The 57,671-nt window shown below is 39.6% G+C and carries 56 protein-coding genes and 1 riboswitch (2 of these 57 cut by a window edge); of the genes, 41 read left to right on the top strand and 15 right to left on the bottom strand.

Annotation, left to right across the window (positions count from 1 at the left end; translation table 11 throughout):
* Positions 1-269, bottom strand: the 5' portion of a protein-coding gene (locus M028_RS0106160) for a hypothetical protein (protein WP_026573122.1). Its footprint begins 259 nt before the window's first position; 269 of the gene's 528 nt are visible here — the first part of the coding sequence; its start codon is at positions 267-269; its stop codon lies off the left edge, out of view.
* 239 nt (positions 270-508) lie between these two features.
* Between M028_RS0106160 and M028_RS0106165 the strand changes: the two genes are divergently transcribed.
* Positions 509-3,253, top strand: a complete 2,745-nt coding sequence (locus M028_RS0106165) for a GTP-binding protein (protein WP_026573123.1) — start codon at positions 509-511, stop codon at positions 3,251-3,253.
* A gap of 45 nt (positions 3,254-3,298) precedes the next feature.
* On the opposite strand, the gene M028_RS29535 is transcribed toward M028_RS0106165, so the two are convergent.
* The 3 genes from M028_RS29535 to M028_RS0106180 all read right to left on the bottom strand — a co-directional run bounded on the left by M028_RS29535 (position 3,299) and on the right by M028_RS0106180 (position 7,016).
* Complete coding sequence (locus M028_RS29535; RefSeq protein ID WP_035423849.1) at positions 3,299-4,231, bottom strand: glycerophosphodiester phosphodiesterase; 933 nt, start codon at positions 4,229-4,231, stop codon at positions 3,299-3,301.
* Positions 4,232-4,237: 6 nt separating this feature from the next.
* Positions 4,238-5,200: a D-2-hydroxyacid dehydrogenase gene (locus M028_RS0106175; protein WP_026573124.1), complete on the bottom strand. Its 963-nt coding sequence runs from the start codon at positions 5,198-5,200 to the stop codon at positions 4,238-4,240.
* Between the two features lie 184 nt (positions 5,201-5,384).
* Positions 5,385-7,016 (bottom strand): GDSL-type esterase/lipase family protein, encoded by a 1,632-nt coding sequence (locus M028_RS0106180; protein WP_081810674.1) that lies wholly within the window; start codon positions 7,014-7,016, stop codon positions 5,385-5,387.
* A 216-nt stretch (positions 7,017-7,232) separates the two neighbouring features.
* On the opposite strand from M028_RS0106180, the gene M028_RS0106185 reads away from it, so the two are divergent.
* The 3 genes from M028_RS0106185 to M028_RS0106195 are packed head-to-tail and all read left to right on the top strand — an operon-like array spanning position 7,233 to position 11,161.
* Positions 7,233-8,378, top strand: coding sequence for an acyl-CoA dehydrogenase family protein (locus M028_RS0106185; RefSeq protein WP_026573126.1), 1,146 nt, complete (start codon positions 7,233-7,235; stop codon positions 8,376-8,378).
* 20 nt (positions 8,379-8,398) lie between these two features.
* Positions 8,399-9,556 carry a thiolase family protein gene (locus tag M028_RS0106190; RefSeq protein ID WP_026573127.1) on the top strand — a complete coding sequence of 386 codons (1,158 nt, stop codon included), beginning with the start codon at positions 8,399-8,401 and terminating at the stop codon, positions 9,554-9,556.
* 18 nt (positions 9,557-9,574) lie between these two features.
* Positions 9,575-11,161 (top strand): fatty acid--CoA ligase, encoded by a 1,587-nt coding sequence (locus M028_RS0106195; RefSeq protein ID WP_026573128.1) that lies wholly within the window; start codon positions 9,575-9,577, stop codon positions 11,159-11,161.
* A gap of 47 nt (positions 11,162-11,208) precedes the next feature.
* Here M028_RS0106195 and M028_RS32670 read toward each other — a convergent pair whose 3' ends face one another.
* Positions 11,209-11,382: a hypothetical protein gene (locus M028_RS32670; RefSeq protein WP_155925485.1), complete on the bottom strand. Its 174-nt coding sequence runs from the start codon at positions 11,380-11,382 to the stop codon at positions 11,209-11,211.
* A 194-nt stretch (positions 11,383-11,576) separates the two neighbouring features.
* Between M028_RS32670 and recQ the strand changes: the two genes are divergently transcribed.
* Both recQ and yfkAB read left to right on the top strand, forming a co-directional pair.
* Positions 11,577-13,706 carry a DNA helicase RecQ gene (gene recQ, locus M028_RS0106205; protein ID WP_026573129.1) on the top strand — a complete coding sequence of 710 codons (2,130 nt, stop codon included), beginning with the start codon at positions 11,577-11,579 and terminating at the stop codon, positions 13,704-13,706.
* A 167-nt stretch (positions 13,707-13,873) separates the two neighbouring features.
* Positions 13,874-14,992: a radical SAM/CxCxxxxC motif protein YfkAB gene (gene yfkAB / locus M028_RS0106210; RefSeq protein WP_026573130.1), complete on the top strand. Its 1,119-nt coding sequence runs from the start codon at positions 13,874-13,876 to the stop codon at positions 14,990-14,992.
* Between the two features lie 33 nt (positions 14,993-15,025).
* Here the strand turns inward: yfkAB and M028_RS0106215 are convergent, their stop codons facing one another.
* Positions 15,026-16,201 carry an MFS transporter gene (locus M028_RS0106215; RefSeq protein ID WP_035423869.1) on the bottom strand — a complete coding sequence of 392 codons (1,176 nt, stop codon included), beginning with the start codon at positions 16,199-16,201 and terminating at the stop codon, positions 15,026-15,028.
* 235 nt (positions 16,202-16,436) lie between these two features.
* A riboswitch (SAM riboswitch) is annotated at positions 16,437-16,545 on the top strand.
* A gap of 120 nt (positions 16,546-16,665) precedes the next feature.
* On the opposite strand from M028_RS0106215, the gene M028_RS0106220 reads away from it, so the two are divergent.
* The 7 genes from M028_RS0106220 (at position 16,666) to M028_RS0106250 (ending at position 22,275) form a co-directional block, all read left to right on the top strand.
* The gene (locus M028_RS0106220; RefSeq protein ID WP_026573132.1) at positions 16,666-17,781 is read left to right on the top strand and encodes a sugar ABC transporter substrate-binding protein; all 1,116 of its coding nucleotides are present in this window, start codon (positions 16,666-16,668) and stop codon (positions 17,779-17,781) included.
* 89 nt (positions 17,782-17,870) lie between these two features.
* The gene (locus tag M028_RS0106225) at positions 17,871-19,355 is read left to right on the top strand and encodes a sugar ABC transporter ATP-binding protein (RefSeq protein WP_035423872.1); all 1,485 of its coding nucleotides are present in this window, start codon (positions 17,871-17,873) and stop codon (positions 19,353-19,355) included.
* A 2-nt stretch (positions 19,356-19,357) separates the two neighbouring features.
* Complete coding sequence (locus M028_RS0106230) at positions 19,358-20,356, top strand: ABC transporter permease (RefSeq protein ID WP_026573134.1); 999 nt, start codon at positions 19,358-19,360, stop codon at positions 20,354-20,356.
* Between the two features lie 84 nt (positions 20,357-20,440).
* On the top strand, positions 20,441-20,671 hold the full coding sequence (locus M028_RS0106235; protein ID WP_026573135.1) for a hypothetical protein: 231 nt from the start codon (positions 20,441-20,443) through the stop codon (positions 20,669-20,671).
* Positions 20,672-20,762: 91 nt separating this feature from the next.
* Positions 20,763-20,936 (top strand): hypothetical protein, encoded by a 174-nt coding sequence (locus tag M028_RS32675; protein ID WP_155925487.1) that lies wholly within the window; start codon positions 20,763-20,765, stop codon positions 20,934-20,936.
* Positions 20,937-21,042: 106 nt separating this feature from the next.
* Complete coding sequence (locus M028_RS0106245; protein ID WP_026573136.1) at positions 21,043-21,804, top strand: threonine/serine exporter family protein; 762 nt, start codon at positions 21,043-21,045, stop codon at positions 21,802-21,804.
* Positions 21,805-21,822: 18 nt separating this feature from the next.
* Complete coding sequence (locus M028_RS0106250) at positions 21,823-22,275, top strand: threonine/serine exporter family protein (RefSeq protein ID WP_026573137.1); 453 nt, start codon at positions 21,823-21,825, stop codon at positions 22,273-22,275.
* 413 nt (positions 22,276-22,688) lie between these two features.
* On the opposite strand, the gene M028_RS0106255 is transcribed toward M028_RS0106250, so the two are convergent.
* Positions 22,689-24,089, bottom strand: a complete 1,401-nt coding sequence (locus M028_RS0106255) for an amino acid permease (RefSeq protein ID WP_026573138.1) — start codon at positions 24,087-24,089, stop codon at positions 22,689-22,691.
* Positions 24,090-24,365: 276 nt separating this feature from the next.
* Here M028_RS0106255 and M028_RS0106260 point away from each other — a divergent pair, with 276 nt between their 5' ends.
* Positions 24,366-25,394 (top strand): ion channel, encoded by a 1,029-nt coding sequence (locus M028_RS0106260; protein WP_026573139.1) that lies wholly within the window; start codon positions 24,366-24,368, stop codon positions 25,392-25,394.
* A 505-nt stretch (positions 25,395-25,899) separates the two neighbouring features.
* Here M028_RS0106260 and M028_RS0106265 read toward each other — a convergent pair.
* From M028_RS0106265 to M028_RS0106275, 3 genes are read right to left on the bottom strand one after another with little or no spacing between them, the layout of a single operon-like run.
* Positions 25,900-26,286, bottom strand: coding sequence for a DUF350 domain-containing protein (locus M028_RS0106265; protein ID WP_026573140.1), 387 nt, complete (start codon positions 26,284-26,286; stop codon positions 25,900-25,902).
* Between the two features lie 11 nt (positions 26,287-26,297).
* Entirely contained in the window at positions 26,298-27,518 is a 1,221-nt protein-coding gene (locus M028_RS0106270) for a glutathionylspermidine synthase family protein (RefSeq protein ID WP_026573141.1), read from the bottom strand.
* 2 nt (positions 27,519-27,520) lie between these two features.
* A complete protein-coding gene (locus tag M028_RS0106275) occupies positions 27,521-27,832 on the bottom strand; it encodes a hypothetical protein (RefSeq protein ID WP_026573142.1) in 312 nt (103 codons plus the stop codon).
* 92 nt (positions 27,833-27,924) lie between these two features.
* On the opposite strand from M028_RS0106275, the gene M028_RS0106280 reads away from it, so the two are divergent.
* The 17 genes from M028_RS0106280 to M028_RS0106360 all read left to right on the top strand — a co-directional run bounded on the left by M028_RS0106280 (position 27,925) and on the right by M028_RS0106360 (position 43,726).
* Positions 27,925-28,374, top strand: a complete 450-nt coding sequence (locus M028_RS0106280; RefSeq protein ID WP_026573143.1) for a hypothetical protein — start codon at positions 27,925-27,927, stop codon at positions 28,372-28,374.
* Positions 28,375-28,479: 105 nt separating this feature from the next.
* Entirely contained in the window at positions 28,480-29,748 is a 1,269-nt protein-coding gene (locus tag M028_RS0106285) for an ATP-binding protein (RefSeq protein ID WP_026573144.1), read from the top strand.
* Between the two features lie 294 nt (positions 29,749-30,042).
* Positions 30,043-31,458: an amino acid permease gene (locus M028_RS0106290; RefSeq protein WP_026573145.1), complete on the top strand. Its 1,416-nt coding sequence runs from the start codon at positions 30,043-30,045 to the stop codon at positions 31,456-31,458.
* A 189-nt stretch (positions 31,459-31,647) separates the two neighbouring features.
* Positions 31,648-32,883 carry an ATP-binding protein gene (locus tag M028_RS0106295; RefSeq protein WP_026573146.1) on the top strand — a complete coding sequence of 412 codons (1,236 nt, stop codon included), beginning with the start codon at positions 31,648-31,650 and terminating at the stop codon, positions 32,881-32,883.
* A gap of 204 nt (positions 32,884-33,087) precedes the next feature.
* A complete protein-coding gene (locus M028_RS29540; RefSeq protein ID WP_051590951.1) occupies positions 33,088-34,287 on the top strand; it encodes an HD-GYP domain-containing protein in 1,200 nt (399 codons plus the stop codon).
* A 138-nt stretch (positions 34,288-34,425) separates the two neighbouring features.
* Complete coding sequence (locus M028_RS0106305; RefSeq protein WP_026573147.1) at positions 34,426-35,616, top strand: hypothetical protein; 1,191 nt, start codon at positions 34,426-34,428, stop codon at positions 35,614-35,616.
* A 142-nt stretch (positions 35,617-35,758) separates the two neighbouring features.
* Complete coding sequence (locus M028_RS0106310; protein ID WP_026573148.1) at positions 35,759-36,841, top strand: membrane protein; 1,083 nt, start codon at positions 35,759-35,761, stop codon at positions 36,839-36,841.
* Positions 36,828-38,996 carry a molybdopterin oxidoreductase family protein gene (locus tag M028_RS0106315; protein ID WP_026573149.1) on the top strand — a complete coding sequence of 723 codons (2,169 nt, stop codon included), beginning with the start codon at positions 36,828-36,830 and terminating at the stop codon, positions 38,994-38,996. The genes M028_RS0106310 and M028_RS0106315 overlap by 14 nt, the downstream gene beginning before the upstream one ends.
* On the top strand, positions 38,997-39,560 hold the full coding sequence (locus M028_RS0106320; RefSeq protein ID WP_197031383.1) for a 4Fe-4S dicluster domain-containing protein: 564 nt from the start codon (positions 38,997-38,999) through the stop codon (positions 39,558-39,560). It begins immediately after the preceding gene.
* An 11-nt stretch (positions 39,561-39,571) separates the two neighbouring features.
* Positions 39,572-40,096 carry a Rieske (2Fe-2S) protein gene (locus M028_RS0106325; RefSeq protein WP_026573151.1) on the top strand — a complete coding sequence of 175 codons (525 nt, stop codon included), beginning with the start codon at positions 39,572-39,574 and terminating at the stop codon, positions 40,094-40,096.
* A complete protein-coding gene (locus M028_RS0106330) occupies positions 40,086-40,277 on the top strand; it encodes a hypothetical protein (RefSeq protein WP_026573152.1) in 192 nt (63 codons plus the stop codon). Before M028_RS0106325 ends, M028_RS0106330 begins: the two co-directional genes overlap by 11 nt.
* The gene (locus M028_RS0106335) at positions 40,270-40,581 is read left to right on the top strand and encodes a hypothetical protein (RefSeq protein ID WP_026573153.1); all 312 of its coding nucleotides are present in this window, start codon (positions 40,270-40,272) and stop codon (positions 40,579-40,581) included. The genes M028_RS0106330 and M028_RS0106335 overlap by 8 nt, the downstream gene beginning before the upstream one ends.
* Positions 40,568-40,849 (top strand): hypothetical protein, encoded by a 282-nt coding sequence (locus M028_RS0106340; RefSeq protein ID WP_026573154.1) that lies wholly within the window; start codon positions 40,568-40,570, stop codon positions 40,847-40,849. Before M028_RS0106335 ends, M028_RS0106340 begins: the two co-directional genes overlap by 14 nt.
* A 47-nt stretch (positions 40,850-40,896) precedes the next feature.
* Positions 40,897-41,553: a sensor histidine kinase gene (locus tag M028_RS0106345; RefSeq protein ID WP_026573155.1), complete on the top strand. Its 657-nt coding sequence runs from the start codon at positions 40,897-40,899 to the stop codon at positions 41,551-41,553.
* 21 nt (positions 41,554-41,574) lie between these two features.
* Positions 41,575-42,228, top strand: a complete 654-nt coding sequence (locus tag M028_RS0106350; RefSeq protein ID WP_026573156.1) for a response regulator — start codon at positions 41,575-41,577, stop codon at positions 42,226-42,228.
* A 15-nt stretch (positions 42,229-42,243) separates the two neighbouring features.
* Positions 42,244-42,696 carry a GAF domain-containing protein gene (locus M028_RS0106355; protein ID WP_026573157.1) on the top strand — a complete coding sequence of 151 codons (453 nt, stop codon included), beginning with the start codon at positions 42,244-42,246 and terminating at the stop codon, positions 42,694-42,696.
* Between the two features lie 13 nt (positions 42,697-42,709).
* Positions 42,710-43,726: a PAS domain-containing sensor histidine kinase gene (locus M028_RS0106360; RefSeq protein ID WP_026573158.1), complete on the top strand. Its 1,017-nt coding sequence runs from the start codon at positions 42,710-42,712 to the stop codon at positions 43,724-43,726.
* Here the strand turns inward: M028_RS0106360 and M028_RS32680 are convergent.
* A complete protein-coding gene (locus tag M028_RS32680; RefSeq protein ID WP_155925489.1) occupies positions 43,695-44,459 on the bottom strand; it encodes a hypothetical protein in 765 nt (254 codons plus the stop codon). The two genes, M028_RS0106360 and M028_RS32680, sit on opposite strands and share 32 nt — an antisense overlap.
* A gap of 100 nt (positions 44,460-44,559) precedes the next feature.
* Positions 44,560-46,215 carry a glutamine--tRNA ligase/YqeY domain fusion protein gene (locus M028_RS0106370; RefSeq protein WP_026573160.1) on the bottom strand — a complete coding sequence of 552 codons (1,656 nt, stop codon included), beginning with the start codon at positions 46,213-46,215 and terminating at the stop codon, positions 44,560-44,562.
* A 175-nt stretch (positions 46,216-46,390) separates the two neighbouring features.
* On the opposite strand from M028_RS0106370, the gene M028_RS0106375 reads away from it, so the two are divergent.
* The 3 genes from M028_RS0106375 (at position 46,391) to M028_RS0106385 (ending at position 51,043) form a co-directional block, all read left to right on the top strand.
* Positions 46,391-47,377 carry a Gfo/Idh/MocA family protein gene (locus M028_RS0106375; RefSeq protein ID WP_026573161.1) on the top strand — a complete coding sequence of 329 codons (987 nt, stop codon included), beginning with the start codon at positions 46,391-46,393 and terminating at the stop codon, positions 47,375-47,377.
* A gap of 156 nt (positions 47,378-47,533) precedes the next feature.
* Complete coding sequence (locus tag M028_RS0106380) at positions 47,534-48,553, top strand: 4Fe-4S binding protein (protein WP_026573162.1); 1,020 nt, start codon at positions 47,534-47,536, stop codon at positions 48,551-48,553.
* A gap of 144 nt (positions 48,554-48,697) precedes the next feature.
* Positions 48,698-51,043: a WG repeat-containing protein gene (locus M028_RS0106385; RefSeq protein WP_231510775.1), complete on the top strand. Its 2,346-nt coding sequence runs from the start codon at positions 48,698-48,700 to the stop codon at positions 51,041-51,043.
* Between the two features lie 44 nt (positions 51,044-51,087).
* Here M028_RS0106385 and M028_RS0106390 read toward each other — a convergent pair whose 3' ends face one another.
* Positions 51,088-51,327 carry a hypothetical protein gene (locus M028_RS0106390; RefSeq protein ID WP_026573164.1) on the bottom strand — a complete coding sequence of 80 codons (240 nt, stop codon included), beginning with the start codon at positions 51,325-51,327 and terminating at the stop codon, positions 51,088-51,090.
* A 192-nt stretch (positions 51,328-51,519) separates the two neighbouring features.
* Between M028_RS0106390 and M028_RS0106395 the strand changes: the two genes are divergently transcribed.
* The gene (locus M028_RS0106395; protein WP_035423855.1) at positions 51,520-51,771 is read left to right on the top strand and encodes a hypothetical protein; all 252 of its coding nucleotides are present in this window, start codon (positions 51,520-51,522) and stop codon (positions 51,769-51,771) included.
* Here M028_RS0106395 and M028_RS0106400 read toward each other — a convergent pair.
* Positions 51,768-52,469: a Crp/Fnr family transcriptional regulator gene (locus M028_RS0106400; RefSeq protein WP_026573166.1), complete on the bottom strand. Its 702-nt coding sequence runs from the start codon at positions 52,467-52,469 to the stop codon at positions 51,768-51,770. The genes M028_RS0106395 and M028_RS0106400 overlap by 4 nt on opposite strands.
* 151 nt (positions 52,470-52,620) lie before the next feature.
* Between M028_RS0106400 and M028_RS0106405 the strand changes: the two genes are divergently transcribed.
* The 6 genes from M028_RS0106405 (at position 52,621) to M028_RS33825 (ending at position 57,190) form a co-directional block, all read left to right on the top strand.
* Positions 52,621-52,830, top strand: coding sequence for a cation transporter (locus tag M028_RS0106405; RefSeq protein WP_026573167.1), 210 nt, complete (start codon positions 52,621-52,623; stop codon positions 52,828-52,830).
* A 61-nt stretch (positions 52,831-52,891) separates the two neighbouring features.
* The gene (locus M028_RS0106410; protein ID WP_026573168.1) at positions 52,892-53,731 is read left to right on the top strand and encodes an MBL fold metallo-hydrolase; all 840 of its coding nucleotides are present in this window, start codon (positions 52,892-52,894) and stop codon (positions 53,729-53,731) included.
* A 199-nt stretch (positions 53,732-53,930) separates the two neighbouring features.
* Positions 53,931-54,230, top strand: coding sequence for a DUF5658 family protein (locus M028_RS0106415; protein WP_026573169.1), 300 nt, complete (start codon positions 53,931-53,933; stop codon positions 54,228-54,230).
* Between the two features lie 81 nt (positions 54,231-54,311).
* Positions 54,312-55,448, top strand: coding sequence for a DEAD/DEAH box helicase (locus M028_RS0106420; protein ID WP_026573170.1), 1,137 nt, complete (start codon positions 54,312-54,314; stop codon positions 55,446-55,448).
* Between the two features lie 85 nt (positions 55,449-55,533).
* Positions 55,534-56,997 carry an amidase family protein gene (locus tag M028_RS0106425; RefSeq protein WP_026573171.1) on the top strand — a complete coding sequence of 488 codons (1,464 nt, stop codon included), beginning with the start codon at positions 55,534-55,536 and terminating at the stop codon, positions 56,995-56,997.
* A gap of 58 nt (positions 56,998-57,055) precedes the next feature.
* On the top strand, positions 57,056-57,190 hold the full coding sequence (locus tag M028_RS33825) for a hypothetical protein (protein WP_269320920.1): 135 nt from the start codon (positions 57,056-57,058) through the stop codon (positions 57,188-57,190).
* Between the two features lie 195 nt (positions 57,191-57,385).
* Here M028_RS33825 and M028_RS0106435 read toward each other — a convergent pair whose 3' ends face one another.
* Positions 57,386-57,671: the 3' end of an FAD-dependent oxidoreductase gene (locus M028_RS0106435; RefSeq protein ID WP_026573172.1), read on the bottom strand. The gene runs 1,256 nt beyond the window's last position; only the last 286 of its 1,542 coding nucleotides appear in the window; its start codon lies beyond the right edge, outside the window — the gene reads right to left on this strand; its stop codon occupies positions 57,386-57,388.

Here is a 57,671-nt window from a genome sequence, read left to right on the forward strand (position 1 = left end):
CGAATTTCAGCGACGGTCGTCGATTTATCATGCGTATAAATCACTAAATAATACTTGTCGTTTCGATGCCAGTCAATAAATATAAAGTAGTAGCTTGTATCATAGTCAATCCGGGTAACTTTATAACCCGCTACTACAGGTTTTCCATTTGTCCATTGATGAAACTTTGGTAAAGTATCGTCAATTGTTTTTAACTGAGTGATTTCATAGCCAGTTCCATTCCACTTTTCTATACAATTACTGAGTGAGATTGCCTGTTCCTTTTCCAAAATGATTGCTCCTTATCTTTCTTTGACAACATTATACGGTGTAAAAGCGGAGAAAAAAAGCGATTTCAAAAGCTTTGTCTCCGAAATGAAACATAACTGAAATGGCTTTTAAAAATTCATTTGGTAGAATTATTCTGTTATGGACTTATAATCGTCCCATTGTTCGAATAGTATGAGGAATAAATATGCCTCTTTTCCATATGAATGACATAGAAGTGCTTGCAATTGGAGGGAAAACAATGTCGTTAGAAAAGCAGCTAACAGAAAAACAGTACTATAGCATGTTCATTAATGAACATGAAGAGGTACATCCGATTCGTATTCTCGGGGATGCCTATCAAGAAGAAATGCAAAAGGATATACCGGATTTATCCTATATAAGGTTTGCACAAGGTGAAGTGTATTTTCACAATAGAGACTTTGAGACAGCCATTTTTAAATGGGGAAACATTATTAATGAACTGGAGCCATGGGCGCAAAAAAACACAGCAGATGCTTATTACGAAATGGGGCTGTTGTCCAATGCCGAGGACTTGTATACCGCTATTGAAACCGACAATCTAACCTTAAAGACTGAAGTAGCTTTACAGTTATTTACACTTTATAACGAACGCGGGAAAATGGACTCAGCAGTCGAAGTCATCAAGAAAACGGTTCTTTCCAATCCGGATTATCCGCAGGTTACAGAAATCGCCAGAAAGTTTTTTGAGGAGCGGCAGGATTGGCAAAATGCCATTGAACTTGCAGTGAATGAGGCCATTCGTACAGAGACATTGGAATGGTTCGGAATTGTAAACTCTTATGTAAATAATGGTGTAACAAAACGTCTTTTACCAGGCTATTTTTCACGGGCCTTGAACGTTGTATATACATTAGATAGGAAGCAATTTGAAGAGTTAACTGCTGCACTTTGGAACAGTTATAAAACGGAAGATTGCTATTTTACCTGGTTAAAAGAAATCAATTACCTTGTATCCAATTTGGAAATAGGCCAAAACGAACACTGGGAAAAACTTTCTGCCCTTTTTAAGGAAACCTATTTCAGCTTGATTGATGGAAGCTATTTGATTAAGGAATTAACCGATATCATTCCTGATTTACTTTCTAATTGGATTCGGATCTCGAATTCTTCTCAACTTGTTTTGGCGTCAGCTGCGGTCCTTTCCTGGAATGAGTTATTTCCAGTAAGCATTAATATGTTGATTGTGAGTGAGGCTGAAAAGTTTATCAGTAAAATGGATCATGAAATCGACGAACTCGAAGAGTGTCTAAAGCTGTTTGAATCGATTTTACATTGGGCAGAAGCACACGATATGGGAGAGAATCATCGTCTAAAGTGGATGGTTCAGCAACTAATTGATTTTGAAACCCATCATCTTTTACTAACCGGATTGAGCGGCAGTGGCAAATCCACTTTTATCAATATGGTTTCCGGTGAAGATTTGCAGGATAGTCCTACATCATCTGTTGTTGTGTTTAAGGACCATCCGGAACTTGAAATAGATGAAATCAACAATATGGAAACGGTTCAATTGGCGGACCTAGTTGACTTTCAAGAAAGAATGGATCGGCGTCGGAATGCATTAGAGTCGCTAATTGAATTTAAGCGGCCTAATCCATTTTTAAAGGAGAATCGACTTTCAATGATTGATACTCCTGGGCTAAATGGGAATCAGTATGAAGTGATGAAACAGATTCATGCGGCAGATACGGTGTTATTTGTGCTCGATGCCAATGCACCCTTTACAGCTAAGGAGCGGGGAATTCTCTCACAAATCCATGACCAGGCACCGAATGTTCCAATCCATTTTCTGCTGAATAAAATGGATACAATTGCGAATGAACAGGATACCGTACGGATTTTTAATGAAACAAAGGCGGAAATCAATTCCTATTTACCAGATTCGAAGGTTTTGGCGTTTTCGTCGCAAAATGATCGTGGTCAGCAGTTAAGTAAGTTGACGGAGTTTATCCAATCGATTAAGCATACTAGAAATATTGAAGATAAACGGCTGGCAAAATTATTATTTTTTATCCGTTCAACCATTACAGAGCTGCTGCAAAAGCGTATTGATGTGGAGAACCAATTAATTGAATCGGTACGATGGAATGAAGAGATGCACCTGAAATTGACCGGTGCACTTAACCAAATAAAGGATACCGAATCACAAAAAGCTGAGACCATTTCAAGGAGCTATGGTCTCATTAAGACGGAGCTTCAGAAGGAAATTTCAGATTGTGTACCGAAAATGCTGAAGGAATGCTCTCTATTAATCAAAGAAAATAGCGATTTTAGCAATATTCATCTTGAGCTAAATAACGAAATGAATAAAAGAATGCAAGAATATTTAGAGCAGACGATTCTTCCGAAATACTATACATCGTTGCAGGAGTGGATTGGACAAACGAAAGAGGAATTCATTCAAAGCCAACAATTTTTAGATGAAATGGCGGAAGGCTTCAACGTCATGTATGGAGAGGAACGGTTTAAGCTGGAATGTGATTTTAAGGTTCTTGATGATTGGCGGAGGGATACAGATCGAATGACGAGCCGATTCATCTTAGATCCTGTTAATATCCTGCTGCGCCGTACCCCATCACAGTTCTTGTTAAAAAGTGCAGGGAAGCTGTTAGGTGCGTTGTCGCAAAACAAAACCATGTTGTTCAATAAGTACAAAGCTTTTGTGGAGAATGAGGATTATTCTGAAACGGTTGCACTGGTAAATGAGCGTTTTTTCCAGCAATTTGAATTATTTGAAAAAGCGTTGGAGCGGGATATTAGCTTGTTTTTTAGAGACCCGGCAAGCGTGGTATCGCGAGCAATTGAAGAAGCGCAAACAGAAATTGAAACGAATCAAGAGTTGCTTGGAAAAATGAACACCAATCCTGAACTATTCCGCGATCCATTGACCTTGTTTGAGGTAAGACTACGACAGTTTGAATGGATGACAGTTGCGGGTAAAGGGGCACAAACGGTTTATTAATAAAAAAAGGCTGCCGGTGGGTTACAATCCGTGCAGCCTTTCGTATTACTTCCCCATTTCTTTCATCACTTTAAGCAGCAGGTCCGGCCTGTTGGTTAGGATCCCATCTGCCCCGGCTGCAATTAATTTTTTCATCGTTTTCGAGTCATCAATGGTCCAGTAATGAATCTGCATGCCGCGCCGATGTGCACCATCAATCAATTTCTGGTCCGTTAAATCGAAACCGCTATCCGCAACGGGTAACTGAAAATCATCCACCTGCGGCTGATATAAATCCCTTAAAAAGAACTTATGAAACACAACAAATTTTGTCACCTCTTGTTTACCAGCACAAGTGGCCACTCGTACCTTTGCATACTTATCAAAGGTTTTAAGAATATTTTGGTCAAAAGAGGCAACAAGAATTTTATCCTCCATATGATACTTTTCAATTAAAGCCCAAAGCTTTTTAGCCATTTCTTCATATCGCTCCGGCGGATTATCATCCTTAATTTCCATCTCAATCCTCATGTTCCCAAACCTTTGAAAAATCTCTTCAGTGGTTGGAATATAGACACCTTTGCCACGATAACTGTATTGGCCGTGCACGTCTTTAAAATGGTACCCGGCATCAAGCTTTTGGATTTCCTTCAGGGTCAAGTCTTTTACAGCCCCATGTCCATTCGTTGTCCGGTCAACAGTCGGGTCATGGATGGCTACTAACTGGCCATCTTTTGTTATATGGAGGTCAGTTTCGAGTGCATCAACCCCAAGTTTTGCTGCATTAGAAAATGCGGCAATTGTATTGGAGGGAGCGAGCAGCTCACCGCCTTGATGGGCAACAACCAGTGGACGGTTATTTTTAAAAAATGGCTTCTCCTTAATAGGCTGAACGGGCAAAAGATTAACAGCGAGCAGAAAAAGAAGAAGAGCCGGTACAAGAATCTTTAAAAATTTGACGCCTCGCCTTTTTGTTTTTTCAATGGTGATTTGCGCCATAGATCACTAGTAGCCTTTCGAAAAATCTACTAGATTTTCTGATGGAGTTTGTCCGGAAAGATAGCTTTTTAAATTTGGAATAAGTATTTTTTCAATTACCCGCTGATTATAATGTTCAGTTGAGCCGGAGGTGTGCGGGGTAATAATCACGTTCTCCATTTCCCATAGGGGACTATCTTCAGTCAATGGTTCTTTTTCAAAAACATCAAGCCCAGCACCAGCAATTTTTCCGTTTTGTAGGGCTTGAACCAAATCCTTTTCTACGACTATTTCACCACGGCCAATATTAATGAAAAAGGCAGAAGGTTTCATTTGATCAAATTTCTCTTTTCCGATTAATTGATACGTTTCTTTTGTTAATGGCATGGTAATCACAACATAATCACAATTTGGCAGGAGGGCATCAAGTTCGTTCGGTTTATACATTTCATCGACATATTCTTCAGGATTTCCAGAGTTTCGGACGCCGATTACGTGCATACCAAAGGCTTTCGCTATTTTTGCGGTTTCTTTTCCGATTGCCCCAACACCTAAAATTCCAATCGTCTTTTCATGCAATTCCAAGCCCATGTTTGCATGGTGCCATTTTTTCGATTGCTGGTTCTTTACATAGGTATGGATTTTTCTCGTTAACCCTAGCATCAAGCCAAAGATGGTTTCAGAAATAGGGTAGGAATGCACACCATTGGCGCTCGTAACGAAAACGTTTTTTGATTCCAGTTTTTCAAGAGGCAGGGAGTTGACTCCGGCACTCCACGTCTGAAGCCATTTGAGTTTTGAATCAGGGGTGAGGCAATATTCTTCAAGCCCCCGTTTCCAACCGGCAATAATCTCTGCATCCTGCAAGTGCTCTTGCCAAATTTCTTTATCTTTTCCAACGATTAATTCCCAATCAGGGATGATTACTTGGATTTGGTTAAATTGCTGCTGTGTTAATTTATGGGTAATAACCATTTTTCCCTTTTCCATACCATCGCTCCGTTCTATTAAAAATCTATTAACTATATTCATGATAACTGAAAATGGAGAAAATGATAACTAGTACTAGTTCAATATCAAAGGGAGCCTTTTAGAGAAATTATCAGAGAATAAGAGGGAGAGGAGTATTCAAAGAAAAAAGATCAGTTCTCCAATGGACTGATCTCATATTAAACTATATATTTTCTCTCTTTCTTCTTACTTGCTGGACCTTCAGTGCTACTAATCCAGTTAATAGTAGGGCTAGTCCCAATGCAGCATAATTGTACATTGGTGTTGCAGTGTTAGGTAAGGAATTATCTGATCCGGATATAGGGCTCTTGCTGCCTTTATCAGCGGAATCAGATGCTGGGTGATCAATTCCGCCATTCCCAGGATTATCAGTAGTGTTGTCATTACCAGTATCCCCAGGATTATCAGTAGGGTTATCATTACCGGTATCTCCTGGATTATCGCCAGGGTTAGAAGTACCGTCGTCACCAGGATTTCCATTCCCAGGATCGTCTGTCTTCGCTTTAATGTTTTTAATTTCGATGACCTTTACTTTTTGGACACCTTTACCATCCAATACATAAACGGTATATTTTCCGTTTTTGGTTACATCAAACTGGTTATTCGTGATGTCAGTGCCATCGTTGGCAAAATCATTAACCGTTTTTTCACCAGCAAGCCATTTCATCTGTAGGACCTCTTCGGCAGTGGTGGAAACTTTGATGGTCACTGGTCCAACTGTTTCCTCTGTTGGCGAAGCCGCTAAGTCAAGGGTGAAATCAGGTGCAGGTGCCTGTTTAATATTGTTGATATCAATGACCTTTACTTTTTCAAGTCCAGTGCCATCCTTAACATAAACGGTGTATTTATTATTTTCAGTTACATTAAATTTATTGTCAGTAATGTTTTCTCCTTGGTTAGTGAAATCTGCAACGGTTTTTTCGCCTTTTTGCCATTTCATTGCAATAACTTCTTTTGCCGTGGAAGAAACAGAAATTGTTACCTTTTCCGCTGGCTTTGTTGTTGATGGTGTTAATGTAATATCAAAATCCTGTGGTGTAAAGGTTTTTAAAATATCATTTGCTAAACCAGCTAAGACTTGATGGCCTGTAGTATTTGGATGAATATCTCCAGGTAGGATTAATTCAGCTTGTCTTCCATCAAATGCGGAATAGGCATTAGCTATGTGTGCACCAAAGGTCTGCGCAAGAGGGTTAATAACCTGTGAATTCACAGCCGGGATAACTTTTTCACCAAGGTCATGTAAAGGACCTGCGCTGGTTCCAAATGGATTATATAGGTTGTAAAGAATAATTGGTGCATCAGGATTCACATTTTTAACTGTTGTGATTACTGTACCTAGATTTGCTGGGAGTTTTGAAATAGCATTCATTAAAGCAACAGTTGCTGCATTAATTTGGTCCTGAGTGGGCAGTACCGGCGGGTTAGCTTTTAATTGATCTAATATTACTTTTACTTCCGGAAGCGATAATAAATCATTATTTCCGATATCCAACGTAATCAAGTCAGCATTTTTGATTGCATCCATATTCTCAGCGTTGTTCATTGCTGCTAATAAATCAGTAGTTTTCCAGCCAGGGGCACTAATATTTTTCGAGACCGTATATTCGTCAGTCCCAATTAGATAGGGAAAGGCTTGTGAACGATCTTGAAGATTCCATCCATATGTAATCGAATCCCCTAAGGCAACAATGCTTTTTTTATCGTTATTTTCGGCAAAAACAAACGAAGAAAAGAAGGTATTTAGTGCCAGTATTAATACAAATAAAATCGACAACTTTTTAAACTTCAACAAAAATTCCCTCCAATTATGTAATTTTTTCCTACCAAAACTATTATAGTTTCATATTTTCTGAATTTTCAACACTTATAATTCTACAAATTATGCAAAAAGTCCTATGACATCGGCAATAGGGATAGAGTGCGGAGAATAAAGTATTCAAAAAATTCAATATTATCTGTTAAAATATAGGTGGTAAGCGTTTACAAACCGTAGAGAGGTGATTGTTAAATGAATCATCCTTATTTAACAGAAGACCATGAAATTTTCCGCAAATCTTTACGAAAGTTTTTGGACAAAGAAGCATATCCCTTTTATGAACAGTGGGAGGAAAATCGCCTTATTCCTCGTTCCTTTTGGACAAAAATGGGGGAGCAGGGATTCCTTTGTCCCGATTTAGAGGAGAAGTATGGAGGGAGTGGGGTGGACTGGGGTTTTTCTGTTGTCATTAATGAAGAACTCGAACGCGTAGGATCCGGATTAGTGGGGCTTGGACTTCACAGCGATATTGTCATCCCCTACATCACCGCCTTTGGAACAGCGGAACAAAAACAGCGATGGCTGCCAAGGTGTGCTTCGGGTGAGTTGATTACCGCAATTGCGATGACGGAACCAGGGACAGGTTCAGACCTGGCTAATATTAAAACAACCGCAAAACTTAATGGAAATCATTATATAGTAAATGGACAAAAAACGTTTATTACCAATGGAATTCAATCGGATTTAATCCTAGTTGCTTGTAAAACTGACCCAAATGCCAAGCCAAAACATAAAGGAATCAGCCTATTGATGATAGAAAGAGGCGCCCCCGGTTTTTCTAGAGGGAGAAAGCTGAACAAGGTTGGCTTGCATTGCCAGGATACTGCTGAACTTATTTTTGAAGATTGCAAGATTCCAAAAGAAAATCTTATTGGTGAGGAAGGAAAGGGATTCCTCCATATGATGGATAAACTACAGCAGGAGCGGCTTGTTGTGGCGATACAGGCCCAGAAAGCAGCAGAGGTAATGCTAAAACTAACAATAGATTATGTAAAAAGCCGTGAAGCTTTCGGAAAGTCCATCAGCCAATTCCAAAATACCCAGTTTAAAATCGCTGAGATGGCGGCCGACATTGAAATGGGCAGGGCCTTTTTAGATCAGCTGATTGCAGAACATATCGAGAGTAAAAATGTTGTGACGAAGGTTTCAATGGCAAAATGGAAACTTACAGAAAATGCAAAGAAGATTGCCTCCGAATGTATGCAGCTGCACGGCGGCTATGGCTATATGGAGGAATATGAGATTGCGAGAAGATTCCGTGATATACAAGTTTCTAGCATTTATGCGGGGACGAATGAAATTATGAAAACAATTATTGCAAAAAACCTAGGATTATAGAAAAGAGAGGTCGATAAATGATGCGGGAAGTAGTTATTGTAGAAGGTGTTCGAACACCGGTTGGAAAAAGAAATGGGGTATTAAAGGATATTCGTCCAGATGACCTGGCAGCATTAACATTAAAAGAATTAGTCAATCGAGCCGGGATAGACCCTGCCATTATTGATGATATCATTCTCGGATGTGTCACGCAGGTAAGTGAACAGGCAGGAGATATTGCCCGAGTCGCGGCATTGATTGCCGGATTTCCAATTGAGGTTCCAGGAACCACGATTGACCGCCAGTGCGGCTCAAGCCAGCAGGCTGTTCACTTCGCGGCACAGGCCATCCTTGCGGGAGATATGGATGTCGTAATAGCTGGTGGTGTTGAAAGCATGTCCCGGGTGCCGATGGGGTCTAGCTATAAAGGATCTGGAGACCCTTTCAGCCCCAATTTAAGAAAACGATTTGAGATGATTCACCAAGGGCTCTCTGCAGAGCGGATTGCTGAAAAATATGGTTTTACCCGAAAGGAGCTTGATCAATTTTCACTCGAAAGTCACGAAAAGGCATTGCGTGCACAAGCCGAGGGCTATTTTGACAGAGAAATTTTTCCACTTGAAATAACACTTCCTGATGGCACAACAGCGGTTATTAGGGATGATCAGGGGCCAAGAAAAGGAACTTCTTTAGAGGCACTTGCCGGACTAAAAACCTCCTTTGTTGAAGATGGGGTTATTCATGCGGGAAATTCCAGTCAAATCAGCGATGGCGCAGCAGCCCTTTTACTTATGTCCCGAGAAAAGGCAGAGGAGCTGGGGTTAAAACCTCGCTTCCGTGTTCATACCCGTGTTGTCGTTGGATCGGATCCAACCTTGATGCTGACAGGGCCAATCCCGGCCACCCAAAAGGCATTGGAAAAATCAGGTCTATCCATTGATGATATTGATATTTTTGAGGTCAACGAAGCGTTTGCACCGGTACCAATGGCCTGGTTAAAAGAAACAGGTGCAGATCCGGCTAAGCTGAATCCAAATGGAGGTGCGATTGCTTTGGGTCATCCATTGGGCGGCAGCGGGGCACGGTTAATGGTGACAATGATACATGAGCTTGAACGTTCAGGCGGCCGCTATGGTCTGCAAACAATGTGTGAAGGGCATGGGATGGCAAACGCGACGATTATTGAAAGGCTAGTCTAATATTCTGGAGGAGATTGTATGGGAACGACGATTGGAAAAGTTTTCAATTTGACGGTTAAAAAGTTTCCGAATAAGGAAGCGATTTTTGATGTAAGAAAAAATGTTCGTTTCACTTATAAAGAATGGAACGAGCGGATCAACAGCCTTGCGAACGCACTTATAAAGGAAGGGGTTAAAAAAGGCGACCGTGTCTCGACTTTTCTATTTAATACGGAAGAATTAGGGACTGCCTTTTTTGCCTGCGCCAAAATCGGTGCTGTCTTTAACCCGATTAATTTTCGGTTAACTGCTGAGGAAGTTGCTTATATTTTAGTAGATGCTTCCCCAAAGGTTGTTCTTTTTGAAAAAGCTTTAGAGCCTATCATCGCCAACATCGAGAACCGTTTCCCAGCCATCTCCTTCTGGTATATTGATGAAGATACGCCCATCTATGCAAAAAACTTTCATGAACAGCTTGGTGCGGTTTCATCCGAAATTTTACAGGTGGAAGTTGATGAAAATGATCTATATGCGATTATGTACACAAGCGGGACAACCGGCAGACCGAAAGGGGTAATGCATAGTCATCGGAATATGATTGAGCAAAGTATGTTGGTGATTGCGGCAAAGAAATATGAAGCGATGGATGTCGGGCTGGTAACCGCACCTATGTTCCATTGTGCGGAACTTCATTGCGCTTTCCTGCCAAGGGTTCATTCGGGCTGCCGTAATGTGATTCTGCACCAATTTAATCCAAAAAAAGTTCTTGAATTAATCAGTCGGGAAAAAGTCACGAAATTTTTTGCTGCTCCAACAATGTGGAATATGCTTCTTCAAGAGGAGTTGAGCCAATATAACCTTAGAAGCTTGAAGCTTGGTTTATATGGAGCTGCTCCAATGGCGCCTTCCCTTGTCCATGCTTGCCACGACCGCTTGGGAATATCCCTCGTACAGGCATATGGAATGACTGAGATGGGGCCGGCGATTTCCTTTTTATCTGAAAGCGATCAATTGCGGAAAGTGGGCTCTGCAGGCCAGGCCTGCTTAAATCATGATATTCGGGTTGTCCGTCCAAGAGAGGATGGTCCATCCGATCCGGATGATATTCTGCTTCCAGGCGAACCTGGTGAAATTATTGTTCAGGGGTCGTGCATGATGCTTGGCTATTTTGGCCGGGAAGAGGCAACAGAAAAAGCAATGTATAAGGGCTGGTACCACTCAGGGGATATTGGCTATATGGATGAAGAGGGCTATCTTTTTGTAAATGATCGTGTGGATGACATGATTATCAGCGGCGGGGAAAATATTTACCCGCGCGAGGTAGAGGATACTTTACATGCTCATACTGGAGTCCTGGATGTCGCAGTAGTCGGGCAGCCGGATGACCGTTGGGGTGAGACGGTAACTGCTTTTGTTGTGAAAAAAGATGCCGCTGTCACCGAACAAGAGTTGGATGATTACTGTAAGAACAGCGACAAATTAGCAAACTATAAACGGCCGAGAAAGTATGTTTTCTGTGAGGCGCTGCCGCGGAATGCCAGCGGGAAAATTCAAAAGTTTATATTACGGAAAAAGTTAGAGGAACTGTTTGCTCAAGGGGCCTCATTTGGGAAAGCTCAACAATAATAAAGAAGGTTGTCAAAAAGCTGCCTGGCTTTTTGGCAACCTTTAAGTTAAAAGAAATGGTGAAAAACAGCAGCAATCGACCGGACTATAAGGTGAAAAAGCCCTACAATTAATCTCCATATCAGACCTAATATCCCCTCAAAGATACACTCAAAAATTTCTTCAAATACATAATGACGGATTTTTTTCTTATGTTTTTTCTTTTCTTTAAATGGTTTCATTTCAGGTGCCCTCTTTAGGTCTTTGATTTACTTATATTGTAATGGATTGTCTCATTAAAAAAAATACCCATTAATTGTAACTTAAATCCACTTCAAGTGCTGTCCAAAAAAGCTCCTTATATGACTATAGAATTCGATGCTCAAAAACTCGTATAATGGAAATACGAGTTTTTTTAATAGAAAGGAGTGACAAGATGCTTCAACAAGCTCTTCCAATATTAGAAACGTATTTCGGGTACAAATCCTTTCGTAAGGGGCAAGAGCAGGCGATCCGCTCTGTATTAGAAGGAAATAATACGATTTGTGTAATGCCGACTGGTGGTGGTAAATCGATTTGCTATCAAATCCCAGCAATGGTGCTTCCGGGAACGACCATCGTCATCTCACCGCTGATTTCCTTAATGAAAGACCAAGTCGATGCCCTTATCCAGGCAGGAATTCCTGCAACATTTATCAACAGTTCCCTAAGCTATAACGAAGCAAATGAGCGAATTCGGGACTCTAAACAGGGGAAATACAAGCTTTTATACATAGCACCTGAGCGCCTGGAATCTCAGGAATTCATTGAGGACCTTAAACAAATGGAAATTCCGTTAGTAGCTGTTGATGAAGCCCACTGTATTTCACAATGGGGACATGATTTCCGGCCGAGTTATCGCCATATACAACAAATGGTAAATAACCTTCCGCAGAAACCTATCGTCCTTGCTTTGACAGCAACAGCTACACCAAAAGTTCGCGAAGATATTTGCACACTGCTTAAAATTGATGAAGAGAACACGGTGATGACAGGTTTTGAACGGGAGAACCTTTCTTTTTCTGTTATTAAGGGACAGGATCGTTTTAAATTTCTCATTGATTATATTAAAAAGAATGAAAAGGAAGCCGGGATTATTTATGCCGCAACCAGGAAGAATGTCGACCAGCTTTATGAAAAATTAAAGAGAGAGAACATAGAGGTTGCACGGTACCATGCGGGGATGGGAGATGTGGAACGCGCCAAAGAGCAGGATCGATTTTTGGAGGATAAAGCCTCCGTGATGGTTGCTACATCAGCATTTGGAATGGGAATAGATAAGAGTAATATAAGATACGTCCTCCATTTTCAGCTTCCCAAAAACATGGAAAGCTATTATCAAGAAGCCGGGCGTGCAGGACGAGACGGTCTTGATAGTGAATGTATTCTTCTGCATTCCTCACAGGATGTGCAAATTCAGCGCTTCCTGATTGACCAATCCAGTGACCGAAGCCGAATGACGCAGGAATTAGAAAAACTGCAGCAGATGGTTGATTACTGCCACACCGAAAACTGTTTACAGGAATTTATTTTGCATTATTTCGGGGAAACCGAAACTAAAACCTGCGGCAGATGCGGAAATTGCTTAGATTCCCGTTCAAGTGTGGATGTTACGAAGGAAGCGCAAATGGTGCTGTCTTGTATGATCCGAATGGGACAGCGCTTCGGAAAAACGCTTATCTCACAAGTGTTAACAGGCTCGAAGAATAAAAAAGTAACCGATATGGGCTTTAACACGCTCTCTACATTTGGAATCATGAAGGACCAAAGTGCGAAGGATGTCGGTGATTTCATAGAGTTTCTGATTTCTCAAGATTTAATTGCCATTGAACAAGGAACCTTTCCGACACTTTATGTTCCGCCAAAAGGCAAAGAGGTTCTTTTGGGAAAACATCAAGTTCATCGCAGGGAAATTGTTACCGTCAAACAAGTATCCAAGAGCGACCCATTATTTGAAGTATTACGTGAGGTTAGAAGAAAAATTGCTGAAGCGGAGAAAGTACCTCCGTTTGTGATTTTTTCAGATGCAGCGTTAAAGGATATGTGTGCAAAACAGCCGAAATCTAGTGATGCCTTTTTACAGGTTAGCGGTGTTGGTGAAATGAAGCTGCAAAAGTATGGTCTCGATTTTATTCAGGCAATTCGCGAGTTTTGCGAGGCCAATCCTGAATACCAAAGTGAGCTAACATCCGAAAAGCAGCCGGCAAAAAAGCCTGCGAAAAAAGCGGTAGGGGACTCCCATTTAGAAACCCTCAAGCTTTATCAAAACAACCTTTCCATAAAGGAAATTGCAAAACAGCGGGATTTATCCTTAAGTACCGTTGAAAACCATTTAATCCAATGTGCTCAGCAAGGGCTTGGAGTTGATTTTTCAACCATTATTCCTTCTAAATATATACCATTATTGGAAAAAGCAGTTGAAGAAGCTGGACCAGAACGCTTAAAGCCGATTAAGGAGCTTCTACCGGACGAAGTAAGCTATTTCATGATTAAGGGCTATCTTTATTTCATGAGTAAAGAAAAATAATCATATAGCTTTTTGTCGATATTTCCCGGGAATTTGAAAATAATGTAGATTTGAGGGGCTGCAAAAATTATCGTTTGCGGCCTTTTGGGTCATGGTTTTCTTGCTAAGAGAATATCTTATGTTAGAATGGGAAAGGTTTTGAAAGACTGATAGTAAGGAGATTTATCATGCCAAATATGAAGAAAATCACCCCATTGTTTGATCCGTGGGAAGCCTATTTAGATGTTGAGCAACATGGAAAACTTCAATTAAGTAATATTGAATTCACAACAACGACCCTTTGTAATATGCGCTGCGAGCATTGTGCAGTTGGATATACCTTACAGACAAAGGATCCAGAGGCACTTCCGCTTGAATTGCTCCTGCAACGGTTAGAGGAAATTCCGATGTTAAGATCGCTTAGTATCACTGGCGGTGAGCCGATGCTTTCCCTTTCCTCGGTAAAAAATTATGTAGTGCCAATTTTAAAATATGCTCATGAGCGTGGTGTTCGGACACAAATTAATTCCAATCTAACCCTTGAATTGGATCGATATGAAATGATTGTTCCGTACTTGGATGTTTTACATATATCACACAACTGGGGAACCGTGGATGATTTTGTCGAGGGCGGTTTTGCCAGAATGGAGAAGAAACCGAATTATAAACAACGAGAAAAATATTTTGAAAGAATGATTGAAAATAGCCGAGAATTGGTGAAGGCGGGTGTAATGGTTTCGGCGGAAACGATGCTGAATAAGCGGACATTACCGTATTTGGAAAAAATCCATCGGCAAATTGTCGATGAAATGCTCTGTCAGCGCGTTGAGGTTCACCCGATGTACCCCAGCGATTTTGCCAGCAGCCTTGAGACATTAACGCTGGACGAAATTCGAGGGGCGATTCATCATTTACTGGATGTTAGAGATGAAAATGTGTGGATGCTGTTTGGGACGCTGCCATTCTATCCTTGCAGCCAAAACCAAGAAGATTTAGATCTTTTGAGACGTTTATATGAAAGTAAAAATGTAACTGTCAGAAATGATCCTGATGGTCGTTCACGTCTAAATGTAAACATTTTTAACGGTGATATTATTGTCACAGATTTTGGCGATACCCCGGCGCTTGGTAATATTCAAACGACAAGGCTTGAGGATGCTTATCAAGCCTGGCAAGCTTCGAGTATCGCAAATGAATTAAATTGTCACTGTCCGGCTGTTTCATGCCTTGGTCCGAATATCTTAGTGAAAAACAGTTATTATAAAGAACTTGATTTTACTACTTTAGAAGCGAAAATTGCAAAGTAGCTAAATGAGAAGGCCGCATGTTCAACATGCGGCCTATGCTGTATGCTTTAAAAACTTTGGCTGATAGTGGACAGCGGCAAATAAAATCAACCCACTAATAATAAGTAAGGCGCTTGTACTGATGAATACGGCGGAATATCCAAAGGTTCCGGAAATAAAACCACCGAGCATCGGGCCAATAATATTTCCAAAAAAACGAAAGCTTGTATTATAACCAAGCACTTCTCCTTGCATTGCAATTGGTGCCTCCTGCCGGATATAAGCAATTCGGGTCGGAACAACGCCGCCGATCAAAACGCCAAGAACAAAACGGATGATAACCAGCTGCCAAAATTGTGTGACAGCCGCCCCTGGTAAATAAATTAACCCTGCCGCCAAGAGGAGGATGATTAAGATTTTCGTATATCCGTACTTGTCCGAGATTTTCCCCCATTTTTTCGTCATCATTAAGTTTCCTAGGCCAGCAGCGGAGAAGGCAATACCTGAATACAATGCGACATTTGTTTTTCCATGCAGGTCACTGACAAATAAAGAGAGAATCGGCTGAACACTAAAATGAGCAATCTGTTCAAGCGATGAAAGTAATATAACCGTAAGAAAAACAGGATTTTTTACGATATGCATTAAAACCTCTTTACTTGAGTAATGAGATTTCGTGCTTTTGCTGGTTTCAATCCGGAACTCTTTGGTGAAAATAACCAACAGGGCTGATATGAAAATGGAGATGGATGTCCATTTAAAGGAGGTTGCATATCCAAGTGAATCCGCTAGAACGCCCCCAAGCATGGGACCTAATAACGAGCCGGTAATACTGCCTGTCTGAAGTGTCCCCAATACTCTTCCAGCTATTTTTTTCGGAGTTTGTGTTGAAATGTATGCCTGGGACATGGAAATAAAACCAGAGAAAAACCCCATGAAGAAGCGAAGCATAAATAATTGAAAAACAGATTGAGCAAACCCCATTAGTAAGATGGAGGTTCCCATACCTACTCCAGAATAAATGAGAATTTTCTTCCTGCCAAACCGATCGCCAACTTTCCCCCAAATAGGCGAAAAAATAAAAGCGGACACAAAGGTGATTCCAAAAGTTAATCCAGACCAGTGTTGTACATACCTTTCTGAAAAGTTCCCCATCGACTCAATATATAGTGAAATAAAAGGCAGCACCATCGTCATACTGCCGCCAACAAAAAAGTTGGCAAACCACATAATCCTTAGGTTTCGCTTTGCACTTTCCTGTTGATACACGATAAATAGCACTTCTTTCTAAATATATTTCGTTTATCTAAATATTATAGTGCCGAATTGAATTTTATTACAATGAAAGTTTCATTAGAAAAAGTTAAAGTTATTCTATTAGAAATATTCAAAACACTATTGACAATTTGATAATAGGAGTTAAAATAAGCTTATTATAAAAACTAGATTCATATAATATTGCGTTCTCTTATCAAGAGTGGCAGAGGGACTGGCCCGATGATGCCCAGCAACCGTTCCTAATCGGAATTGGTGCTAAATCCTGCAAAACAATTATTTGTTTTGAAAGATAAGAGAGGAGAAATCTCTTTTTACTAGTGATTTAAACCTCTCTTTTCAGAGAGGTTTTTTTATTTTTAAAAAAGGGACCCTCCATCTTGGTATAAGACAGCAATAGAAAAAGGGGGAGCATTTCGATGAGGAAAAATCTATTAAAAAGCACACTCGTTTCAGCACTTACAGCCACACTATTATTATCAGGCTGTGCTTCGGGAGGTACGACAAAGCAAGCAAGCGAAGACAAAAATGTTTCATTAAAAGGTGTACCAGCTGCGTATGCGAAGGGAAATCATTTTAAAATTAAAGTCATCCGTAAAATCGGAGGAGACGATCATACAGCACAATTTTTAGCTGGTGCCAAGCAAGAAGGGGAAGCACTTGGCTTCCAAGTCGATGTATTTACCGCTAATGGCGATACTGCTAAATTCCATGATGCGATTAACCAAGCATTGGACCAAAACTATGATGGTTACATTATTTCTCATGGAGATGATGATGCAACGGTCAATGATGTGAAGAAGATTGTTGAAAAAGGGAAAAGCGTCGTTACCTTCGACTCAAATCCAAAAATAGCGGATGTGGATGGTGTCACGTTAACTTCTCAAGATGATGAAAAGCTAGCACAATTAACCCTCGATCAATTAGTAAAAGAAACAAACGGAAAAGCCAATATTGCCTATCTTTGGGTAGACGGATTCCCAGCAATGGTTAGAAGAAATAAGATTTATCAAGATGTTCTTAAGAAAAATCCTGGTATTAAAGAAGTGGACCGTTTTGGTGTAGCGGCTGCTGATACAAGTGTCCAAACGCAAAATGCGGTTGCCGCAATGTTAAATAAATATCCAAAAGGTAAATTAGATGCGATTTTTGCCACATGGGATGCCTTTGCGATTGGTGCTGCACGTGCTCTTAAAGAAGCAGGACGTGAAGAAGTGAAAATCTATGGAATTGATGTTTCAAACTCCGATTTACAAGAAATTCAGCGTCAAGGCAGTGCTTGGAAATATACGGCTGCCGTTGACCCTAAATTGATTGGTGCAGTCGATATGAGAATTTTAGCTAAAAAACTAGCAAAAGAGGATACACCAAAAACATATGACCTTGAAGCATCGCTAGTATCACAAAGTGATCTGCAAAAGTCCAAGCAGCCTGTAAATATGGTAAATCTTGTAGAAATCATCCCAGGATGGGGTCAATCTACTGCATTTGAAGAGGATTGGATGAAGACATTAAAAGATCATTACAAGAAATAATGCAGTTTTGATCACACTCTCTTTTTCAGATGATGAAGAGAGTGTTTTCTTGAAAGGGGGAGACCATTTTGGCGAAGACAACACTAGAAATGAAAGACATATCAATTGAGTTCCCCGGGGTAAAAGCATTAAATCATGTTCATTTTTCACTGGAAACAGGAAAAGTCCATGCTTTGATCGGGGCGAATGGGGCCGGTAAGTCAACTTTAATGAAGGTTCTATCCGGTGCTTACAGCCACTATACAGGTGAAATAGCGATGAATGGCCAGAAGCAGGACATTCGCTCGCCGAAAAAAGCACAGGATGCGGGAATTCAAATAGTCTATCAGGAAGTAGATACTGCACTTATCTCCTACTTAACAGTTGCCGAAAATATTATGTTGCTTGAAACGGTTCACAGCATGGGGAAAAAGCAGTTGATTAAATGGAAAGAGCTCCATGAAAAAGCGGCTGCAATATTAGCAGGCATGAATATTGAAATTTCCACCAAAAAGCTAGTAAGCGAACTGACACTTGCGGAAAAGCAAATGGTTCTAATAGCACGAGCGATCTCCCAGCAATGTGAATTTTTGATTTTAGACGAGCCGACAGCACCATTAAGCCATACTGAAACAACAGAGCTGTTCCGAATTATCCGAGATCTGCAAAAACAAAATGTCGGGATTATTTTTATCTCCCACCGCCTTCCGGAAATATTTGAAATCTGCGATGAAATTACGATTATGAGAAATGGCCAATGGGTCGCAACCGAAAGAATAGCGGATACCACGCAAAATAAGGTGGTGGAGAAGATGCTGGGTCAAAAATTGGAGGAGCAGTTCCCCGAATTGCATACTCAAATTGGAAACACTGTTCTTGAGGTAAACAGCCTTTCAGACCAAGATAAAATACGCGATTTATCACTACACGTCAAATCGGGAGAAATTGTTGGGATTGCCGGTTTAGTAGGGGCAGGAAAAACCGAGCTGTGTAAGGCGTTGTTTGGTTCGGAAAAATTGACAACGGGTGAAATTATTTTACATGGCAAAAAGCTGAAATTGCGCAATCCACATGATGCAGTGGTAAATGGAGTAGCGTTAGTGCCGGAGGAAAGGCGCAAAGAGGGGATTCTAGTCCTTGAGTCCGTTGAAACGAATTTAACGGCTGCAAATTTAAACCGATTTATGAAAGTATTTGGTTTTGTTGATCGAAAAAAAGAGAAGGAAAATGCTAAACAATTCATCCATCGTCTTGGGATTAAAACACCATCAGAGGAAACCAAGGTTCAAAATCTTTCTGGGGGGAATCAGCAAAAAGTTGCGATTGGTAAATGGCTTGTTGCTGAAGCAGATGTTTATATTTTTGACGAACCAACTAAAGGGGTAGATGTCGGGGCAAAGAAGGATATCTTCGATTTAATTGCGGAATTGGCGAAACGCGGGAAAGCCATCCTTTATGCAACATCAGAGTTATCTGAAATCATCGGCATTACGAATCGGGTCTATTGTTTATATGATGGACTGGCGGTAAAAGAATTGGAAACAAAATCAACAACAGAAGAAGAGCTTTTATTCTATTCAACAGGAGGCAGGTAATAATGGAAGCAAAAATACAATCAAAGCCACAAGAGAAAAAAACATTTGACCTGTTTCAGTTTTTTTATAAATATGGAACAATCATCACGATTGTTGCCTTAATCATTATTTTTTCGGCAGCTAACTCCAATTTTATTCAAGGAAGCAATATCGTTAATATCCTTCGGTCGATTTCAATTGTGACGATTATTGCGATTGGGATCACAATCTCGTTATCTGTTGATGGGTTCGACTTATCGGTTGGGTCCGTCGCATCGCTTTCCAATGCTATCGTGATTTCGATGTTTGTTTGGTTTTCACAAAATACATTGGTTGCGATTATCTCTGCAATTGCCGCTTCTATTGTGGTCGGAGCCGTTAATTCCTTCATGATTGTCAAAATGCGGATTCCGGATATGCTGATGACGTTGGCAACAATGTTTATCATTCAAGGGACAGCGTTATCCTATACAAAAGGGGCAACCGTTTCGCAAAACATGGTGATGCCGGATGGTACAATGGCAGAAGGTCTCATTAGTCCATTTTTTGCAAAAATTGGTGAGGTTCCGTGGATCATTATTATCATGGCGGTGGCGGTTTTAGTTGTTCATATTTTTTTAAACTATACGAAACATGGACGCTACATGTATGTAATTGGCGGGAATAAGGAGGCAGCAAGGCTTTCAGGGATTCCGGTTAATAAGTATAAGGTGGCAGCCTACCTGCTTTCAGCTCTTTTTGCTTCGATTGGCGGGATTGTGCTTGCCTCTCGAGTCATGACATCGGAGATTAATTCCGGGGCTCCGTATTTGATGGACTCGGTTGCTGCAGCATTTATTGGATTTTCTGTTCTTGGTGCAGGGAAAGCGAATGCCTTTGGAACTTTTATCGGAGCTGTTTTGATTGGGATTCTTCAAAACGGACTCGTGATGTTGTCTGTTCCTTATTATGCAATGGATATTGTAAAAGGAACTGTGTTAGCTTTCGCGCTAGCAATTACGTACTATAAGCAAAAAGCATAGATGATTGTATTTGACCTTTTCGTGTTGGCGAAGAGGTCTTATTTTTTTATAAATTGGCACAATAAGGGGATAGGAGGGATTGTTGTGGAAAACTATGAGGTGTTTTTGCGCAGTAAAAACTGGATTGACAATGATTTGGATGCAAGGTACATCAATGTAAACCATCCCTATGCCATTTTAGTTTCCGGTGAGGAAGGCCAGGTTACCTTAAGAGGGAATACAGGTGATGATAACGGACAGAACGGGGAAGAGATTTTCAGCTTCAATTCTTTGAGAGAGCTCCAGGAATGGTTTGAAAACAATATTGGCGAGTGATTTTTCTACTGGGAAAAGCCGCTGGTGTTGCAAGGGGTCGATGAAGGCCGAAATGTTGAAGAAAAGATGAAAACTGTCCTTTATAAGAGGGATGAAGGACGAAATTGTTGGAGAAATAGTGAAAACGTCTTTCATAAGAGGGATGAAGGCCGAAATTGTTGAAGAAAAGGTGAAAACGTCTTTCATGGGGTTGATGAAGGACGAAATTGTTGGAGAAATGGCGAAAACTGTCCTTCATAAGAGGAATGAAGGCCGAAATTGTTGAAAAAATGGTGAAAACGTCTTTCATAAGAATTGAAGATTGCTTATTCACTTAATTTTGATTTAAACTGTAATTTATCTGAATGTTAAAGGATAAATGGAGAGATTGAATGGAAAATCAAGCATCACAAACCTATGAAATTATGGAAGTATGTCTTCTTGCAGGGAAAATCATGCTTCAGAGCGGCGGGGAGACGTACCGGGTAGAAGATACCATGATGCGAATTGCCGCTGCCTTTGGAATAGAAAATTCACATAGTTATGTAACGCCAACAGGGATCATTTTTTCAGCAGAAGGATCAGAACCTACGAAGACGAAACTTATTCGGATCTCTGAACGATCCACTGATTTAAAAAAAGTCGCGATGGTCAACAGTATTTCACGCAGAATAAGCAGCGGGGAAGTCAGCCCAAAAGAAGCACTGAAATTATTAAAGGAACTTAACTCGTTAACCTTGACGTTTCCGTTCATGGTTCAAGTGGCAGCGGCTTCCTTGGCAAGCGGCTGTTTTATGATTATGTTTAACGGGGGTTGGAATGATTTCATCCCGGCGATGATCTCAGGCGGTCTTGGCTATTTAAGCAATATTTACTTTCACCGTTTTGTACCCATTAGATTCTTTTCTGAGTTCCTGGCTTCCTTTGTAATAGGTCTGCTGTCCTTCTTATTTGTAAAATTAGGAATCGGTCATGAGTTGGATAAAATAATCATTGGCTCCGTTATGACCTTGGTTCCGGGACTATTAATTACTAATGCGATTAGAGATTTGATGGCCGGTCATTTAGTATCAGGTCTATCAAAAGGGGCGGAAGCATTTCTAACTGCCTTTGCTATCGGATCAGGTATTGCAATCGTCCTGTCATTTTTATAAAAACAAGGAGGGCAGAGGATGAATATTTTAGCTCAATTAATTACGAGTTTTATTGCGACAGGTGCCTTTGGAATTATCTTTAATGCTCCCAAAAATACGTTAATTAAATGTGGTCTGATTGGCATGGGAGGCTGGCTTATTTACTATGTCATAGAAGATTATTTTGGAGATGCAGTTTTAGCGACTTGGATTGCAACAATATTTATTGCCGTGGTGAGTCATGTACTTGCGAAATTTTACAAGACCCCCGTGATTATTTTCAGCGTAGCCGGGATTATTCCTCTCGTTCCCGGAGGACTTGCTTATGATGCAATGCGTAATTTTGTGGAAAATGATTATAACCAGGCTTTGGGAAATGCAGCCAATGTATTGATGCTTTCAGGAGCAATTGCTTTTGGGTTGATTTTTTCAGAAGTACTAAACCAGGTAATTCGAAAAATAAAACTTCAAAGGATGAAGCTTCGAGGATAAATTCTTTTGCTATAAAAATGGCAAAGGCAGAGGACGAATGCCCTCTGCCTTTTTTGCTTTAACCCGCTGTGGGGTTGTTATCGTAACTTGTGAATGGTTGCCAATGATATCAGCCATCGCAAGGTAAAAATTTATTGAGATATGATTGTTTTTATATACCAATTGCCGCGGTTACTGTTCCACTGATGGTTTTCCCTAAACGACGTAAGCCCTACCTCTCTTACATCCTTACGGCTCCGAAGCCGATCCAGTGTGAATAGTTTCTATTAAAACATAAGTAGAATGCCAGAAAAAATTCTTACATTGCGTTCTTTTCTAAATTCCAAGTTACATAATTTGTAAAGCACAAGACATTATTTTACAGGTGAAAGTTGTTTTTGTCAAATATAAATTTGAAAAAGGCTGCTGAACCGTTATTCAGCCTTACTATGGGAAAGGATTCCTGTCTTAATAATGACCCAATAACTGAGCACAATCACCCCAATTAGGCCGAGGCTAATAAAGACTCCCATTCTTTGTGTGGCATGAAGAAGACCACCTGAGACTGCTATAATGATTAAGGCAATTCCTAAATAGGAGGTAAATGGATATCCAAACATTTTAAATGTGTTTGAAGTATCGCTTTTCCTCAATTTAATCTGGGAAGAAAGAATAATCGTCCAGTTTAAAATCAGCATCACACCTGCGGCCGTTGTAATGTACTCGTATATTTTTCCCGGTAAAATAAACGATAAACCAAGAGAGGCGGCTAAAGCAATGCCGGTTAAAAACAATGCTTTCACCGGAGTACCTCGCCCGTTTTTCTTTGCCAATCCTTTCGGTGCATCGCCATCCTGAGCAAGAGAGATCAAGATATTGGTCACGGAAAAAAGTGCACCAATCATGGTTGAAAATGCAGCACTAATAATAATGAAATTGAGAATGGTATCAATAAAGGGAATATGAAAAACGGATAAGGAAGTAACAAAAGGGCTTTTCAATTCATTGATTTTCGTCCACGAAACCATATAAAGGACAAAGAAAATCGATAAAATATATACAGATACTAGGGCGATCAGCATGCTGCTGCCGGCCTTTGGCACTTCTTTGCGATTTTTCAATTCATTTGATGCAATTCCCATGATCTCTATTCCGCCAAAAGAGAAAAAAACAAAAATTAAAGCAGACCACATTCCTTTCATTCCTGTTGGCAGCATATGATGAAAGTCTGTAAAACCACTTAATGTAGTCGTTGGTGGAGAGATAAAATGAAATAACAGAAAAACACCAAAAAGAATGAAAATCACGAGCGTAGATAATTTAATCATCGCAAATGTAGATTCAATTTTTCCAAAGTTTTTAACCCCTAATAAATTGATTCCGAAGGCAATAACCACATAGGCAACGGTAAAAATCCACAAGGCTATGTGGGGAAACCAAAAACGGGTGAAGGTTCCAAGCGCGACTGCCTCACTTGACATAATAAACACGCCAGATAGCCAATACATCCATCCCGAAATAAACCCCATTGAGTTCCCGAAAGCATTTTTCGCGTAGGTACGAAACGAGCCAGGCTGAGGGTCCCTGACGGTCATTTCTGCAAGCGCGCTAAAAACAAAAAAGGCCGTAAACCCAGCAATTAGGTAATTAAATAAAATGGAAGGACCGGCTGTTTTAATGGATAGACCCGTTCCAAGAAAAAAACCAGCTCCGATGACCGAACCGATTCCAAGAAGAGAAAGCTGCCACCAAGCGAGTACAGAGGATTTTCCCTTTTCCTGATTTTCTAATTTTTTATGGGCAACCGTCTGCTTTATCACCTGATCATTGTGCATATAAACTCCCCTTTCTGACATCATATTTCGCTGATAGCATTCCCTGAATGAGGCTTTTCATGAAAGGAATAAGCTTTTAGGAATGAACTATATTTTGTATATACCCAAAAATTTTCCCCTAAAGCGACTTAGGAGAGATCCTTTTTAAAAATAAAAACCAGGGCAAGATTTTCCAATGGTATAATATTATTAGAAAAATAAGGAAAGTGGGTTGGTTATAAAAATCCTCGAGGAAGGTAGAAATGTTTCTTTTTGTAGGGGGAAAGGAGGGGACACATGCTGTTTTTTCGAAGGCTGTTTCTAACAGCTTCCCGGTATCGATACCGGACTGTCCTTATTTTTACTATTCTTTTTATTTTTATTAATGCTGAAGTTATGCGGGTTATTGAGCCTAAAACCTTTGAAAATACTTTGCACGCCGTATGGTGGATTTTAACAACGATGACCACTGTCGGGTATGGGGATGTGTATCCGTCTACCCCATTAGGGAGAATCTGGGCAATGGTGATTGTGTATACGGCGGGTATTGGTATATTTGGAACGGTGATTGGGATGATTGTCGATAGCTTATCGCAAATCAAAAAAATGAAGGAGGAAGGAAGAATGGCATTCAGAGGGGAGGATCATTTCGTGATTATTGGCTGGACAACAAAAAGTAAGAATACTATCCAAGAACTTTTTCTAGGCGGACCTAAAACGGAGATTGTCCTGGTTGATGAGCTAGAGAAAACACCATATGAACATGAACGGTTTCATTATATTCAAGGAAGTCCTACGGATGAAGAGACATTAAGAAAAGCGAAGATTGAAAAGTCGAAAGCTGTCTTGTTGTTTGCTCCGGATGGGATTACGAATCCGGATTTGGCTGATGGGAAAACCTTGCTTGTTGCATCTTCCATTGAACGATATGATGAGGGCACGGAAAAAAATATTTATACGATTGCAGAGATTTTGAATGAAAAGCATGTGGGCAATTTTAAACATGTCAAAATTGATGAAATTATTTTATCTCATGAATCGGTCTCTAATTTGATGGCGAAGTCTGCTCAGAATAAGGGAGCAAGTCATCTGTTTACGCAATTGTTGAGCCGTCAAGACGGGGATGAAGGCAGTGATCTTTGGGAGATAGACGTTAAACCTGAATGGAAAACGTACGGTGAGGCATACGAGTCACTTAAGGAAGCGGGGGCACAGCTAATTGCTGATCGAAAGGATTTAAACATACTTAAAAAATGGAATGAACCGATTCCAAAAGAGGCCCAGTTTTTTGTGATTTGTGATCGAAAAACATTTCTAAAGCTTTAAAAAACAAACACATCTAGGGAAAAAGGGGAGTTCCAATTTTATTGATCTTTATAAGCTGGTCGATAAAAAGCTGCTGATTCCATCATTTAGGATCAAGAGGGTCCGCACTTATCAGTTGGGGATCAGGTTAAGCACCCGAGCTGATAAATAGACGGAAAAAATTCGCTTATTTTGTAATTATTATCAAAAAAGGCTTAAATAGACGGAGAAATTTCGCCTATTGACTCGAAAGATTCGAAAATGGGAGATTTTTCTTTGCATAATCGGAAAATCCTCCCTTATTTTCCTAAAAATTAGCCCCATTCCGCATTTAACCGAAAAATCTCCGCTTATTTTACTTTTGCTGGTTACTATGTTAAGGACAAGACATCTTATTTAAAAAGGAATGAGTTTTACTTTTATATATACCAATAACGATGCCCATACGACTGTCATTTCGACACGTATTTTAAGAAGAGTACCTCAAAACGGACCCCTTACATCTAGGGAAAGATGCGTTTATTTTTTAGTACGTCAAACACCCAGCAATCACAAGCCCGATTGAAACCGATAAAAACATCAAAAATAGCCCGACTGCTTGATTATCTTCTTCAATACTTTGCGTAACATTGAAACGGGGCGTAAGCCATTCCGCTAAATAAAACACAATAATCTGTGCCAATATTCCAACTGCACCCCACAAAGCCATATCCGTAAGGGAAATAGAATTGGCAACAGTTGAATATAGAACAATTGCAAGACCTAAGAGTCTTCCTCCGAGCACATAACTGGCTGCTTTATTTCCTTTTGCCATTAAGGAGAATTCCTTAACCTTCGTTGTGATTTCCATTAAAAATAGCCCCACCAGCAATAGAAGAAGTGAAACCGCTAAATAACTTAAAAAACTTACCATAAACAATCCCCCTAATTTTTAATTCCCACAGGTAAGAAATACGATTCATTCCCCGTGATTTTTCCGCCGGCGCGAATCCCGATGCTGCTCGGTTTACCGCCAATCAAGAAGGACCCAAACACATAAGAAAGTTCCTCCATGCCCTTTTCTGTTTCAAGAGTAACGGTTGGAAGCGGTACATACGCTTGGTAAATGGGCAGGTCTTCCACATAGGTTTGGAGAGAATTTTGAACTTTAACTGAAGAATTCTTCTCCCAAATTGTTACAGTGTCCCCTTCTCTTCCAAACGATGGTTTTTGGACAAACTCCTGTTTTCCAATAAAAGCGTCCGGTTCTAAATAGATAGGCAGCATATATTCTTTAACCCAGTATTGTTCTTCCTCGGTATAAAACGCTCTATTCTCGGCAAGTCCCCAAATTAAGCTTTGAATAGATTTAGGCTGAAGCAGAAAAGCCGAAACGGGGTTTAAAATGGCAATTTTTCCATTTTTGGCAAGTTGCAATAATTCAATTCCGACATAATCACCCGTTCTTGGATCACGGTCCTCCACCAAGTGTTCAAGGGGATAGGTTTGACGGTACAGAACATCGATTGTAATACCGTCAGAATCAAGTAAGGCATCTTCTGTTATACTAAGCTCAGACATTGGCAAAATCTTATTCTTAACTTGGCAAAGCCCACTTAAATATTGAGTTGTATTCCAATCCTCTATATGGTCGTCATGAGCGGTAAAGACAACATTTGCTGATGGATTCCCATTTGCTGCATCAAGCACTGCCCTCGTAATTCCGGAGGAAAGAAGATCTTCTTGTTTATGATTAGGATCATGATAACCGAATTCTGAGCAAACTTTTCCATTGATTTGAAAGCATTCAGCGATAAACGTCGGAGTATCACTATTGAACTCGAGCATTTTGAATCCATTTTTGGTTAAAACAAAATCAAATCTTCCGATAACAGTTTCAGGATAAAGACTCTTCATTCGAATAAATGGCAGACTGGAAGGTGGGAAACCAAGTGCGAGAAGCTGTTCATCGGTAAGAGTACGAAGAAGCTTAGCTGTTTTGAAAAAGATCTTCCCCATCCGTTCTGTTGCTTCACTAAGAAGCATGCGGGTTCGTTCTGTTATTTCAAAAATATGGTAGAGACTATATTCTCCCCCATACAGGTCTGACCAAAAGGAAGGAAATTTTGAATAAAATTGCTTTCGTTTTTCTTTATAAATGGACATGCTTACCCTCCAAATCCGCCCCTTGAACCGCTACCGAACCCGCCTTTAAAACTGGAGGAGGATTTATAAGATTTATAGGCAGATGATTTATGTAGGGCCGACTTGCTTTTAAAGAAACTACCCCCGTGGTAATAATGATGATAATAGCCTGAATGGGTATCATCACACCGCCAAACACCCTGGTTGTCGTCCCATTCCCAATCGGAACAACGATTATCATCCGGTTTAGGCGGCAGGTTCTGTGAACAACCGGATACCGTTCCAGCCACTAAAGAGGTAAGAACCCCCGTTATTAACCATTGTGTTTTTTTCACTGTCTCACCTCTTTTTTAATCTATTTTTATTATAGAGGGAATGATGAGGAAAACAATGGTAAAATTGAAACAAAAAAGAAAGAGGGATGAGGATGCGGCTGGAATATCGCCTTGACGACCAGGATTTGAATTATCCTGCATTATGGAGCTACCAGGACATACAGACAACAGAAGCTGTAGCAAGAATGACATGTGACTTTTTTGTTAAAGAAGGCCGGACGTATGCCGTTACGGCCACTGCCATGGATCCCGATGGTATGGCGGTTCTTTATGTTAAAAAAGAAGATTACGTAAACGAAGGAACAGAGCAGAACTATTCCTATATCGGTTTTGAGATTAGAGAACTTTGTCCATCGGGAACAAGGCTTATAGAAAGCAAGGGATTATGGGGACATGAAGAAGTGCTGTCCAGCCTGCATTCAGATTTTATTTATATTCAAAAGGATGGGATGTTTCTCGAATTTGCTTTGGATTCAAGAGAAATTGATGAAGACCGAAAATGCTATATTTACTATGGAAATTTTACTGGTAAGAGTCGTTAACCGCAAAAAAGTATACCTCATGTAAAAAATTTCTTCGTTTTAAAGGAATGGAGAAATTTTTGTCGAATACCTGAGAATACAGTTGGTTTTTGGGGGAATACGGCGATGCTGGCGGAAAAACTTCTTTTGAATTTGTTAATCACAATTGCACCTGTCCTAATTTATAGCGTTCTTTCAGACAAAAATAGTAAAATGAACTCTCCTATTCTTAGCGGTACGCTGCAAAGTCTAGTTGCCCTAACCTGTATGTTTTTTACACATGCAAACTATGGATTTCATTGGGACCTCCGTTACGTCCCTCTCGTTCTATCTTTTCTTTATGCGGGACCGAGAGCCGGTGTCATGGTTTTAGGGACCCTTGTTGTGACTCGAATCATTATGGGAGGAAACACCATTTATTTTGGGCTCGCCAATACGTTGTTAACTGCTTTACTATCATTTTTAGCTGCAAAAAGGTTTTGGAAATTATCTCCTAATAAAAGGGTGCTTATTTCAAGTGTAATTGGCTGTTGGCCCCTGTTGCTTTGCTTTGTTTCATTCAATACCTACCATTATTTTCAAGGGGCCCCACTCAAAATAGTTATTAATATTCCTGATATCATTCTTATCGGATTTATACATACTCTTGCCATTATCATCACTTCAAAGCTAAGTGAAAATGTGATTGAACGAAATAAAATGAGAGAGGAAATTATCCGGGCTGAAAAGTTAAATACGTTGGGAGAACTTGCTGCCTCTATTGCCCATGAGGTGAGGAATCCATTGACCGTTGTGAAGGGATTTTTACAATTGATGCAAAAAGAGGAACAGGGTAAAAATTATGAATACTTTTCCCTTGTTTTGAGTGAATTAGGACGTGCTGAATCAATCATTAATGATTATCTGAATTTCGCGAAACCTAAATTTGAAAAATTAGAAAGGTTTCAACTGGCAGATGTTCTCTCAGAAGTCGTTATGCTTTTAGATCCGCTTGCGGTAAAACAAGGGGTGACGCTTAAAAGTGAATATAACCAAACTGATTTCTCGCTGTTTACAGATCGGAATCAATTAAAGCAAGCGCTGGTTAATTTGATAAAGAATGCAATTGAAGCTACTCCAGAAGGAGGGAAGGTTACGATTCAGTTCAAGCATGATCATCAAAATGCTATTATTTTGATAACAGATACCGGCAAGGGAATGACACATGAGCAGCTATCAAGGATTGGAACCTTATTTTATACGACAAAGGATAAGGGGACTGGACTTGGTACATCTGTTTCATTACGAATTGTTGAAACCATGAATGGGAAGGTGTCCTACAAAAGTCAACCTGGAGTTGGCACCGAAGTAACGATGATACTGCCTGCAGGTAAAAAGGAAGTCGTAAATATATAAATAGTGTAACTGGCCCTTCATACGAATGGTCAGTTTTTTTATAACGAAAAAATTATTTCGGTAATAGAAATTATTATAATAATATAATGATGATAGAAGTGAATACAGTGAAAACACAATCATTCCCTGTTAAAAACCTTTATATCAGGGAAATTTTGTTTTGGTATTATCTGCAAGTTGTTTTATTTTTCAAAATATATTGCTTTTTATAAAAATAAATTATATTATTTCAATATAAATTTTTATGAAATATGTATTCAGAACATTTCGACATTTGTCGAGGAGGTAAACACAATGGATTTATTTAGAAAGAAATCAATCCAGGCCTTAATCAAAGAGGTTGGACAAAAAGATATAACCTTAAAAAAGGAATTAGGTGCCTTTGATTTATCGATGCTGGGCATTGGAGCCATCATCGGAACAGGTATATTTGTATTAACAGGAGTTGCTGCTGCAGAACATGCAGGACCAGCACTCATCATCTCTTTTATATTATCGGGTTTAGCATGTGTGTTCGCAGCACTTTGTTATGCGGAGTTCGCTTCAACAGTCCCAGTATCAGGAAGCGCCTATACGTATAGCTATGCGACATTCGGTGAAATCATTGCCTGGATTTTAGGTTGGGATTTAATTCTTGAATACGGACTTGCCTCATCGGCAGTTGCCAGTGGTTGGTCGGGTTATTTTCAAGGGCTTCTTTCCGGTTTCGGCATCCATTTTCCGAAGGCCATCACAAGTGCTTATGATCCGGCAAATGGAACATTTATCGATGTTCCAGCTATTATCATTGTTTTCTTTATCACTTTCTTATTAACGCAAGGTGTTAAAAAGTCAGCTCGTTTAAATGCGATCATGGTAATTATAAAGCTAGCGGTCGTTGTACTATTTATCGTTATCGGCGTATGGTATGTTAAACCATCTAACTGGACACCGTTTATGCCATTTGGTTTCTCAGGCGTTGCAACTGGTGCTGCAACTGTTTTCTTTGCTTATATTGGGTTTGATGCTGTTGCAACGGCGGCGGAGGAAGTAAAAAACCCGCAGCGTAATTTACCAATCGGAATTATCGCTTCGTTAATTGTTTGTACTGTTTTATACATTGCTGTATCGGCCATCTTGACAGGAATTGTACCTTACCAAATGCTTGATGTTAAAAATCCGGTTGCATTCGCACTTAACTTTATCCATCAAGATTGGGCTGCTGGCCTCATATCACTTGGTGCAATAGCCGGAATAACAACGGTTTTACTTGTAATGATTTATGGACAAACCCGTTTGTTTTATGCGATCAGCCGTGACGGATTATTACCAAAAGTTTTCTCAAAGGTTAATAAGAAAACGCAAACTCCAATGATGAACTCATGGATTACCTGTTTCCTTGTATCTATATTTGCAGGATTAGTGCCGCTGGGCAAATTAGCTGAGCTTGTTAACATCGGAACATTATTAGCGTTCATGACTGTTTCAATCGGGATTTTATATCTGCGTAAAAATAATCAAGGAGCACCAAAGGGTTTCCGTGTTCCGTTCGTACCATATGTACCAATCTTGGCTTTCGTATTCTGCGGATACTTGGCACTTCAGCTTCCAGCGACATCATGGATTAGTTTTGGAGTGTGGCTTGTAATCGGACTAGCTGTTTACTTCGGTTACGGACGCAAGCATTCCACCTTAAATAGTAGTGTAAAGGAAATGAGAAAAGTAAGTTAGTTTTATAAAATTGCGGAAAGGACCTCAAAAAGGAGGTCCTTTTTCCTATGCACTAAATATTAAAAAATATGTCGAAAATCATCGGATAATTTAAATTTCTGTCGGTAATTTTTATAATAGATGGTAGAATAGTAGGAAAGATAAATTAAAATCTATCGCGTTCCTTATGTCATTGGAGGATTTAAAAATATGAAAGAGGGCTTCAGAAATCAAAAGTTAATATTTGAAGAGAAAAAAGCCATTAAATTATTTTTGTGGTTGTTTTATATAATCTATTTTTCATTTGACTTTTTTTACTATTACATCTATTCGTTTTCGAATGGGAAGAAATTAACCATTCTTCATGAGGGCTTAGGAATATGGCTATATTTTTTATTAATTGGATTACTACCAATCGGAGTTTATTTCTTAAAAAAGGGAAACCCCTATATTGTTAAATATCTTTTTTTATATGGTTATATACTTTTTGACATTATTGACTGTCTTATGATCTATTTAGGAACAACTAAGCCTTTTGCGACTGGAAATGTTGTTGAAATTTTATTTATTGTTTTTTCTCCAGTATTTGTAAATAAAAGATTTTTTTGGAATGTCACCTTAGGGTTAATTGGTAAAGATCTATTTTTAGGAATAATCCTGCATGACTATCGTGTGTTACTCCCGGTTTTGATATTTGCCATCATAGATGCTATTGCTTTTATTCTTTTAATAAGATTTAACTCCTATATTGACTCCTTAACACATGTACTTGATGAGCTAAGACAAAAAGAAAAACTTGCTGTTATCGGTCAAATGGCTGCCGCAATAGGTCATGAGATTCGAAATCCATTGTCTTCATTGAAAGGTTTTACTCAATTACAAAAGGAAAGATATCCAAATACAAATGATTTCTACCCAATCATGATCCAAGAAATTGATCGGATTAATTCAATTGTCAATGATTTAATGTATTTAGGTAAACCCAGGGCTATTGAATATGTTAAATCAAACATTGAAGAAATCATTGCTTATACATTATCGATTACCCAACAGCAAGCCGAAAGACATGCTGTTGTTATGGAAACTCTTATAGAGGGACCTTTACCTCCTATCGATTGTGATGCAAAACAATTAAAACAGGTATTTATTAATCTATTCAAAAATGCAATTGAAGCGATGACGGAAGGTGGAAAAATAAAAATTAACGCGAAGGTTTTAAAAGGGCAAAAAATGTACATCTCTATCCAAGATGAAGGGTGCGGTATTTCGGAGGAAGTTATCCCTAATTTAGGTGAACCTTTCTATACGACCAAAAAAGATGGAACAGGTCTTGGTTTAATGGTTTCAAATCAAATCATTAAAGATCATAAAGGCAGCTTTAATATCAGAAGTCATATCGGAAAAGGAACAAAGGTTGAAGTGATTTTACCAATATTTCAGAACTAGAGTCGCGAAAATTAAAGGGATTTTTTCCAAAAAAATATTTCTTATTTATACAAAATTCTTCTCACTTCAACAATGTTAAATGATTTATAATGTAGGAAAGTATTGAAATGTAGTATTTCTTAGTATAAATTGTAGAATTTTGTTAGTCGGAAATTAACATCGGGGAAAATAAGAATATTTACATTCTCTACATGAGGTAAACAGATGAAAAAAAAATTAATAGACTCAAACATAAGACATGAAGAAGGCCGAACCTTAAAATGGTTTATTGTTTTATTTTATATTATATCAATTTCCTATGATTTATTTTATCATGTCATTTCAATCTATAGTCCAAAATTAAAATATGAAACGCCAGATATATTAGGATTATGGATTTATTTGTTCATGTTTGCATTAATTCCAATTGCACGATATTTATTTAGGAAGCAAAAACAACATCAGATAAAATATATTTATTTTGTTACCTACACTAGCTTAACTTTAATAAATGATATTATTTCCTTTATTGGTAAACCGGAGCTTTACAAAAGTGGAAATGCAGTTGAAGTTTTTTGGCTTTTATTATCACCTGTATTTGTAAATATTACTTTCGTTAAAGTGGTTACGATTAGCCTATTATTAAAATATATTATTTCTGGTCTAGTGATTCAAACTTCCTTTGTTTTATTACCTATTTTAATGATTGCAATCCTTTCAGTTTTTTCATTTATCCTTTTAAATCGATTCCAATCCTATCTAAATGCAATAAAAACCTCCTATGATCAACAATTGGAGGGGATTGTTAAAGGTGTAATAGCTACTCTCGAACTGAAGGATCCGTATACTCGGGGACATAGTGAACGGGTCGCAAGCTATGCTTTCGAATTAGCAAAAATAAGTGGGAAGTTTTCGAGAGACGAGTTAAAATCTTTTAATTATGCATGTTTATTACATGATATCGGTAAAATCCATATCCCTGATCATATTTTAATGAAGTCTGGAAGCCTAACGAAAGAAGAATATGAAATTATTAAGTCACATACTGTGGTTGGCGCAGAAGCTGTTTCGAAAGTAGTAGGATTTAAAGATAGTATTGGTGTAATTCGTTCCCATCATGAACGTTGGGATGGAGAAGGATATCCAGACGTGTTAAAAGGTGAGGAAATTCCGTATCTTGCTCGAGTTACCTCAATTGCTGATGCATTTGATGCTATGACCTCTACAAGATCATATAGGGCAGCACTGTCAATTGAAGAGGCATATAAGAGGATTTTGGAGGGGAAGGGTACACAATTTGACCCTGAATTAGTAGAACAATTTAAAAAAGTTCTTCCTTTATGGAGAAGCATTTATGATAAAGCAAATAAAGAACAAGGTTTCACCATTACTCTAAATAAACAAGTGAATTCAGATAGGGGGTGAGTAAATGAAAATCCGCAAACTGAGCAAAGTTAAAGTAACGTGCTGGTGGTGCTGGTTTATGTGAATTATTAAAAAACGGGGTGCTTGCTATTAAGCTATGCATCCTTTTTTAATAGATTAAAAATAAAGGGTGTTTAAATGAACATTTCCTATACTTCCTTTCTCAAATTGGCCGAAATCGAAATTCGCAAGGATAAAAAACATTATATTGTCGAAGATCAAGTTTCAGGTGAGTTTTATGAAATGACGGAGATTTGTATTGATGCGATTGATTTAATTAGCCAGGGAACACAATTAGGAGAAATCGAGCATCAACTTCGCGCGAAATATCCTAATGAAGACGTGGACCTGATTAAATTTGCTGACCAGTTAATCTCACTAAATCTAATAGCAGAAATTGACGGCGTAAAAATTGAGTGTAATCAAAGGGAAAAAGAAGATTTAGGATTTTTATGGATTCCCTCCACAATTGGGAGAATCTTTTTCAATCAGTATGCTTATTTTATTTATTCGCTTTTATTTTTTGTTAATATCATTCTTTTAATCATAAACCCTTCTTTGTTCCCGCACTATAAAGATTTATTCGTTCTTGATTCGATGTCTTTAATTCTACCGCTACTAATTGTACTAAGATCTCTTCTTGTTTTAATTCATGAACTTGGACATGTTATCGCATTACGTTCTTATAATCTGCCTGCAAAAATAAATGTGGGGCACCGGCTGTTTCTTGTGGTATTAGAAACGGATATATCGACAGTATGGAAATTACCCGCAAAGGATCGGAATAAGTTATTTTTGGCAGGCATTTGTTTTGATACCGTTATCCTATTTTTGGCTTTAGCAGGTCAACTGTTTTTTGCCCACATTCAAGAGTTTTTCCTAGGCCTAATGAAAATTGTTGTTTTAGATATCTTTTTTAGAATGGTATATCAATGCTGTATTTACATGAAAACAGATTTTTATTACCTTATCGAGAATAGTTCAGGTTGCTATAATTTGATGGAAAATGCTCAAGGGCTGTTGAGGGGCCTTATACCGTTTGGAAAATCACTTACCACTGGTGAAATTCTTTTTGAAAGCGAAAAAAAGACTGTAATCGGCTATTCCATTTTATATTTTATAGGGGTAGGTTTAACTGTATTTTTATATATTTTTTATTTCATTCCGGAATTGTTTTATTCGATAAAGGAAGTAATCCCAGGCTTTAAAGCATTTCCTTCAAGTATAAGCTTTTGGGATTCGACTCTCTTCATCTTACAGATTGCATTGTTCTTTTACCTGCTCATTAATTCCTGGAGGGGAAAATACCTTCAAAAATCACAATTGTGACAGAGTTTTGTCAAAATCCATATTTCTAAGGGTTTTTTCCCCCGAGGATGGGGGAGTTCCCCTATATTTGTAACACTAACGTTTTTCTTACAATAAGGTAAGACAAAACGTTAGTGTTATTTTTTTTTAGGAGGAGCTTGAAATGGAAGCGAAACTAGTAGCAAGTAAAAAACAGGAACGCTCGGTCAATGATGCGTTTGCATCCCATTTTGCGAAATCAGTCTTTTTAACTGTCGTCGGACTAGCGATTTTAACCTTTATCGGAACAAGAATGTTTACCCATATTGACTTAAATCTATACGGGTACATGGTGGGAACCCTTGTCTTTATCGGTGGCTTTTTCTACCGATTCATTGCCTGGGGCGAAAGACCGCCAACCAAAATCATCATTAAAAAAGGTTTAAAACTGCTTTTTAGAAAAAGCACAGCGAAGACTGCAGTCAGTCATTTAGCGATTTACGATTTTATCCGGAATCGGGGAATTTACCGATGGGTGCAACATATCTTAATTGGCTGGGGCTGTGTGCTTGCCTGTCTTGTGACCTTCCCGCTCGTATTTAGCTGGATGTACTTTACGATGGAAGACAACGGCTATTATAATATTGTGCTTTTTGGAATGAATGTCATGAAGGTTCCCGCTGAAGGGATTATCGCCTTTTTCTCTTATAATGCACTAAATATTGCAGCCATCATGGTCATTTCAGGTGTTTGCATGGCGCTGTACCGCCGTTTAAAAAACATGCAGGCAAGAGCCGAGCAAAAATTCATGTACGATTTCTTACCGCTTTACCTATTATTGTTTATTTCGATTACAGGTTTGTTATTAACCTTTCAGAACATAGTATTACATGGCTGGATGCAGCCGCAAATGTCCTTAATCCACCAATTTTCAGTGATTATCACATTAATCTATTTACCATTCGGAAAGCTTGCTCATATTCCTTTCCGTCCAATGAGTGTATTTGCAAGAAATTACCGAGAACATTATGGAGAACAGCATATGAAAGAATGTAAAGTGTGCGGAGATCATTTTGTTTCAGTTGAACAATCAAACGATGTCATTCAAGTTTTAGGTGTCAATGAAATCGAATTTAATATGGAAGACGGTTTTAATCTTGCTGAATTGTGCCTGCCATGCCGCAGAAAATACCGCATTGCAAGATTCTCAGGATTCCCAACTCACCAAGTGAAGGTCAAGGAGGCAAACCAGAATGCAAAGGGATAAGTTTTTTAGAGAAATTGAAAATGTACGGCATCCAAACGAAACGTTAATAAAAACACATTGTGCTTATTGTGGAATGCAATGTGGAATGAATTTACGTGTAAATACAAAAACCAACAAAATCATTGGGGTAGAACCTCGTTATGACTGGCCGGTAAACGTTGGTAAAATGTGTCCGAAGGGTGTAACTGCCTATCAACAAACGAATCACGCGGATCGAATCTTAAAACCGTTAATTCGTGATGATGCTTCCTTAAAAGGGACACAAGAAGGCTTCCGTGAAGCAACTTGGGAAGAGGCATATGACCTGATTGCGAAGAAGTTTACCGAACTGCAAGGAAAGTATGGAAAAGATACATTATCCGTCTTTAGCGGTGTATCGATGACAAATGAAAAATGTTATTTAACAGGAAAATTTGCGAGGGTTGCCCTTCAAACAAGATATATTGATTATAACGGACGCTTCTGTATGTCCAGTGCAGCTGGTGGTTTCTTACGTTCCTTCGGAGTGGACCGCGGTTCTACATTACCATGGACCGATATCCATGAAACAGATTGCTTGTTCATTGCCGGAAGTAACACAGCTGAATGTCATCCCACCTCGATGTTCCGTGTCTGGCATGTACAGGAAAGAGGCGGCTACTTGATTGTGGCTGACCCTCGTGAAACACCAATTGCCAGAAGAGCAGATGTTCACTTAGATTTACGTCCAGGAACAGACCTAGCACTGGCCAATGGAATTTTAAATCTGCTGATTCAAAATGGTTATGCCGACGCGGAATTTGTTAACAACCATACCAATGGTTTTGAAGAAACAAAAGAATTAGTTAAAGAATTTACTCCTGAATATACAAGTCAAATTACTGGTGTTGCAAAAGAAAAGATTATCCGTGCCGCTGAAATTTACGGCAAAGCACCAAATGCAATCGTAATGTTCGCGCGTGGAATTGAACAGCAGCATAAGGGAGTCGACAATGTTTCAGGTTACACCAACATGGCACTAGTAACAGGAAAAATTGGTCGTCCAAAATCAGGTGTTGCAACATTTACTGGTCAAGGAAATGGTCAGGGTGGCCGCGAACATGGTCAAAAATCAGACTTATTGCCGGGATATCGTAAGCTAACCAATCCGAAGCATGTGGAAGAAGTATGTCAGGTATGGGGCATTACTCCTGATGAAATGCCGAAGCCAGGGGTTTCAGCAGTGGAAATGTTTCAATTAATGGAGCAAAAGGAAATTCGTGCTCTATACTTGCTTTGTTCAAACCCGGCCGTTTCTGCTCCAAATCAAAACTTTATTCGAAAAGCGTTAATGAGCCTGGATTTCATGGTTTGTGCTGATTTCTATTTATCTGAATCAGCAGAATATGCGGATGTTGTCCTTCCTTCCGTCACATGGTCAGAAGATGAAGGAACGGTAACCAATCTTGAAGGACGGATTATCAAAATTAATCAAGCGCAAGATCCAATCGGCGAATCGAAGCCGGACTGGCAAATGCAAGTGGAGCTTGCTGAAAAACTGGGTAGAGGAAAGTATTTCTCCCATTTAAAAACGGCTAGAGATGTCGCAGATGAATTCCGTCTTGCCTCAAAAGGCGGCTATGCTGACTATTATGGAGCAACATGGGATAAAATCGACAAACAAGATGGTGTTTTCTGGCCTTGCCGAGATGAAAACGATCCTGGTACACCACATATGTTCCTAGATAAAAAGTTTTATCATCCAGATGGAAAGGCAAAAATTTGTGCCCTTCCATACCGCCCGCCTGCTGAAGAGCCAGATGAAAAATATCCGTTACGCTTAACAACAGGACGTGTCGTGTTCCACTATCTATCAGGAAACCAGACAAGAAGAATTCAATTCTTACGCGATATGTGCCCAGAGCCATATGTGGAGGTCCATCCTGAAACAGCGGCAAAATATAATATTGAACATGAAGAATATGTCCGCCTGTTTACCCGTAGAGGTGAGGCTGAATATAAAGTGAAAATTACGGAAGCTATTCGAAAAGATACGGTGTTTGTGCCTTATCATTTTGGACACGATAAATCTATCAATCTATTAACGATTGATGCGCTTGATCCAATTTCTCGTATGCCGGAATTTAAAGCATGTGCAGCACAGATTGAAAAACTAGAAATGAAGAAGGTGCAATAAATGGTGAAGAAGAGGTTATATTTAGAACTTGAAAACTGTATAGGCTGCCGCTCCTGTTTAGCGGCTTGTACACAGTGCGGCGGGCATGAACAGCGCAACAGAAACTATGTTTACGATGTGAATCCGCTGGTCAATCGCCAGACAATGCCTCTTATGTGCCTTCACTGTGTAAATCCGGCATGTGCGAGAAGCTGTCCAGCACAGGCCATTCAAATTCATGAAACAGGTGCCGTGCTTTCGGCCCTTGTGGAAAAATGCATCGGCTGTCAAAACTGTACGATTGCCTGCCCATACGGAATACCAAAGTTTGATACAGAGCAGAATTTAATGTATAAATGCGATCTTTGTATTGACCGGACGAAGGATGGAATTCCGCCAATGTGTGCTAGTGTCTGCCCTTCGAATACATTGCAATGGCTGACAGATGAAGAAATTGAAGCAAAACAAAAGCAATTCAATTTAGATAATGGTAAATGGGTAACAAGCATGCCTTATTTAGAAGGCGAAACTAATGTAAAAGTGAATCTGCCTGGAATTTTACAAGGCGTCACGAAATTGTTTTAGGAGGGATTAACATGTCAGACAAAAATAATAGAATCCCGTATAGTGAAGATAATTACACCCACAATATAAATCGTAATAATGAGAGAAAACTAGACCGACGCGGTTTCATGAAGATGCTTGCGGGGGCAGCAGGAGTGTTTGCTGTTTCTTCCCTTCCTTGGGGTGCTTTAGCTGCTAAAGAATTAACAGGTCTTAGTGATAAAAAATATCCAAAGCATAAAATTGCTGACTTACAGTCATTACCGGTAGGGGATGCAGTAGACTTTGCCTTCCCGGGTGAACACGATAGTGCGATTTTAATCAGGCTTTCAGAAAATAAATTTGTAGCTTACCAAAATGCTTGTACCCACTTACGCTGCCCTGTTTTTTGGAAAAAAGATGAGGGAGAAATGATCTGCCCATGCCACCACGGGAAATTTGATGTGAAAACAGGTGAGCCAATTGCCGGGCCTCCGAGACGTCCGCTTCCTGAAATTCATGTGAAAGTTGAGAACGGTGCTGTATATGCCGTGGGGGTGAAACGTTATGAAGCGTAGTTACGTACCAGTTGCACTCCTCTTGGCTGTATTAATGTTAAACATTATCTTTACCCAATATATGGTTCATCAATATTTTTATGAAAAGTACACGAATACGATTATTGCTGCGGTCATTAATATTATTTTATTTCCTGTAGCACTTATCATCTATAAAAAAGGTGTGAAGGTCAATGACTAGTGAAACGTATATTGATTTTTGTTTTATCCGGTCAGAATCAGGCGGGTTCGTAAAGGAAATAGACCAGATGTTAAAAGAAACTTTTGCGAATAAACGATTAAATTGGTTTCTTGAAGAAAAAACAATGGACGAAGCTGAAATGGTTGTTGCAGAGATAAAAGGAATGAGTGATTGGGGCTCTGAAGAAGAAACAATTATGTTTCTCGAGGAGAATGCCGGGGAGAAATTTTGGGAGTATCTGCAAGGATACAAGATGTTCATCTATCCGGCAAAGAGAGGATGTAATAGCTGTGGAGTCCATTAATTTAGAGGATCTAAAACGATTTACCGGTGGGCCGGTTGAAATTGCGATTCGCGATGCAGAGGGTGGAGATCAGGCACCAACTGTTAACAAAACGATAAAAAAAGTGCAGCCATGCCCGGATGGCACACATATCCGCTTTTATTTTGATGATTATTATTTTTTGGCAGTACCACTAGCAAGCGATGTTATTGAAACGGAAACTGAATGGTCCGCCTTTGATCCGGAAAGTGGTCTTCATTATACAGTAAAAAAAGTTCAGACCTACTAAAGTCTGGCTTTTTTACTAATCTAAAAGGGGTTTAGGAGGGTTGATGAATGACAACTTTACCGTCAAAAGAGGGGATTAGCTCCTACATTATTCACTCCCAAGAGGAGGAAATTAAACGAATTGCTTTAGAGCTCCATGAGGGGGTAGGCCAAAATCTATATAGTATTTTAACAGGATTACAGTTTGTTGAATCTGGTACAGAGCAACCGGCTATGAAGCATTATCTTCGTGAAATGTCTCAGCTTATCGAAAAAACCATCCAAGAAATTAGGCTGCTTTCGGTAGAATTGCATCCTCCTACCTTAACAACCCTTGGTTTACTTCCCGCCATTAAGAGTTATATTAAATTGTATACTTCAACATTTGGTATTCTTGTTGATTTGGAAACAATAGGAGAAGAAAAACAAATTCCCGAGCGGCAAAATATTGCAGTTTTCCGGGTTTGCCAGGAAGCTCTGGCCAATATTGCGAAATATGCCGACACCTCCAATGTTAAGATGAATTTTATTTGGACAGAGACGGAATTAACCATAACGATACACGATTTTGGTAAGGGGTTTCAACCGGAGGAACATGAAATAACTAGTCCATTATCCGGGCTTGCTGCGATGAAAGAAAGAATGCTTCTTACTGGCGGACAGTGTTCAATTTCCTCTAAAATAGGAGAAGGAACCTCGATAGAAATATCTCTTCCCTTGAAATAAAGGGACAAAGGGGAGTTAGTTTTGATAAAAATCCTATTGGTTGATGATCACGCGGTTGTAAGAATGGGTCTGAAGATGCTCCTTAATACCAATCCGATGATGGAAGTAATTGGGGAGGCTTCGGAAGGAAACGAAGGAATAAAGAAGGCATTAAGGCTAAAGCCGGATGTAGTGGTCATGGACTTAAGTATGCCCCATGGTAAAGATGGACTTACTGCCACCACCGAGCTTAAAAAGGAAATGCCAACAATTAATATTTTGATTTTAACCATGCATGATGATGAGGAGTATCTGTTCCGGGCAATTCAGGCAGGTGCATCCGGATGTATTTTGAAAAGTGCACCCCATGATGAATTAATGGCTGCGATTGAATCCGTTGCAGCTGGTGATGCCTATCTTCATCCGGCAGCTACAAAACGGTTAATGGAAGAATATTTGACAGGAATGAAGCATGACAGTTCAGATACTTATAATCTTTTGTCGGAACGGGAAAAAGAAGTCCTCACCCTCATAGCAAAAGGGTACTCAAACAAGGAAATTGCCGAACAGCTGGTGATTAGTGTTAAAACGGTTGAAACCCATAAAGGGAACCTGATGGAAAAGCTGCAAATGAAAACCCGGCCTGAGCTTGTTGAATACGCGGTTAAAAAGGGGTTATTAGGGTATGGTTTTTAAGGAGAAGCGCCACAGATGACAAAATTAAGAGAATTACAGGCAGTTATTGAAATTTGTAATCAATTGAAAGCTGCAGTAAATTGTGAGTTTGTGGGGCTTGCCTTTCAAAATGAAATTGGCCCGGATGTTCGTTGGCATTATGTTTCAGGTAATTTGAATGATAAATATGAACGGATCACCGTTCGTTTCGGGAAGGGAATCGCCGGAAAAATCATTTCGAGCGGAAGTGCGATGATGCTTGGGGATTTTCCGAAGGATATCCTCGGGAAAGTAACAGACTATCCGATTATGCTGGCGGAAAAACTTGTATCTGCATATGCTGTGCCGATATTTTTTCATTCTGTCCCTAAAGGGGTATTGCTGATTGGCAATAGGGCAGCACATCATTTTACCAAACAGGATCAAGAATTGGTAAAGGATGCTGCTGAAGCTCTGGAGCAGATTTTAAAAGGGCATACATTACTTTGAGGGGGGAACAGAAATGGAAAGAGAAATGCAGCAAATTAAAAACGAACTTTTAGACTATAAATTTGCTCTTGATTCATCTTCAATTGTAGCGATAACAGATTCCCATGGAATTATTACATATGTGAATGATCAATTTTGCCTGATTTCAAAATACTCAAGGGAAGAATTATTGGGGCAGGATCATCGGATTATTAACTCTGGATATCATTCACAGGAGTTTTTTAAAAAGATGTGGCGGACGATTGGTTCTGGTGAGGTTTGGAAAGGGGAAATTCGTAATCGTACCAAAGATGGAACCCATTATTGGATGGATACAACGATTGTCCCATTTTTAAACCAAAAGGGTAAGCCTTATCAATATGTTGCGATTCGATATGAAATAACGGAAAGAAAGCGCGTTGAGCAGGAATTGCAAAAAATGATGACGACCATCATTGATGTGCAAGAAGAAGAACGGAAGCGGTTGTCGAGAAATTTACATGATGGGATTGGTCAAAATCTTTACAGTCATTTGATTACGATTAATCGTTTGCTTAATGAGCAGGACCACCCTCTGCTTCAACAGATGCAGCAAGAGGCAACGCAGTTAATTGAGGAAATTCGTGAAATTTCCTGGGAGCTTCGCCCCTCTGTATTGGATGACCTTGGGCTGGTTCCGGCGATTCGTTCTTTTCTTTCTCGTTATTCAGAGCACTATAATATTGATGTCTATTTTGAGTGTGTATTGAACAAACGGCTGCCAATCAGTATTGAATTAACAATTTATCGGATTATCCAAGAGGCGTTAACGAATATCCGTAAATATGCGGAAGTCTCAGAAGCAACTGTCACGATCAGGGAAATTGATGAACTTGTCAGGGTAATGATTGAAGATAAGGGAATAGGCTTTGATGTAGACAATGTTCAGCGTGGTGTTGGTCTTTTCAGTATGGACGAGCGTGCCCGGGCTGTTAGCGGGGACCTATCAATTGTTTCTGAGCCAGGCAAGGGTACGAAAATTATTTTTGAGGTACCTGTTTCAAGATATTGATGGGAGTACTTCGGAATGACAGGCTGTTGTTTTCATGGGATTGATGAAGGACGTTTTCGTAAGAAGTAGGCAAGAAACATTCTTCATAGCTTGGATGAAGGACGTTTTCGTGAGAACTGGGCAAGAAACGTTCTTCATAGCTTGGATGAAGGACGTTTTTCATGAGAAGCAGAAAGAACCGTCTTTCATTGGTTTGATGAAGGACGTTTTTCATGAGAAGCAGAAAGAACCGTCTTTCATAGGTTTGATGAAGGACGTTTTTCGTGAGAAGCAGAAAGAACCGTCTTTCATAGCTTGGATGAAGGACATTTTTCATGAAAAGGAGCAAGAACCGTCTTTCATAGATTGGATGAAGGACGTTTTTCATGAAAAGCAGCAAGAAACGTCTTTCATAGATTGGATGAAGGACGTTTTTCATGAGAAGCAGAAAGAACCGTCTTTCATAGGTTTGATAAAGGACGTTTTTCATGAGAAGCAGAAAGAACCGTCTTTCATAGGATGGATGAAGGACGTTTTCGTGAGAAGTGGGCAAGAAACGTTCTTCATAGCTTGGATGAAGGACGTTTTTTATGAAAAGCAGCAAGAAACGTCCTTCATAGGTTTGATGAAGGACATTTTTCATGAAAAGGAGCAAGAACCGTCTTTCATAGCTCGGATGAAGGACGTTTTTCATGAAAAGCAGCAAGAAACGTCTTTCATAGATTGGATGAAGGACGTTTTTTATGAAAAGCACCAAGAAGCGTCCTTCATAATCTATGCTCAAATACCATTCAAAAGCAAACAAAAAACACACGATTTCACATATCTGGAATCGTGTGTTTTTCAATTTATCCTTAAATTTTAAACGAACTCTTCAAAGAAACAATACGGTTAAAGACTAATTTTTCCGCAATCGAATCCTTTGGATCTACGTTGAAATACCCGTGTCTAAAGAATTGGAATTTGTCGTGCGGCATACTTTCCTTCATGTTTGGCTCAACAAACCCTTGGAAAACCTCGAGAGAATTTGGGTTCACATTATCTAAGAAAGTTTTTTCTTCCCCATCAGTTGCTTCTTCCACTTCATCCAAAATCAACGGCTCATATAAACGGAACTCTGCCGGAACAGCATGCGCTGCTTCCACCCAGTGAATCGTTCCCTTCACCTTACGGCCGGTAAAACCGGTACCGCTCTTTGTTTCAGGATCGTATGTACAGTGCAGTTCCACAACCTTACCGTTCGCATCCTTAATCACTTCTTCACATTTGATGAAATAAGCATGCTTTAAGCGAACCTCATTCCCAGGGAACAAACGGAAGTATTTTTTCGGCGGATCTTCCATAAAGTCGTCCTGCTCAATATAGATTTCACGGGAGAATGGAATCTTCCTCATGCCCATTTCCGGATTTTCTGGATTGATCTCGGCATCTAACAACTCAATTTGTCCTTCCGGATAGTTCGTAATCACCACTTTTAACGGATTAATTACACCCATTGTACGCGGTGCTTTTAATTTTAAATCTTCACGGACAAAGTGCTCAAGCATTTGGGAATCCACTACACCTGAACCTTTAGAAACTCCTGTTTCACGAACAAAATTCCGAATCGATTCTGGGGTGAACCCTCTTCTTCTCATTCCGGAAATCGTCGGCATCCGCGGATCATCCCAGCCGTCAACATATTCTTCCTCGACAAGCTGTTTTAGCTTGCGTTTACTCATAACGGTATTAGTGATATTTAAACGGCCAAATTCAATTTGCTGCGGTGTGCTCTCCATTTCACATTGCTCCACAACCCAATTGTATAATGGACGCTGATCCTCAAACTCGATTGTACAAATGGAGTGTGTAACGCCTTCAATCGCATCCTCAAGCGGATGGGCGAAAGCATACATCGGATAAATGCACCATTTATCACCTGTGTTATGGTGTGTCGCATGGGCAATACGATAAATGACAGGGTCACGGAGATTAATGTTAGGTGAAGACATATCGATTTTAGCCCGTAGAACTTTCTCACCATTTCCGAACTCTCCTGCCCGCATCTTCTCAAATAATTCAAGGTTTTCCTCAATGGAACGATTACGGTAAGGACTTTCCTTCCCAGGTTCTGTCAGTGTACCGCGGTATTCACGGATTTCTTCTGCGGAAAGATCATCCACATAAGCTAAACCTTTTTTTATTAAAAGAACAGCACGGCTGTACATTTCTTCAAAATAGTTGGAGGCGAAAAATAAGTCATCCCATTCAAATCCAAGCCACTTTACGTCTTCTTTAATAGAGTTAACGAATTCAACGTCCTCTTTTAAGGGATTCGTATCATCAAATCGTAAATTCGTTTTTCCGTTAAAATCATCTGCTAAGCCAAAGTTGATAATAATTGATTTTGCATGACCAATATGTAAATATCCGTTTGGCTCAGGTGGAAAGCGGGTTACGACCGTTTGATGTTTTCCCGATTCTAAATCCTTTATCATGACATCTTTTATAAAATTGGAATTATGTTCCACTATTTTCAACCTCTTTCATTGTATCTACTACTATAAATACCATAAATACTGATATTTTTCCATTATTCCCATCAATCATAAGCATAACAGAAGGGAAATAAATTTTAAAATTGCAAAAGTAACTATATTAAAGATAAAATTAATGGATATATAGGTATTTGAGAGGAGAAGGTTCATGCTTAATCTTGGAACAGTAGGGACAGGATGGATTACCGCGAAGTTTATTGAAGCAGCGAAACATAGTGGAAAACTAAATTTAACAGCCGTTTATTCAAGAACGGTGGAAAAAGCAAAACAACTGTCAGATACATATGATGCACCAAATTTTTATACAGATTTAAATGAAATGGCTAGCAGCACTTTGATCGATGCTGTATATATAGCTTCACCCAATTCAGTTCATTTTGAACAGGCACTTTTATTTTTAAAAAATAAAAAACACGTAATTTGTGAAAAGCCTATTTTTTCTACTACAGCTGAATTAGAAGAGGCTTATCGAACAGCTGAAGAGAATGGTGTGTTTTTATTCGAAGCAATCCGCAATATCCATACACCTAATTTTGCAATCTTAAAAGAAAATATCCATTTGGCAGGAAAGCTAAGGAGTACTATTTTGCCGTATATTCAGTATTCCTCACGCTACGATTTGTTTTTACAAGGAGAAGTGCCAAATATCTTCTCGGCGGAATATTCCGGTGGGGCACTGGTTGATTTAGGAGTATATCCTCTTTATTTAGCGGTTAGTTTATTCGGAAAGCCTGAAAAGGTAGCCTATCAGCCCGTTTTACTACATAGCGGGGTGGACGGAAGTGGTACGCTTGTGTTAACGTATGATGGTTTTGTTTGTACCATTCTTTGTTCTAAAATATCTCATTCCGAAATCCCTTGTGAAATCCATGGGGAAAAAGGAACCTTCGTTCTTGAGGATGCGGCACCAATCTCGGAAATCAAGTTTTTAGACAGTCATACCAAGAAAAGCCAAATCCTGAGTGTGGAGCAATATGACAAGGATATGGTATATGAATGTATTAATTTGACTGAAATCATTGAAACCAATAATCATGAGAAATATGAAGAGTTGAAGAATTGGAGTCAAATTGTCCTAGAGGTAACGGAAGAAGCACGGAGACAAAATCAGATTATTTTTGATGTTGAAAAATAGGAGAGGCCGGGTTAACCCCCGGCCTTTATTTTGTCTACTTTGAGAATGCTTTTGTGAACTCTTTATGAAATCGATAGAGCATTTGATTTTTATCACACTCCCCTAATATATACATTCCTTATAGTTAAGATATTGAAAGTTTTGGAGGGAACTGTGATGAAATCAAAAGCCTGGTATATAAAACAGCTAAAACGAAAGCCCGTTCAAATAACAAGACATATTATTCAAGCTCTGTTCCTATTATTCTTACTCTATGTCGGACTGAGATTTTATCAATTTTATTTGCACTTTGAGACGTTGGGAAAAGAGCCCTTTGTTGAACGGCCATCTGCTGTTGAAGGCTTCTTGCCAATTAGTGCCCTCGTGGGATTGAAGGTATGGCTGACAAGTGGTGATTTTGATAAAATCCATCCGGCAGGACTTGTTTTATTTAGCTTTTTTGTCGGGTCGGGAATTCTTTTTCGTAAATCCTTTTGCAGTTGGTTTTGTCCGGTTGGAACGGTGAGTGAATGGACCGGGATGCTTGGAAAAAAGCTGTTTAAAAGGAACTTTGACCTTCCACAGCCGCTCGTATGGTTATTAACGCCACTAAAATATTTATTACTCTTATTCTTTTTAAAAATGATTATCTTTGATATGCCGACATTTGTGGCGAAAGGTTTCCTGGAGGATCCCTATAACAAAGTTTCTGATGTGAAAATGCTGCTGTTTTTCTTAAATATCGGCGGCTTCACTTTGAAATTTATTTTGGTCATGTTCGTTCTTTCATTATTTTTTAAAAACTTTTGGTGCCGTTTCCTTTGTCCTTATGGTGCGATGATAGGGCTGGGTTCGATTCTGCGAATAACAAAAGTCCGGAGAAATGAGGATACCTGTACGAATTGCGAAATGTGTACAAAGGTGTGCCCGCAACGAATAAAGGTACATACAAAAAAGGCAGTCGTGACTCCAAACTGTACGGCTTGCATGCAATGCGTGGAAGCATGTCCAATCAAAGATACATTAAATATGGCGGTGGCCAATAAAAGAGTAAACAAATGGCTTGTTCCTATTACTTTTCTTGTTTTGTTTATTTTAGTTGTAGGAATTGCAAAAATCACCGGCCACTGGAATACCATCATTTCCTATGAAGAATGGAAACAATTGATTCCGGAAGTGAATAACATCGGGCATTAACACTAAACAGCAGCCATCGATGAAGCCTGATCCTATCGTAAGCCAGAGGAGTTTTGGTTTTCATCGGAACATCGGGATATTCCCCCCATATATTATAGATAAAAAATAAACTGGGGGATTATGATGTCTGGAGGCCCACATTGGATGCTGCCATTTCTCCCATATGGCGCAGAACTACTATACGCAGAGTCCCAGCCCAAAAAAGCATATCTGCAATTTGTGAATATGGATCAAGACGAATTTAACGAAGTCATTGGAATTTACCGACTAAATCAAGAACTTTACCTTTTTGTTTTAAATAACTTTCATGGTCACTGGCATATAATCTCTTTAATCAAGGGGAAAGGATATCAGGTAAGTTACCTTGGTACGGCAAATATTACGAGTCGGAAAGCAAAAAATCTGGTGGTCGGCTGGCAAGTTGGGGCGGTTCTGTCCAAATTGTCCATTTACGAATGGCAGCATAACGGCTTAAAGGAACTAGATCTCAAGGGGGACTACACCTTTAGTAAAATAGAAATAGAAGACATGCCGGGGCAAAACGGAAAGGACGGACTGGCAGAAATTGCTCTGTGGTCCCATGACACCGGTGAAGCCTACCGTGTAGAGGTTTACCGCTGGGAAAAGGATCGGTTTGTTCCCGCAAAGGATGTTGAACCCTATTACTTTCAAAAAGTAGAGAAATACTATCAACAGAAAATTAGGGAACATCCTGATTATTTATTTTATTATCCGTATCCAGAAGAAGCTGAAAAGAAGACCGCTCAACGCTCCTTCGATTTCAATGAATCAAGAGCTATTGCCCTTTTTCCTGCCTCGATAAAAGAAATAGGCGGAAACAAATGGGGGTATATCAATTCAAAGGGGAAATTCATCCTCCCACCGATCTATGATCAGGCTGAAGATTTTCAGGAAAATGGCCTGGCCATTGTCAGATTGACAGATAAGGCAGGAATCATTGATACCAATGGCCATTTTATTGTCCAGCCAAAATATGATTATATTACTTCCTTTTCAGAAGGACGGGCGATTGCCAATGATCTTCAGGGCTTCAAAATAATCGATGAAAGGGGAAAAGAAATTACCCCAAAGGCTTACTACTCAATTAGCGAGTTTAAGGAAGGACGTGCGCGATTTGCTGATTCCAATCAGCAAGGGGAATATTTATATGGTTATCTCAACCGAAAAGGAAAAGAGATCATTCCTGCATCCTATGAGGATGCAAGTGATTTTTCAGAGGGAAAAGCGATTGTAAAAATAAAAAACGGCAGCTATGCGTTGATCGATCTTACTGGGAAGGTGCTTCACTCCTATATGTATGCGTTCGTCGGAAACTACGGGGAAGGTCTGCTTGCGTTTAAAAAGAGCGAGGATGGGAAATTTGGTTATATGGATGAGTTGGGAAATGTTGTGATCAAACCACAATTTTCTGGAGTAGAGGCATTTAGTCTAGGACGGGCGATTGTGAATGTTTCTGATGATTATTCCAACCATTATGGTGTCATAAATCAAAAAGGACAGTTTCTCATGAAACCTGACCATTATCAAATATTCTATCTAGGGGAAGAAAGATATCAGATTGGAAAGGCGAATGATCCGGAAAAGCCCTATCTAGGTGCAAAATACGCAATTACAGATGTAGAGGGCCATCTTAATACTGGATTTATTTATTCTGATATCACGAAATATAAGGATGGGATTGCTTCCGTATCGAATGATCAATCCACTTTTTTTATTGATCGAAATGGAAATCGTGCTTATTATCTTCCGATGGTTTCGGGCACCGGTACTTTGGAAAAGGATAAGACCTTAATCAAAGGTGAAATTGATTATCAGCTTCTATATTTTAATAAAAAAGGAGAAATGGTTTGGAAGCAGAATACCATCATTCCTTTAAACAAGCAGCATGCAGTAACGGAACATAAATACAAGCCAAATAAGGACTATTTAGTTTATTTCCCGCAAATTCAAAGTGGGGCATTTGAGCAAGTAAATCAAACTTTGAAAGATCTCTCAGGTGTAAAGGAAATTCCCGCACATACACAGCTCGATTCTAGTTATATTGGAGATTTTGAAGTGAGTTATTTTAAGAAAAATCTCTTAGTTCTTGAAATAAACGGTTATGATTATCCTTTTGGAGCGGCACATGGGATGTCAATTAAAAAGTATGCTCATGTCAATTTGAAATCAGGCGTATTTTATCACCTTAAAGACTTATTTAAGCCGGATGCAGCCTATGTAAAAATCATCAGTGACCTCATCAGGAACCAGATTAAGAATAATGAAAACTATTCCTACCTAAATATCAATGAATATAAAGATATTCAACCAAATCAGTCGTTTTTTATCAGCGAGGGTGGTTTGAATATTTATTATGCCCAGTATGAAATTGCCGCGTATGCTGCTGGTATGCCTACCTTTACGATACCATTTGAAGAATTAAAAGGAATCATTAATCGTAACGGGGATTTTTGGAGATCGTTTCATTAATGAAAAACAGCGTGAATTCAGTAGATTCACGCTGTTTTTCAATGTTAGGCATGCCTTCTTCGGTAGAACAACCAATAGCTTCCAATACCAAGAACAATGACGACACCCACTGTACCCGGAATAATATACGATTTTAATTCAGGCTCTGTTTTTTGCGAGTAGGGGGCCTGCTCGGTTTTTTCAGATGTTTTATGCGAAGAAGCTTCTAAATGTGACTGTGAAAATACGCTGAATCCTAAAAGAAAAAATAACAGCAATGCAATTTGGGAGATTTTTTTTAACATTATATTCAACTCCGAAATATTGTTATCTTGCTGTTTTCATTCTATCATCATTAAAGGCTACTTTTATCGTTTGGACAGTATTGTTCACAAAGGTTTCAAAAAGAAGGAAACCTAACTTGATATAAATCAATTTGTTTCGGACACTCTGCTGATAAACTTTGGATATAAAAATTCAAAGGGGTCCTCTAAATCATGCCATTTCAAATCGAAGAACAAAGAGCCGTGATGGATGTTCGCGAAAGAATTTTAAAGGGGGAGCATCCCCGCCGTGAAATATTAAATTTTGTGAAAGAAGCGCCGGTAGGAACAATTTTTGAAATACATTTACCGCACCGAGCCGAACCGTTGATTGCTAATTTACAGGGATTAGGCATGAACGTCATTGTAAACGAATTAGAACCAATGCATTTTAGGCTTATGGCCGTAAAATTAAATGAATTTTAATCCAGGCCGGCAATTTCTTTTAATTGGTCCAACTCTAGAATCTGAATCTTTCTCCTGCCATCCATTTTAATCAGCTTTTGAGAGATAAAGGTTAACAGCTTTCTGCTAACTGATTCTGGAGTTGTTCCAATATAGCTTGCTAAATCCTTCTTTGAGATGGGTAAGGTGAACTTTCCATCTTGCGGGTTCATTTTTTGATAAAAAAGCACGAGTACTCGTGCCAGTCTTTGCTCTACCTCTAATAAACCGAGAAGACCTACAGATTCATCAGCTTCATAAAGGCGGTCGTTGACAGCGATTAAAAATCGGTAGGACAGTTCGGCATTTCCCTCCATTGTTTTTAAAAAATCCTTTTTATCGATATAACAAATAAATGTTTCATGGACGGCTTCCGCATGTACATAGTGGTTTTCATCCCTAAGCAACGAATATAATCCAAAAAAGTCCTTTGGAAACAATAGGCGGACAATTTGTTCTTTTCCTTCCGCCGACATTTTGCTTAGCTTAATTAACCCTTCATTTACAACAAACAGTGTCTCTGAACGCTCGCCTTCCTGAAAGATGAATTCTCCCTTTTGAAATTTACGGCTCCGCGTGACCTTCTGCAAAATCCGGAGATCGTCTTCTTTCATTCCTTGAAAGACAGGAACAGACAATAAGCATGAAGCTTCATGAGAACAGCAATGATCACAGCACATGCAAAATCACTCCCAACTGTAGATAGTATCTTTTATTTTACCGTGGGTCCTATTTCTTTGGTGTGATATAAATCAAATACTTGATTCAGGTCAAGGTTATATTGCTCTTCTTCAAGTAAGCTGAAAGAAAGACAAGAAAGGATTGGTGAACATGAGTACCATCCAATTGGCATTAAATGATGTGGCTTGCACAGGTTGTATTGGAAAGATCAAGAAAAAGATAAAAAAATGCGATGGCATTGAAAAAGTGACAATTGTCCCCGGCAGCGGAACGATTCAAGTCATGTACAATGAAGCGATTATTCGCCAAGATGAAATTCAAAGCAGTATTCACAAATTGGCATTAAGAATATTTGACTAGTGCCAGTGTAATAATATTTCCTCCCCGTTAAATACTATGAAAAAAAAAGGGAGGAATTTGTTTGGAGCATAATCAGGATAGTAAATTTGAAGAGACTTTTTTACCAATGACATCAGTGGGAAGCGGCGTTGGCATTGCGGTTTTTCCTGATGTCTATTGTTATACGAATAAAATTGTCAATCTCGCATTAGTAGGAACCGCGGATGAATTTGTACTGATTGATGCGGGAATGCCAAAATCAGCGGATGAAATTAAAGCGATGATAGGGGAACATTTTGGCGAAAATGCCCGTCCGAAAGCTATCATTTTAACGCATGGCCATTTTGATCATGTCGGTTCATTGGTCGAGTTGCTGGAGGATTGGAAAGTGCCTGTTTATGCACATGAACTGGAGATTCCTTTCTTAACAGGGGAGAAAGACTATCCTCCGGGTGACCCCAGTGTCGACAGCGGCCTTGTAGCAAAAATGTCCCCGATGTTTCCGAACCACGGGATTAATATAAGCGGCCAGGTCCAAGCACTACCAGAAGATCAATCGGTTCCTAATATGCCAGGCTGGAAATGGGTTCATACTCCAGGACACACACCGGGCCATATATCCCTTTTTCGCGAAGACGACCGTGCTCTCATTGCAGGTGATGCATTTGTTACCGTGAAGCAAGAATCCCTTTATAAGGTTATTACCCAGAAACAGGAAATCAGCGGCCCTCCGAGATACTATACAACGGACTGGAATGCTGCCTTTGAGTCAGTGAAAAAGTTAGAAGCATTAAATCCAAGGACGGCTGTAACCGGTCATGGTCTGCCAATGACCGGGGATGAATTAACGAATAGTCTTCGTTATCTGCTTGAAAACTTTAGAAAAATCGCTATGCCGAACCATAGCCGTTACGTAAATTAGAAAGAGCCTATTATTGTAAAAAGCCTATTCGTATTGTTTTAGGACTGCTGTTTAAGCAGCCCTTTTTATTATCTTTTAATGTTCTTTAACATCGACAATAATAGCGGTTTTTCTTTGCAGGAATTATCTCTAAATAGACAGAATTGAATTATTTGTATATTCTTTATTAAGAACAATTCGTTTCCTTTGGAGGGTGATTATGAAGATCTGTGTATTCCTGCTTTTTGCTGGATTATTAGATGCGGTTATGACGAATATTGGAATTAAGTATGGAATAATTAAAGAAGGAAATCCGGTCATGAAGCATGTGATCGAATTGGGCTGGGTATATTTTTATATGATTAAAATTATTCTACCCCTTGTATTAATCGGCTTGTTTTACCTCCGTCCGCTTAAAGGAAGAATCAGAACACTGCTTACAGCTGCCGGTATCCTCTATTTTTCCGTCCTTGCTTATCATCTAGTGTGGATTCTCCTTTATTTAAATATCACCGGCTAATTAGCTAGACACTGCCCATTGAATAAGTTAGTATCAAAGACGAATATAATAAGAAGAACGTAAAGAAAAAAGGAGTACCCTATGCTAAATACACTAAAGCCTTTCTTACAGGAAGCATGGCAGAAATCAGGTTTCTTAGTGCCGACTGCCATCCAAACTGAAGCAATTCCCCTCGTCATAGAAGGGAGAGATCTCATCGCCGAGTCACCGACAGGTACAGGCAAGACGCTTGCTTACTTGCTGCCGCTTTTAAATAAAGTTGACTCTAGCTCGTCTTCGTTGCAGGCTGTAGTGCTTGCCTCCTCGCAGGAGCTCGTAATGCAGGTTTATCAAGAGTTTCAAAAATGGTCAGAAGGCAGCGGAATTCGCGGTGCCTCTATTATTGGAGGGGCAAACGTAAAAAGACAGCTGGAAAAATTAAAAAAGCGTCCGCATATCATTTTTGCCACACCCGGCCGATTATACGAATTAATTAAACAGAAAAAAGTAAAAATGCATGAAGTCAAATTGGTCGTTTTGGATGAAGGAGATCAATTGCTGATTCCTGAGCATCTTGGGACTGTTCAAAATATAGTCAAATCAACGATGGCAGACCGACAAGTGGTTTTATTTTCAGCGACCATGAAAGTCGAGACTGAAAAGCTTGCAGCTGATTTAACCAAAGAACCAGAGGTTTTGCGAATTAAGAAGGATGAAGCAGCATCCTCGGGAGAAGTTGAACACATTTACTTTCTTGCTGAACCGCGCGACAAAATCAAGCTTCTTGAAAAAATTGCTCGCTTAGAAGGAATCAAAGCATTGGCATTCATCAATGACATTGGTGAAATTCAAGTTTTTAAAGAAAAGTTGCATTTTAAAGAGCTATCAGTTGGTATTTTACATAGTGATATGAAAAAATTAGAACGCCAAGCTACACTAAAGGCTTTCCGCGATGGAAAAATGGCGATGCTGATAGCAACAGATGTTGCAGCAAGAGGACTCGACATCCAAGGAGTTTCTCATGTTGTCCATATTGATTTTCCAAGGGATATTGATCAATATGTTCACCGTTCCGGAAGAACTGGCCGTATGGGAGCAAACGGCACCGTCATCTCGCTCGTTACGGAAAGAGAAGAACGAGAACTGAAGCGTTTTTGCCGTGAGTTAAAAGTTCCTGTGCATAAACGGATCTTTTATAAAGGGCAAATTGCTGAACAGGAAGAAAAAGTAAGACGCTAAACAGTGGGGGAATCCCCACTGTTTTTTAATGGAAGGATTTTTATTATATTTTCAAGAATAGTTAAGGGAATGAGGGGGAATACGTATGGAAAATCCGAAGCTGAAAAAATTACATAATGAATGGATAGAAGAAGCAACGATCAAGGAAATGCAGGAAAAATTAACAAGTGGGGAACTGACTTCCAGAGAACTTGTTTTGATGTATCTAAATAGAATTTCATCCTATAATCAAGTCATAAATTCGGTCCTGGAAGTGAACCCGGATGCGTTGCAAATTGCTGCAGCACTCGATGCCGAACGGAAAGAAATTGGCCCGCGCAGCTCATTGCACGGAATTCCCATTTTAATCAAGGATAATATTGATACGAAGGACAAAATGCACACAAGTGCCGGTTCCTTAGCTTTAAAGAATTCGATTGCCTTAAGGGATTCCTATGTTGCGGAGCAGCTGCGCAAGGCAGGTGCGGTGATTCTCGGTAAAACAAATATGACCGAATGGGCCAATTTCATGGCGTATGGAATGAAAAATGGTTATAGCTCGCGCGGCGGTCAGGTATTAAATCCATATGGACCCGGAAAATTCGATGTGGGCGGTTCAAGTTCCGGTTCGGGTGCGGCGATTGCCGCCAACCTTGCCGCGGCAGCAGTCGGCACTGAAACATCTGGCTCAATCCTTAATCCGTCTTGCCATAATTCGATCGTTGGAATCAAACCAACGGTAGGGCTAATTAGCCGCAGAGGGATTATTCCGATTGCCCATACGCAGGATACTGCAGGGCCAATGGCACGTACGGTTGAAGATGCCGCCATTCTGCTAAATGCATTAACCGGAAAAGACGTGGAAGATCCAATTACCGGGACAAATCCATTTGAAAATTACGATTTTACGAAGCACCTAGTGAGGGATGGCCTTAAAGGAAAAAGAATCGGCATTGCATGGGAAGGCTTTATTGACCCGATTCGCGAGGATCAGAGGGAAGTAATTCGTGCTGCTCTTGATGTTTTAAATTCCTCCGGTGCTGAGGTGGTTGAGTCTATTGAGATCCCATCCGCAAAGGCCGAGTGGAAGTACGATGTCCTGACTTATGAATTTAAACCGGATGTAAATGCATATTTGAATGGACTTCATTCATCAGTATCTGTCCGCACGTTGGAGGATTTGATTAGGTTTAATCAGAACAATAAGGATACGATGCTTAAATATGGTCAAGCTGTCTTGCTTGAGTCAGAAGAAACGAGCGGTTCGTTGACGGAGGAGGCCTACTTCAAAGCATTAGAATTTGATGACTATTATGCAACTGTAAAAGGAATTGATTTTGCTCTGGAAACCTACCAATTGGATGCGATTGTTTTTCCTGGGGAAGAAGGGTCACATATTAGTGCTAAAGCTGGCTATCCGACGATTGCCGTCCCGGCAGGTTACACGGCTGATGGGGAACCGGTAGGAATTACCTTTGCCGGAACCGCTTATCGTGAGCCGGTTCTTATTGAAGCAGCCTATGGTTTTGAACAATTGCTGCCTATACGCAAGCCGCCCGTGTTAGAATAAGTTTGCCTCATTTCACTCATACTATCATTGAATTTCTTTCAAAAAGGAGATGGTAAGTGTGGGAAGAACGAAGCTTGGTAATGCAAATGCCCAACGAAATAATAATCGTAAAAAACCGATGAAGACCAGTTCGGAACTTGTTGAATTTACAACAGGTGAAGATTTAAAACGGAACCGTCCGAATAGTAAATAATCAAGAACGCCTCCCTGTGATTCGGGAGGCGTTTTAAGTTGATGATTTTTTTAAATTGTTGATATCGTGCCAAAAAGTGTTGATATCCGGCTAAAAAGTGTTGATATCCAGTGAAAAAGTGTCGATATCCAGCTGAAAAGTGTTGATATCCAGCTAAAAAGTGTTGATAACCATTCTCGGGAGCCCAGCTGCCCATTAGGAATAATACTCATCCCCGACATTTTTCAACGGTTTTAGCGCCGGACCTTCAATCACATCACCCGAATAAGAGAACCGCGAGCCGTGGCACGGGCAATCCCAGCTTTTTTCCGCGTGATTCCACTCCGTTTCACAGCCAATATGGGTGCAAGTGGTATCTACAATATAGAGTTTGCCATTTTCATCTTTATAAGCACCTGCTCTTTTCCCCTTATGCATCACAACAGACCCTTCGCCAGGCTGCAAATCTCCGGGATCCTTTGGCACAAACTCCAATTTGCCC

The sequence above is a fragment of the Bacillus sp. UNC438CL73TsuS30 genome (assembly GCF_000482325.1).
Lineage (GTDB): Bacteria > Bacillota > Bacilli > Bacillales > Cytobacillaceae > Neobacillus.

Coding starts and splice junctions, on each gene's coding strand:
- M028_RS0106165 (WP_026573123.1), top strand. CDS start 509: ATGTCGTTAGAAAAGCAGCTAACAGAAAAACAGTACTATAGCATGTTC.
- M028_RS29535 (WP_035423849.1), bottom strand. CDS start 4,231: ATGGCGCAAATCACCATTGAAAAAACAAAAAGGCGAGGCGTCAAATTT.
- M028_RS0106175 (WP_026573124.1), bottom strand. CDS start 5,200: ATGGAAAAGGGAAAAATGGTTATTACCCATAAATTAACACAGCAGCAA.
- M028_RS0106185 (WP_026573126.1), top strand. CDS start 7,233: ATGAATCATCCTTATTTAACAGAAGACCATGAAATTTTCCGCAAATCT.
- M028_RS0106190 (WP_026573127.1), top strand. CDS start 8,399: ATGCGGGAAGTAGTTATTGTAGAAGGTGTTCGAACACCGGTTGGAAAA.
- M028_RS0106195 (WP_026573128.1), top strand. CDS start 9,575: ATGGGAACGACGATTGGAAAAGTTTTCAATTTGACGGTTAAAAAGTTT.
- M028_RS32670 (WP_155925485.1), bottom strand. CDS start 11,382: ATGAAACCATTTAAAGAAAAGAAAAAACATAAGAAAAAAATCCGTCAT.
- recQ (WP_026573129.1), top strand. CDS start 11,577: ATGCTTCAACAAGCTCTTCCAATATTAGAAACGTATTTCGGGTACAAA.
- yfkAB (WP_026573130.1), top strand. CDS start 13,874: ATGCCAAATATGAAGAAAATCACCCCATTGTTTGATCCGTGGGAAGCC.
- M028_RS0106215 (WP_035423869.1), bottom strand. CDS start 16,201: ATGTGGTTTGCCAACTTTTTTGTTGGCGGCAGTATGACGATGGTGCTG.
- M028_RS0106220 (WP_026573132.1), top strand. CDS start 16,666: ATGAGGAAAAATCTATTAAAAAGCACACTCGTTTCAGCACTTACAGCC.
- M028_RS0106225 (WP_035423872.1), top strand. CDS start 17,871: ATGAAAGACATATCAATTGAGTTCCCCGGGGTAAAAGCATTAAATCAT.
- M028_RS0106230 (WP_026573134.1), top strand. CDS start 19,358: ATGGAAGCAAAAATACAATCAAAGCCACAAGAGAAAAAAACATTTGAC.
- M028_RS32675 (WP_155925487.1), top strand. CDS start 20,763: ATGAAGGACGAAATTGTTGGAGAAATAGTGAAAACGTCTTTCATAAGA.
- M028_RS0106245 (WP_026573136.1), top strand. CDS start 21,043: ATGGAAAATCAAGCATCACAAACCTATGAAATTATGGAAGTATGTCTT.
- M028_RS0106250 (WP_026573137.1), top strand. CDS start 21,823: ATGAATATTTTAGCTCAATTAATTACGAGTTTTATTGCGACAGGTGCC.
- M028_RS0106255 (WP_026573138.1), bottom strand. CDS start 24,089: ATGCACAATGATCAGGTGATAAAGCAGACGGTTGCCCATAAAAAATTA.
- M028_RS0106260 (WP_026573139.1), top strand. CDS start 24,366: ATGCTGTTTTTTCGAAGGCTGTTTCTAACAGCTTCCCGGTATCGATAC.
- M028_RS0106265 (WP_026573140.1), bottom strand. CDS start 26,286: ATGGTAAGTTTTTTAAGTTATTTAGCGGTTTCACTTCTTCTATTGCTG.
- M028_RS0106270 (WP_026573141.1), bottom strand. CDS start 27,518: ATGTCCATTTATAAAGAAAAACGAAAGCAATTTTATTCAAAATTTCCT.
- M028_RS0106280 (WP_026573143.1), top strand. CDS start 27,925: ATGCGGCTGGAATATCGCCTTGACGACCAGGATTTGAATTATCCTGCA.
- M028_RS0106285 (WP_026573144.1), top strand. CDS start 28,480: ATGCTGGCGGAAAAACTTCTTTTGAATTTGTTAATCACAATTGCACCT.
- M028_RS0106290 (WP_026573145.1), top strand. CDS start 30,043: ATGGATTTATTTAGAAAGAAATCAATCCAGGCCTTAATCAAAGAGGTT.
- M028_RS0106295 (WP_026573146.1), top strand. CDS start 31,648: ATGAAAGAGGGCTTCAGAAATCAAAAGTTAATATTTGAAGAGAAAAAA.
- M028_RS29540 (WP_051590951.1), top strand. CDS start 33,088: ATGAAAAAAAAATTAATAGACTCAAACATAAGACATGAAGAAGGCCGA.
- M028_RS0106305 (WP_026573147.1), top strand. CDS start 34,426: ATGAACATTTCCTATACTTCCTTTCTCAAATTGGCCGAAATCGAAATT.
- M028_RS0106310 (WP_026573148.1), top strand. CDS start 35,759: ATGGAAGCGAAACTAGTAGCAAGTAAAAAACAGGAACGCTCGGTCAAT.
- M028_RS0106315 (WP_026573149.1), top strand. CDS start 36,828: ATGCAAAGGGATAAGTTTTTTAGAGAAATTGAAAATGTACGGCATCCA.
- M028_RS0106320 (WP_197031383.1), top strand. CDS start 38,997: ATGGTGAAGAAGAGGTTATATTTAGAACTTGAAAACTGTATAGGCTGC.
- M028_RS0106325 (WP_026573151.1), top strand. CDS start 39,572: ATGTCAGACAAAAATAATAGAATCCCGTATAGTGAAGATAATTACACC.
- M028_RS0106330 (WP_026573152.1), top strand. CDS start 40,086: ATGAAGCGTAGTTACGTACCAGTTGCACTCCTCTTGGCTGTATTAATG.
- M028_RS0106335 (WP_026573153.1), top strand. CDS start 40,270: ATGACTAGTGAAACGTATATTGATTTTTGTTTTATCCGGTCAGAATCA.
- M028_RS0106345 (WP_026573155.1), top strand. CDS start 40,897: ATGACAACTTTACCGTCAAAAGAGGGGATTAGCTCCTACATTATTCAC.
- M028_RS0106355 (WP_026573157.1), top strand. CDS start 42,244: ATGACAAAATTAAGAGAATTACAGGCAGTTATTGAAATTTGTAATCAA.
- M028_RS0106360 (WP_026573158.1), top strand. CDS start 42,710: ATGGAAAGAGAAATGCAGCAAATTAAAAACGAACTTTTAGACTATAAA.
- M028_RS0106375 (WP_026573161.1), top strand. CDS start 46,391: ATGCTTAATCTTGGAACAGTAGGGACAGGATGGATTACCGCGAAGTTT.
- M028_RS0106380 (WP_026573162.1), top strand. CDS start 47,534: ATGAAATCAAAAGCCTGGTATATAAAACAGCTAAAACGAAAGCCCGTT.
- M028_RS0106385 (WP_231510775.1), top strand. CDS start 48,698: ATGCTGCCATTTCTCCCATATGGCGCAGAACTACTATACGCAGAGTCC.
- M028_RS0106390 (WP_026573164.1), bottom strand. CDS start 51,327: ATGTTAAAAAAAATCTCCCAAATTGCATTGCTGTTATTTTTTCTTTTA.
- M028_RS0106395 (WP_035423855.1), top strand. CDS start 51,520: ATGCCATTTCAAATCGAAGAACAAAGAGCCGTGATGGATGTTCGCGAA.
- M028_RS0106400 (WP_026573166.1), bottom strand. CDS start 52,469: ATGTGCTGTGATCATTGCTGTTCTCATGAAGCTTCATGCTTATTGTCT.
- M028_RS0106405 (WP_026573167.1), top strand. CDS start 52,621: ATGAGTACCATCCAATTGGCATTAAATGATGTGGCTTGCACAGGTTGT.
- M028_RS0106415 (WP_026573169.1), top strand. CDS start 53,931: ATGAAGATCTGTGTATTCCTGCTTTTTGCTGGATTATTAGATGCGGTT.
- M028_RS0106420 (WP_026573170.1), top strand. CDS start 54,312: ATGCTAAATACACTAAAGCCTTTCTTACAGGAAGCATGGCAGAAATCA.
- M028_RS0106425 (WP_026573171.1), top strand. CDS start 55,534: ATGGAAAATCCGAAGCTGAAAAAATTACATAATGAATGGATAGAAGAA.